The sequence below is a fragment of the Bradyrhizobium sp. MOS002 genome (assembly GCF_003020115.1).
In the GTDB taxonomy this organism is placed as follows: Bacteria; Pseudomonadota; Alphaproteobacteria; order Rhizobiales; family Xanthobacteraceae; genus Bradyrhizobium.
The window spans coordinates 1-57,671 of sequence record NZ_PYFX01000014.1; the positions used below are offsets into that span (position 1 = coordinate 1).

Annotated in this window: 48 protein-coding genes and 2 pseudogenes; 27 read left to right on the forward strand and 23 right to left on the reverse strand. The window is 56.0% G+C overall.

The features are described 5' to 3' along the window. Window positions 1-247 precede the first annotated feature (247 nt). Window positions 248-514 (reverse strand): annotated as a pseudogene (locus C7G41_RS28575) (IS110 family transposase); the annotation flags it as partial. A 354-nt stretch (window positions 515-868) separates the two neighbouring features. Continuing rightward, window positions 869-1,060 (reverse strand): hypothetical protein, encoded by a 192-nt coding sequence (locus tag C7G41_RS28580; protein WP_106945745.1) that lies wholly within the window; start codon window positions 1,058-1,060, stop codon window positions 869-871. A gap of 681 nt (window positions 1,061-1,741) precedes the next feature. Here C7G41_RS28580 and C7G41_RS39055 point away from each other — a divergent pair. The 3 genes from C7G41_RS39055 to C7G41_RS38825 all read left to right on the forward strand — a co-directional run bounded on the left by C7G41_RS39055 (window position 1,742) and on the right by C7G41_RS38825 (window position 2,713). Further along, window positions 1,742-2,230 (forward strand): transposase, encoded by a 489-nt coding sequence (locus C7G41_RS39055; RefSeq protein WP_373681166.1) that lies wholly within the window; start codon window positions 1,742-1,744, stop codon window positions 2,228-2,230. Window positions 2,231-2,349: 119 nt separating this feature from the next. After that, complete coding sequence (locus C7G41_RS39060) at window positions 2,350-2,553, forward strand: acetyl-CoA hydrolase/transferase C-terminal domain-containing protein (protein ID WP_373681167.1); 204 nt, start codon at window positions 2,350-2,352, stop codon at window positions 2,551-2,553. Next, entirely contained in the window at window positions 2,516-2,713 is a 198-nt protein-coding gene (locus C7G41_RS38825) for an acetyl-CoA hydrolase/transferase C-terminal domain-containing protein (RefSeq protein WP_306768059.1), read from the forward strand. Before C7G41_RS39060 ends, C7G41_RS38825 begins: the two co-directional genes overlap by 38 nt. Window positions 2,714-2,907: 194 nt before the next feature. Here C7G41_RS38825 and C7G41_RS38830 read toward each other — a convergent pair whose 3' ends face one another. After that, window positions 2,908-3,219, reverse strand: coding sequence for an ABC transporter substrate binding protein (locus tag C7G41_RS38830; RefSeq protein WP_306768060.1), 312 nt, complete (start codon window positions 3,217-3,219; stop codon window positions 2,908-2,910). Then, complete coding sequence (locus tag C7G41_RS38835; protein ID WP_106945655.1) at window positions 3,134-3,748, reverse strand: ABC transporter substrate binding protein; 615 nt, start codon at window positions 3,746-3,748, stop codon at window positions 3,134-3,136. The genes C7G41_RS38830 and C7G41_RS38835 overlap by 86 nt, the downstream gene beginning before the upstream one ends. Window positions 3,749-4,484: 736 nt before the next feature. Here C7G41_RS38835 and C7G41_RS38840 point away from each other — a divergent pair. Continuing rightward, window positions 4,485-4,610 carry a hypothetical protein gene (locus C7G41_RS38840; RefSeq protein ID WP_283806973.1) on the forward strand — a complete coding sequence of 42 codons (126 nt, stop codon included), beginning with the start codon at window positions 4,485-4,487 and terminating at the stop codon, window positions 4,608-4,610. A 69-nt stretch (window positions 4,611-4,679) separates the two neighbouring features. Here C7G41_RS38840 and C7G41_RS37050 read toward each other — a convergent pair whose 3' ends face one another. Then, entirely contained in the window at window positions 4,680-4,922 is a 243-nt protein-coding gene (locus C7G41_RS37050) for a hypothetical protein (protein ID WP_146159809.1), read from the reverse strand. A gap of 421 nt (window positions 4,923-5,343) precedes the next feature. On the opposite strand from C7G41_RS37050, the gene C7G41_RS28610 reads away from it, so the two are divergent. Further along, window positions 5,344-5,571 (forward strand): hypothetical protein, encoded by a 228-nt coding sequence (locus tag C7G41_RS28610; RefSeq protein WP_106945656.1) that lies wholly within the window; start codon window positions 5,344-5,346, stop codon window positions 5,569-5,571. Between the two features lie 60 nt (window positions 5,572-5,631). Here the strand turns inward: C7G41_RS28610 and C7G41_RS37450 are convergent, their stop codons facing one another. Then, window positions 5,632-5,814 (reverse strand): hypothetical protein, encoded by a 183-nt coding sequence (locus tag C7G41_RS37450; protein WP_158268039.1) that lies wholly within the window; start codon window positions 5,812-5,814, stop codon window positions 5,632-5,634. A gap of 346 nt (window positions 5,815-6,160) precedes the next feature. Here C7G41_RS37450 and C7G41_RS37455 point away from each other — a divergent pair, with 346 nt between their 5' ends. Further along, window positions 6,161-6,334, forward strand: coding sequence for a hypothetical protein (locus tag C7G41_RS37455; RefSeq protein WP_158268040.1), 174 nt, complete (start codon window positions 6,161-6,163; stop codon window positions 6,332-6,334). 1,754 nt (window positions 6,335-8,088) lie between these two features. Here C7G41_RS37455 and C7G41_RS28620 read toward each other — a convergent pair. Beyond that, the gene (locus C7G41_RS28620; protein WP_106945746.1) at window positions 8,089-8,301 is read right to left on the reverse strand and encodes a hypothetical protein; all 213 of its coding nucleotides are present in this window, start codon (window positions 8,299-8,301) and stop codon (window positions 8,089-8,091) included. Window positions 8,302-9,501: 1,200 nt separating this feature from the next. On the opposite strand from C7G41_RS28620, the gene C7G41_RS28625 reads away from it, so the two are divergent. The 4 genes from C7G41_RS28625 to C7G41_RS28645 all read left to right on the forward strand — a co-directional run bounded on the left by C7G41_RS28625 (window position 9,502) and on the right by C7G41_RS28645 (window position 14,475). Beyond that, window positions 9,502-10,710 carry an acyltransferase gene (locus C7G41_RS28625; RefSeq protein WP_106945658.1) on the forward strand — a complete coding sequence of 403 codons (1,209 nt, stop codon included), beginning with the start codon at window positions 9,502-9,504 and terminating at the stop codon, window positions 10,708-10,710. Between the two features lie 565 nt (window positions 10,711-11,275). Further along, complete coding sequence (locus C7G41_RS28630; RefSeq protein WP_106945659.1) at window positions 11,276-12,034, forward strand: outer membrane protein; 759 nt, start codon at window positions 11,276-11,278, stop codon at window positions 12,032-12,034. Window positions 12,035-13,706: 1,672 nt separating this feature from the next. Beyond that, window positions 13,707-13,949: a hypothetical protein gene (locus C7G41_RS28640; RefSeq protein ID WP_146159811.1), complete on the forward strand. Its 243-nt coding sequence runs from the start codon at window positions 13,707-13,709 to the stop codon at window positions 13,947-13,949. Window positions 13,950-14,166: 217 nt separating this feature from the next. Beyond that, window positions 14,167-14,475 (forward strand): PilZ domain-containing protein, encoded by a 309-nt coding sequence (locus C7G41_RS28645; protein ID WP_106945748.1) that lies wholly within the window; start codon window positions 14,167-14,169, stop codon window positions 14,473-14,475. A gap of 208 nt (window positions 14,476-14,683) precedes the next feature. Here C7G41_RS28645 and C7G41_RS28650 read toward each other — a convergent pair whose 3' ends face one another. Together C7G41_RS28650 and C7G41_RS28655 are read right to left on the reverse strand one after the other, a co-directional pair. Beyond that, window positions 14,684-15,334, reverse strand: a complete 651-nt coding sequence (locus C7G41_RS28650) for a hypothetical protein (protein ID WP_106945661.1) — start codon at window positions 15,332-15,334, stop codon at window positions 14,684-14,686. 61 nt (window positions 15,335-15,395) lie between these two features. Further along, window positions 15,396-16,133, reverse strand: a complete 738-nt coding sequence (locus C7G41_RS28655) for a metallophosphoesterase family protein (protein WP_106945749.1) — start codon at window positions 16,131-16,133, stop codon at window positions 15,396-15,398. A gap of 182 nt (window positions 16,134-16,315) precedes the next feature. On the opposite strand from C7G41_RS28655, the gene C7G41_RS28660 reads away from it, so the two are divergent. After that, the gene (locus C7G41_RS28660; protein WP_106945662.1) at window positions 16,316-16,936 is read left to right on the forward strand and encodes a transglutaminase-like cysteine peptidase; all 621 of its coding nucleotides are present in this window, start codon (window positions 16,316-16,318) and stop codon (window positions 16,934-16,936) included. 28 nt (window positions 16,937-16,964) lie between these two features. Here C7G41_RS28660 and C7G41_RS28665 read toward each other — a convergent pair whose 3' ends face one another. The 3 genes from C7G41_RS28665 to C7G41_RS28675 form a co-directional block, all read right to left on the reverse strand. After that, on the reverse strand, window positions 16,965-18,254 hold the full coding sequence (locus C7G41_RS28665; protein WP_106945663.1) for a hypothetical protein: 1,290 nt from the start codon (window positions 18,252-18,254) through the stop codon (window positions 16,965-16,967). Between the two features lie 139 nt (window positions 18,255-18,393). Next, on the reverse strand, window positions 18,394-18,678 hold the full coding sequence (locus C7G41_RS28670) for a hypothetical protein (protein ID WP_106945664.1): 285 nt from the start codon (window positions 18,676-18,678) through the stop codon (window positions 18,394-18,396). 72 nt (window positions 18,679-18,750) lie between these two features. Then, window positions 18,751-19,401: a hypothetical protein gene (locus tag C7G41_RS28675; protein WP_106945665.1), complete on the reverse strand. Its 651-nt coding sequence runs from the start codon at window positions 19,399-19,401 to the stop codon at window positions 18,751-18,753. A gap of 221 nt (window positions 19,402-19,622) precedes the next feature. Here C7G41_RS28675 and C7G41_RS28680 point away from each other — a divergent pair, with 221 nt between their 5' ends. The 11 genes from C7G41_RS28680 to C7G41_RS28735 all read left to right on the forward strand — a co-directional run bounded on the left by C7G41_RS28680 (window position 19,623) and on the right by C7G41_RS28735 (window position 33,661). After that, on the forward strand, window positions 19,623-20,837 hold the full coding sequence (locus C7G41_RS28680) for a polysaccharide biosynthesis/export family protein (RefSeq protein WP_106945666.1): 1,215 nt from the start codon (window positions 19,623-19,625) through the stop codon (window positions 20,835-20,837). Between the two features lie 183 nt (window positions 20,838-21,020). Further along, a complete protein-coding gene (locus C7G41_RS28685; RefSeq protein ID WP_199198661.1) occupies window positions 21,021-22,499 on the forward strand; it encodes an O-antigen ligase in 1,479 nt (492 codons plus the stop codon). A gap of 220 nt (window positions 22,500-22,719) precedes the next feature. Next, on the forward strand, window positions 22,720-23,331 hold the full coding sequence (locus C7G41_RS37460; RefSeq protein WP_158268041.1) for a hypothetical protein: 612 nt from the start codon (window positions 22,720-22,722) through the stop codon (window positions 23,329-23,331). A 56-nt stretch (window positions 23,332-23,387) separates the two neighbouring features. Further along, window positions 23,388-25,808, forward strand: coding sequence for a polysaccharide biosynthesis tyrosine autokinase (locus C7G41_RS28695; RefSeq protein WP_106945668.1), 2,421 nt, complete (start codon window positions 23,388-23,390; stop codon window positions 25,806-25,808). Window positions 25,809-26,833: 1,025 nt separating this feature from the next. Further along, on the forward strand, window positions 26,834-27,739 hold the full coding sequence (rfbA, locus tag C7G41_RS28705) for a glucose-1-phosphate thymidylyltransferase RfbA (protein WP_199198667.1): 906 nt from the start codon (window positions 26,834-26,836) through the stop codon (window positions 27,737-27,739). Then, window positions 27,736-28,887: a DegT/DnrJ/EryC1/StrS aminotransferase family protein gene (locus C7G41_RS28710; RefSeq protein WP_106945670.1), complete on the forward strand. Its 1,152-nt coding sequence runs from the start codon at window positions 27,736-27,738 to the stop codon at window positions 28,885-28,887. Before rfbA ends, C7G41_RS28710 begins: the two co-directional genes overlap by 4 nt. A gap of 43 nt (window positions 28,888-28,930) precedes the next feature. Next, on the forward strand, window positions 28,931-30,100 hold the full coding sequence (locus C7G41_RS28715) for a glycosyltransferase (protein WP_158268042.1): 1,170 nt from the start codon (window positions 28,931-28,933) through the stop codon (window positions 30,098-30,100). A gap of 49 nt (window positions 30,101-30,149) precedes the next feature. Next, the gene (locus C7G41_RS28720) at window positions 30,150-31,073 is read left to right on the forward strand and encodes a glycosyltransferase family 2 protein (RefSeq protein ID WP_106945672.1); all 924 of its coding nucleotides are present in this window, start codon (window positions 30,150-30,152) and stop codon (window positions 31,071-31,073) included. Window positions 31,074-31,145: 72 nt separating this feature from the next. After that, complete coding sequence (locus tag C7G41_RS28725) at window positions 31,146-31,883, forward strand: FkbM family methyltransferase (protein WP_146159813.1); 738 nt, start codon at window positions 31,146-31,148, stop codon at window positions 31,881-31,883. After that, window positions 31,880-32,992: a glycosyltransferase family 4 protein gene (locus C7G41_RS28730; protein WP_106945674.1), complete on the forward strand. Its 1,113-nt coding sequence runs from the start codon at window positions 31,880-31,882 to the stop codon at window positions 32,990-32,992. The genes C7G41_RS28725 and C7G41_RS28730 overlap by 4 nt, the downstream gene beginning before the upstream one ends. A gap of 24 nt (window positions 32,993-33,016) precedes the next feature. Continuing rightward, the gene (locus C7G41_RS28735; RefSeq protein WP_106945675.1) at window positions 33,017-33,661 is read left to right on the forward strand and encodes a DapH/DapD/GlmU-related protein; all 645 of its coding nucleotides are present in this window, start codon (window positions 33,017-33,019) and stop codon (window positions 33,659-33,661) included. Between the two features lie 83 nt (window positions 33,662-33,744). Here the strand turns inward: C7G41_RS28735 and C7G41_RS28740 are convergent, their stop codons facing one another. Continuing rightward, a complete protein-coding gene (locus tag C7G41_RS28740; RefSeq protein WP_146159814.1) occupies window positions 33,745-34,950 on the reverse strand; it encodes an O-antigen ligase in 1,206 nt (401 codons plus the stop codon). Between the two features lie 370 nt (window positions 34,951-35,320). Here C7G41_RS28740 and C7G41_RS28745 point away from each other — a divergent pair, with 370 nt between their 5' ends. After that, window positions 35,321-36,469 carry a glycosyltransferase gene (locus tag C7G41_RS28745; protein ID WP_106945677.1) on the forward strand — a complete coding sequence of 383 codons (1,149 nt, stop codon included), beginning with the start codon at window positions 35,321-35,323 and terminating at the stop codon, window positions 36,467-36,469. 157 nt (window positions 36,470-36,626) lie between these two features. Here the strand turns inward: C7G41_RS28745 and C7G41_RS28750 are convergent, their stop codons facing one another. The 4 genes from C7G41_RS28750 to C7G41_RS28765 all read right to left on the reverse strand — a co-directional run bounded on the left by C7G41_RS28750 (window position 36,627) and on the right by C7G41_RS28765 (window position 41,936). Beyond that, the gene (locus C7G41_RS28750; protein ID WP_158268043.1) at window positions 36,627-38,102 is read right to left on the reverse strand and encodes an MOP flippase family protein; all 1,476 of its coding nucleotides are present in this window, start codon (window positions 38,100-38,102) and stop codon (window positions 36,627-36,629) included. Next, complete coding sequence (locus C7G41_RS28755; RefSeq protein ID WP_106945679.1) at window positions 38,095-39,168, reverse strand: methionyl-tRNA formyltransferase; 1,074 nt, start codon at window positions 39,166-39,168, stop codon at window positions 38,095-38,097. Before C7G41_RS28755 ends, C7G41_RS28750 begins: the two co-directional genes overlap by 8 nt. 14 nt (window positions 39,169-39,182) lie before the next feature. Continuing rightward, the gene (locus C7G41_RS39065) at window positions 39,183-39,980 is read right to left on the reverse strand and encodes an ATP-grasp domain-containing protein (protein WP_158268044.1); all 798 of its coding nucleotides are present in this window, start codon (window positions 39,978-39,980) and stop codon (window positions 39,183-39,185) included. A gap of 630 nt (window positions 39,981-40,610) precedes the next feature. Continuing rightward, the gene (locus C7G41_RS28765) at window positions 40,611-41,936 is read right to left on the reverse strand and encodes a DegT/DnrJ/EryC1/StrS family aminotransferase (RefSeq protein ID WP_106945681.1); all 1,326 of its coding nucleotides are present in this window, start codon (window positions 41,934-41,936) and stop codon (window positions 40,611-40,613) included. A gap of 270 nt (window positions 41,937-42,206) precedes the next feature. Between C7G41_RS28765 and C7G41_RS28770 the strand changes: the two genes are divergently transcribed. The 3 genes from C7G41_RS28770 to C7G41_RS28780 are packed head-to-tail and all read left to right on the forward strand — an operon-like array spanning window position 42,207 to window position 45,683. Beyond that, window positions 42,207-43,046 (forward strand): aldo/keto reductase, encoded by an 840-nt coding sequence (locus C7G41_RS28770; RefSeq protein ID WP_306768063.1) that lies wholly within the window; start codon window positions 42,207-42,209, stop codon window positions 43,044-43,046. Then, on the forward strand, window positions 43,036-44,619 hold the full coding sequence (locus C7G41_RS28775; protein WP_106945683.1) for a GMC oxidoreductase: 1,584 nt from the start codon (window positions 43,036-43,038) through the stop codon (window positions 44,617-44,619). The genes C7G41_RS28770 and C7G41_RS28775 overlap by 11 nt, the downstream gene beginning before the upstream one ends. Next, window positions 44,619-45,683, forward strand: a complete 1,065-nt coding sequence (locus C7G41_RS28780) for a hypothetical protein (RefSeq protein WP_106945684.1) — start codon at window positions 44,619-44,621, stop codon at window positions 45,681-45,683. Before C7G41_RS28775 ends, C7G41_RS28780 begins: the two co-directional genes overlap by 1 nt. Before the next feature lie 228 nt (window positions 45,684-45,911). Here C7G41_RS28780 and C7G41_RS28785 read toward each other — a convergent pair whose 3' ends face one another. Then, entirely contained in the window at window positions 45,912-48,731 is a 2,820-nt protein-coding gene (locus C7G41_RS28785; RefSeq protein ID WP_106945685.1) for an Ig-like domain-containing protein, read from the reverse strand. A gap of 380 nt (window positions 48,732-49,111) precedes the next feature. Here C7G41_RS28785 and C7G41_RS28790 point away from each other — a divergent pair. Then, window positions 49,112-50,001: pseudogene (locus C7G41_RS28790) on the forward strand (transposase); the annotation flags it as partial. A gap of 50 nt (window positions 50,002-50,051) precedes the next feature. Here the strand turns inward: C7G41_RS28790 and rfbB are convergent. The 5 genes from rfbB to C7G41_RS28820 form a co-directional block, all read right to left on the reverse strand. Then, on the reverse strand, window positions 50,052-51,131 hold the full coding sequence (gene rfbB, locus C7G41_RS28795; protein ID WP_106945686.1) for a dTDP-glucose 4,6-dehydratase: 1,080 nt from the start codon (window positions 51,129-51,131) through the stop codon (window positions 50,052-50,054). 62 nt (window positions 51,132-51,193) lie between these two features. Further along, the gene (locus C7G41_RS28800; RefSeq protein WP_106945687.1) at window positions 51,194-52,504 is read right to left on the reverse strand and encodes a WcaI family glycosyltransferase; all 1,311 of its coding nucleotides are present in this window, start codon (window positions 52,502-52,504) and stop codon (window positions 51,194-51,196) included. Between the two features lie 205 nt (window positions 52,505-52,709). Continuing rightward, entirely contained in the window at window positions 52,710-54,206 is a 1,497-nt protein-coding gene (locus tag C7G41_RS28805; protein ID WP_106945688.1) for an undecaprenyl-phosphate glucose phosphotransferase, read from the reverse strand. 1,161 nt (window positions 54,207-55,367) lie between these two features. After that, complete coding sequence (locus C7G41_RS28810; RefSeq protein WP_245446743.1) at window positions 55,368-55,646, reverse strand: hypothetical protein; 279 nt, start codon at window positions 55,644-55,646, stop codon at window positions 55,368-55,370. A 620-nt stretch (window positions 55,647-56,266) separates the two neighbouring features. Further along, a complete protein-coding gene (locus tag C7G41_RS28820; RefSeq protein ID WP_306768064.1) occupies window positions 56,267-56,932 on the reverse strand; it encodes a ParB/Srx family N-terminal domain-containing protein in 666 nt (221 codons plus the stop codon). Window positions 56,933-57,671: the final 739 nt, after the last annotated feature.

Below are 57,671 nucleotides of genomic sequence, written 5' to 3' on the forward strand. Positions count from 1 at the left end.
CTGGCTCCGCATCCAGGACAGAGGCTCGTCCCGCTCGTGGGACGGATGGTGATCACGGTCGCGGCGCCGTCACAGACGGCGCTCTCCACGTCAAACCCGCGAGGGACCAGGGCCGACGGACGTAGGGCTCGCTGCATCATGTTGATTCCTTTGTGAAACCAACGCGAGCCGGCGCTTGACATCAAAAGTGAGTCAGAGCCCCTTTTGGATGCCGCCAGGGGGTCCCAGTCGAACGCCGATTGACACCCGAATAGGGGCGCACGTATTTCGCCGGCATCAGGCGGGCGTCGTGGCCAAGCATTTGCAGCTTGCGACTGAGGTGATGCGCGCCGACGCAGGCCTCCATGCCGATCAAGCACGGCGGCAGGTTGGCGAGCCGCGTTTCCATCTGGCCGCGCGACCACTTCTGCCGCAGCACGATGCCGCCGCGCTGATTCTGACCAATGATGTGGAACGAGTTCTTGCCGATATCGATGCCGATGACGGCGGGCGAAGCGTCGAGTTTCTGAGACATGGCGTGCTCCTTGTATTGGGCGCCCCTTGCCAGCTTCTCATACCGGCAGGGCCGGAGCACGGCCGGACCATTCCATTAGCGGACTTGGAGCCCTCCCTGTCCCTGGCGAAGCCGTTGGACGTCATCGGTCCGGCTTGCAGATCACATTTGAACTATTCCGGTTTGCTCCTGAATCGAGAGGCAGAGCGGGGGGCACTGATGGCACAGTCGTAGTACGTCGTAGTTTGTACCAAGCGCTAAACGAGCCGCGAAGAGCGCTCACGAAGCTCATGAAAGCCGGCCAGGGTAGTGGCGGCAACTGGCGAACAAGAAAGCCCCGCCGAAGCGGGGCTGTTGATGAGATACTGGTGAATGCTAGGCTTTAGCCATGCATTCTTTGACATACGCCCGTTTCTTGGACAGATGGAGCCCCTGCGCAGAAGCCTCCTTTTTACAAGCCTTCTGCCTCGTTAGCCACTCGGGGTTCTGTGTCGCGCTCCCTGCAAGCGCGGGTGTGGCGATGGTTGCTGCCAGCGCAGCGGCGGTAATAATGGCAATGTAATTCATAAAATCTCCGGAAGTGTGATGCACCAGGACTATGTTAGGTTCGCTGATCACGAAGGCAATGTGGAGGGCGCTCAAAATACCATCAAAGCGGTCCGGTTTTTGAGTAGGAAGGAGGCAGTGTGACGAAGAACCATGCAACGGCTCGCTTCCGTTCTGATTGCGGCCAACCGGGCTCGTCCCGATTTATCGTCTTTTTGAACATTACTTTTTGAAGTAGCGATCATCTCCTCAAGCATCACGTATCCAGTCACGTAATGCTTACGCCGACTCCGATCAAGACGAATGCAACCCACACCCATAAGGGTGTTGTCTCCCGCTGCTGTTTCATGCTCGCCCCAAACTAGTTCGCGGCACTCAAGGTCGGGATCTGGCCCGACGCCGAAGAGCGCTTCAGCCGCCGTGGTGTCCGCTATCGCAGCGATTGTGTTGCAAAACTCCGGTTGAGACGACTCGCGAACCGTGATTCCGTTGGTTTGAGGCGGCATTTGCGGGAGCAGCGGATGTTAGGTCGGCAGGAGAGCGGTCAGGGCCAGTTCTTTTACTCCTTTGATCTCGACAAGGGATTGCCGGTTGATCACCTGGTACGGCAAATCGACGGTTTTCTGGACCTGAGTTGGGTGCACAACGAGCTCGCTCCATTCCTACTCCCACACTGGCCGGCCTTCGATTGATCCGGTGCTCATGATCCGGATGCTGGTCTTGGGCTACGTATTTGCACTTCGTTCCGAGCGTCGGCTCTGCGCCGAGGTCCAGGTCAATCTGGCTTATAGATGGTTTTGCAAGCTCGGCATCGAGGATCATATCCCTGATCACTCGGTGTTTTGCCGGGCGCGGCGCGAACGCTTCCGTGAGAGCGATGCCTTACGCCGGGTTTTTGAACGTGTAGTGGCGCTGTGTATTTCGGCGGGGCTGGTCGGAGGCGAAGCGTTCTCAGTCGATGCGAGCCTGATCAAGGCTGATGTGAACAAGACTAGGCGACTTCCCGGCGACCAGCCTATTACCTGGCCAAAGGCGGAGGAAGCATCCCATGCGGTGCGCGAGTACATCGCAGCGCTTGACGCCACCAATAGCGATAAGGACGGCGATGAGGACGGCGGCGCACGAACATGCCGTTGCGGCAGTGGGCACGCGCCTATTTGGCGGATCGTCAGGTGGCCCCTCGGAGTTTAACGCATCCACACATTGATTGATTGTGGCCAATCGCAAGCTACTCTCTGTTGGGTTTTGGGAGAAGGTATGTCGAAACAGCCACGTTTAATCTCTGCGGAAGCAGCGGCTCAGTTAGTATTTTGCAGGGACAGGCTGCCTCTGAGTCAGATGGTCATCGACATATCAGTGGGACCGGCGGCCAGTTGCAGTTCATTCGTGGAGGCTATGCGTCAAATGGGGGAAAATCGTTTATTTGTCTTTCGTATACTTATGAAAATAAAAGTGTGAAGAGGAGCCGCATTGGGGATGATGTCGGGCAACGTCGTAATCGAGCCTCGCTCTGATGTAATGTATGTCGTGACCGAATATGGAATGGTGAATCTTAAGGGGAAATCTGTTGCGGATCGTGCGAAGGCGATGATCTCGATCGCACACCCCGAGTATCGCCAGCAGCTTGAGCGGGAAGCGCGCGAAAACCGGTTGATGCCGCGTCATTATTTCTAGTGGCACTTGTTTGAGAACAGGTCATTTCCGCTGTTGGCCGATTCTGTTGAAAAGTCAGCTGTTGCGGCGCAGATGGATCAGTGATTCAGTCTGTCTAGTTGGCAGGACTGAAGATCATGATGAGGCATCGGCAAGTCGAGCCGCTTTGTTCTATGAGTTCTCACTCGAGAAGCATATTCCCGCCGATCGTCTGCTCAGGTCGATCGACAGGTTTGTTGAGCTCGGAGGCCGACCGCGTTGCGGAGACTTGCATAACCGGTTTGGTTAAAAGATTGCTGCACATGAAAACCGAGACCCAACTTATATTCAACGACCTCGTCGGCCAGCGCTAGAAGCGAAGGTGGCACCGCAACGCTCAGCAATTTTGCTGTCTTCTGATTGATCACCAACACGAACTTGCTGGCCTGCAGAATGGGCAGGTCACCGGGCCTGGCTCCCTTTAATATCTTTCCCGCATACGAGCCCGCGTTGCGCCATCCCTCTGTAGGGTCGGTCGAGTATGACATGAGGAGACCGGCACGTCCCCATTCGGGGTAAGGACCGAATGCGGGCTTTCCTGATGCCGGTCATCACCATCGCCATTTTGCTGAACAGTAGCGGTTCGCCAGAGATGTAGATCGCGCTGACTTCATCATTGAGAGCTCCCGCGAAAGAGCCTTGCAAATCACTCGAACTTTTTACGTCGTAGAAAGTGATTTCAAAACCAGCTTTATCGGCAATCTTTTGCAGGGCCTCCCTTTCCTTTGTCAGCAAAGGCCCGGTAGAGGGACCTACAATGCCCAGTCGTTTCAGGTCGGGAACCAATTCTCTGAAAAATCCCAGACGTTTCTGCGCCATTGTCTCTTCGCCGCCGACTGCATTCATAATGTTGCCGGTAATCATTCCCCCGGGATGCGCATAGCTATGCGCTAAACCTAAGGCAATCGGATCGGCCGCAACGGCGGTGAATACTATTGGGAGGTCCGGATAGAATTTCCGGGTCGCGCCTATTCCCATCGCTGCTATCACCATGACGCGCGGCTTGAGCGAGGCCACACGAGCGGTTCGACGCGGCTGAAATCGCCTTCGAGAAATCGGGCTTCAAAGGAATAACCGGTCCCCTCGACCAGCCCCTCATCTGCAAGTCCCAGACGAAGCGCAGTTAATTGAATCTTCGCGAGGTCGGTATTTTCTTTGATGGGCGCGAGTAGACCAATCCGGGGACGATTGGCTTTCGATTGCGCTTGGGCGGACCGAGCCAGTCCAGCCAGTGCCATTACAGCCAATCTGACAAATTGCCTGCGGCGCATGGCCCCCCAAAAAGGCGACAACGCCTGCCCCTGTAGCCCGAGCTGCCGTGTCGGGGTGGCGAGCCTAGCAAGCTTGCCAAAGCAAAGCGGCTTCCGCAATGGGTGACAACCGGTTCAGCCCTGACAGGCGACGAGACACGTCTTCGACCTTCAGCTGAGGGTCGATAGGGCCTCGGTTCAATACGGGGCTGCAAACTTCCACTCTACTTGAAAATAGCGGACGTCCTCGGCTTCGGGCGGCGAGTCCATTCAGACGGATGAAGCCTAGACAAACGTGGAAAGTAACGGCTAGTCATTCGCATGGGGTGGGTTCCAAATGGCTGCGACGGGCAGATGTCAGGCTGCGGCCTAGGGCCGGCGCTCAGGTCGACTTACAACCGCTTTCGGAGCGCAGCGGCCGATGGCTGAGGGCGAACTTGTTTCGCTTCCCCGGCGCGGTGTGGTCGCGGAAGCGAGGCTGTGTGGAGCTGTCAGAGGGCGACGTGATCGCGCTGCATCTTGTTGTCGAGCGGATCACGGAAGCCGGGCTGAAGGTGCGGCTGTCCGGCCGCCTTCGCGGCTGGGACGGCGCATCGCCTGTTTGGTCTTTGCTGGTGCGCAAGCGTTGAGCCGATCGGGCTGGAAAGCGTCTGGATCGCGAGAAGCTTGGCCACGCCATATGGCGGCGGTGGTGGCGCTCAGTTTCGACCTGAACAAGGAAACAGCGCTCGCAATGACGAGGCGCGCGGCGCCTGTTGCAACGAGATGATGTTCGCCTGATGCCTCAGAAGGTGGTCAAAGAAGGCGGCGAGATCGGCGAGTTCGAAGCCATGCTCGAGAGGAATGAACGCTGAGCGGCCGGACTGGATGCGGACTGATCCGTTTGCTGTCAATCCGGCAGTCAAAAAGCTTGCTGGCGCGATCCGATTGCTGGATGCCACGCGGCGGTCGCCAGTTATCTAGCCGGTCGCCCTAGTCATCTTCTTGTAGATCCACTTGCGACCATCGTAGCGCCGCAGCACCTTCCCCCTCACTAGGCGACCCGTGATGGTTCGCCGCGGGAATAGAACGTCGACGACGTGCCATTCGTGGACCCAAGGGGCCAGAGGTTTGAGCGACAGGAGCATGTGATGGGTTTCGGTTCTTTGTGCCACGCCGCGTCCTCCCGTGAGGGGGCCGCCGGGAAACAGCACGAACAGTGCAAGCCGGCGGCCCGGTCGGCCATTTCGAGTTGTGTCCGCTGTGCTTCCGAGCGGCATCCGTTGTGCGACGGCGCGATCCTCTCTCACGAGTTCGTGCCCGTCTATTCGAGAATGGAATTAAGCTAACCGGTCAACCTTAACGCGGCTTGGAAGGTGCGGGATGAGTAACAATGGCAATGGCGTCGCTCGGATCTGCGCGAGCGTTGGCTTCGAGATCGTCGACATAGCTAGCGCGGTGCGGGCGGGACAAACGGCTGCGCGTGTCAGTTTGCAACGCATCCACGCGGAGCTGGTGGGCACATCTGTGACAATCCTGCGCGTCTTCGTCGAGACCGAGAACACAGAGGCGAAAATCGATGCGTTCACCTTGTGGGCGTTCACGACGTGATCACAGCCAAGCCTGAATGGCCGTCCGCCGGTTGAAGTGGCTGGAGGCGCTATGCTCTTCTCAGGGCGTTCGATTATCAGTCCGTACATCGTTCATTTGCTGGAGGACAAAGCGCGCGACACGCGACACTTCGATCACCTGATGCAAATCATGCCGGACGAACTCGCCGGCATGATCTGCAGCCTCACAGACCTTTTCGGCATTGACGTAGGTAGCATTGCGCGCAGGCACGGGGTCGAGCAAGGATTTGTCGTGTTGCCGCCGGCTGGTCTGATCGGAGGCAGGAGACCGTCGCATTCACGATCAGCAGCATTGACGACGCCTCCGGCGCCCTTCGCGTTGGCGAAGAACTTGGACGATTACCAATCTCCTGGCGTCACCTCCGCGGAGAATTTTCAAAGGCTTCGGCGGCCCTTTTAGCGTCACCCCAGAGACGATCGAGAACGTCGCTGAAACGATCCTGGAGCTTCAGCGCCAGCAGCGTCCTGAGGTGGCGGCGCATACTCGATCAGCGGCCTGGTGGAACTCGTGGCGGTCACCAGGGATGGTATCAGCGCAAAGATCCTAAAGCGGTGGCAGGAGGATCAACTTGGCGACGATCCAGCCGTCGCCGATGGATTGGGCTGCATGGCGAGCACGAACGAAACAAAAGCAGACCACCAGCGCGCTTGTGGCGTCCGGCGTTGATCTGGACGGCCTCAGCCGCCTCCAGCGCGAACGCATGGAGGGAAAGGCCCGCAAAGGCACACTGCGCGCGGTCTAACCTGCATGTAGCAACGCGTTTAATGCTTGTTCCAGTCGCGGCCGCCGAAGGCAGCAAAAATGCCGGCGAAGCAAAACAGCGCAGCGATCAGGACAACGACGGCGGTGAGGATAAGCATGCGATCGCTCCTGCAGAAAGAAGCCGCCCGGTCAATCTGGCGAAACGACCGAGCGGCAAAGGCTGTAAGGTGGACGCGTTCGAGAGCGCATTCCCGAAGGGGGCGGACCATCGGTCAGGATTGTGTTGAGAGCAATCGACGGCTGTCATTAAGATTTACGGGAAACCTTAACGGGCAGACTCTCGCCTCAGTGACGCGAAGAGCCAACAGGCTGTTCGGGCGAACCCACACCTGATCCTGGCGAACCGATCGGCAAGCCGTTCTCGCTCGTTCCGGCTCCCTGATTGCGTTCAGCTTGACACTCGGTGGCAGCTGCGACAAACCTGCTTAACGTAAGTTCTGGGCTCCTCGGCGCTCGTGTGACTACAATCATCCGTTGTCGATTGTAGCCATTCTTGGAGCGCACATGATTACGGCCGCCCAATGCAAGGACATCGCCAGGCAGTACAAGGCACTTGCCTCAGCCGCCCAACACTTCCGAAGACCAAGCTTTTTTGTTGAGGAATGTCGCCAAGAGCTTTGCGGGCCTAGCTGGTCAATCGGACCGGCTTGGTTCTCTGGTGAGAGACGAAAAGCCTCCGAGGCTCTCCCGGATCGCGTAGCGATTTTCGATTAGTGGGATGCAACCTGGTCGGCAGTCAGAATTTTATCTTGCTCCGCCCGGGCAAGTGCCTTTGCCTGCTCCTCTGCGGTCGAGCTGTCTAAGATCTCGGATGAGTATTCAGAGTCAAATAAAACGAGAGCTTCGCGAGTTCCGCCGGATCCAGCAAATCTCCGCGAGCGAAGCCGAACGTGTTCTGTGGACGTGGAGCGAATTGGCCTTTTGAAGGCCGCCGAGTATTGTCGCCGTGCCGCGGATGAGCGGTCTAGCTCAAAGAACCATGTGCTCGGGCTTAGTTCGCCCGTCGGCCTGGCACTGCCAGAGAAGCTAATTCAGATTCAGGTCTTCGCGTTCTTGGCCCGCTGCTATGGGGCAAGCCTGACCGAAAGTTGAGTCAAATACTGCAATGCGCTCCCTGGAAGAGGGTGGCATCGCCCCGGACGTCGCGGCTTCGACGCTGCCAAGCTAACGGAGGCCGCTTCGTACCACCGCCAGCGGTTGAAGACGCGGTCTAAAGGGGAGGGCGCCGGCTCCGATCGGGCTGGTGGACCGTGCTTGACCCGGCACGGATGCTTTCCATCTGACGCGGCCGCCCTTCTCGTCATTGGCGGACGAGCTGGGACCGCATACCGGCCAGCATCGTGTGGCAAGGTGCCGCCAGATCAGGTTCATCCGGACTAGCATGTTGCATTCCCCGTCTTCGATGCGGGCACCTTCGGCCCCCTCTGTTTCAGGGAAGTTCCGCCGGGGCGGGGAAATAGCTTCGTGCAAGGCTGCGATACGCGGGTTCAGCGACTCGGCCGTCGGGCACATTGCCTCCTCGAGCCGACCCGGGACAGGGGCCGTTCGGCCCTGCCGACTTCTCTTGCGGCCTGCGCAGGTGCGTGCTTCATGAGCCCGCTCTCGGCGGCGGCGCCGAAGCGCTCGGCTCCCGTGCCTTGGATCAGGTGCGGACCTCCTAGGCACGGGGGCCGGATTAGCGCTGAAGAACCAGCATAGCGGGTACACTGCTCCGGCTTGCAACGTTGCTTTGGGCTAGCCGTCACGGAAGGGAATGCCAAAGTTGTCACAAGCGAGAGCGAATGACTCCTTGGCCTTCGTATCTTCGAAGCAGAAACGAGTTCCGACCTCCGCGCGATCGATCCACCAATCGACGTTTGTACCTTTCGCGATGCGGGAGGCTTCCCCGCGTAACAGGTCCAGTTGTTTTCCGGCAGCACGAACGATCAGGCAATATTCTTTGGGCAAAATACCGTCCTCCAATGACAATCAGAACACGCGATTGATCGATACAAAAATGGAAAACTTGCGGTGGGGTCGGTTGATCGTGGCGCTAAGGAACTTGAACACCGCGAAGGAGACAGCAGGGGGCTGCCGCGGCCCGCACAGTCCAGAATTCCGGGTGACAAGGTCTATGGGAATACAGGTAACGCCTGTGGACATCCAGCAATTCTGGCTCGCAATAGGTCCTGTTCACAGCCGGCAGAAGGGCCTTCACCCCAGCCTAGAAGAGCGCTGCAGTTCACGCCGGCGGGGCTTTCGGTTTTTGATTAGCTGCAGCACGAGCGGCGCCCTTCAAGGCCGCTTCGATGGTCTCGAGCCTCCTGCCTTTTCGGGATCTTCCGCTTTGCTGCTTAGGAGCGGATGATCGGGACACTCTCGTAACTAGCCGCAGGTCGCTGCCGCAACTGGCGCATTCATAACGCTTCAGTTCGTAGCCTTTGGTCACGGGGAAAACAGCTTTGAGCAGTCGAGCTTGGCTACAAACGGTGCATCCGGCTTGGCCGTTCACGATCGCCCCCCTTTGGCTTTAGTGATCGAAGTGAGAACTGAGTCGTGGTTCCAGAGCAATAGCGGCTCATGCTGGCAGGCCTATTTTCGACTCGTCAGGCCGGTAGTTGCCCGGAGATGTAAACGCCGATCCATGGATTTACCGTCCTCACCTTTGGGCGGTCTGGTAATGGCGCGCGGTGTTGACAAGGACAAGGCACCAACCCTCATCTGCAGCAGATGTCAGCGGCCAATGGAGTTTCTCGCGTTGCTGCCCGCAATTGCAAACCTACCCGCCGCCTACGCCTACAGGTGCATGCCCTGCGTGAGAGTTGAAACTATCGTTCTAGGTTGAGGGAAGGCGCCGCCAGAGGATTAGAATTCGGGCGGCTGGCCGACGTTCGAGGTGGCAAATTGAGGCTGCTTGCGCTGCTGAACACGGTCTGATCTCAAAACTCGCTTGTTACATCTGCAGCTTCTGGCTTGTAAGGCTATGGCTGTCGATCGTCGATGACGGCCAGGACGCCGTCGACGAAAGCCTGGATTCGGCGTGAGACTTGAAACTCGCTGTGTATCGGGCAAACAACAAGATTAGTTCGGCCATGACTGCGGCTGCCACCCACCTCACAGGAGCTTTGAACCGCCAAGCACCTTCTGCTAAGGACTAGCAGATCTCTCATGAGACCGAAGCAAATCTTCCAAGCTGCTGGACACCAGATGGGAACGGCCACCGACGATCGAAAATGGCATTCGGTGAACATCGCGGGCTCAGGCCGAAATCACCGGTTGGACGGCTTACGCGGCTACGCGGCCCTCGCGGTCGCGGTGTTCCATACGATCCTCAGCATCGACGAAAGCTTAGTGAACCGTATTGTTTACGGTAACGCTGCAAACTTCCACGATTCCTATAGTTGGTTTGCCAAAGTCACTCTGAAGCTCTTTAGCGGGGAAACCGCAGTCTTCATTTTTTTTGTTCTAAGTGGCGCTGTGCTATCACGAAGCTTGATCCAGGTTCGATCGCCTTTTTTTCTTCAGGCGAGCGATTTTACCGTGAAGCGTGCTTTCCGGATTTTTCCTGCTCTGCTTTTGAATTTGTTGGTTATGGCCGCATGTCTTGCTGCAGTAGGCAAGCCCGTCACCGCTGGCGATTTCGTTGTGAACGCACTGCTGTTGAAATTCCCGATCAACGGAGCCACTTGGACCCTGAACGTGGAAATGATCGCGGTCCTGTTCATTCTTGCGGCATATGCGGGCTGGTGCTTAGCCCGGGAATGGGGGCTAATCGTCGCGAGCATTGCTCTCGACATACTCCTGCAATTTTCGATTTCTAAGTCGCTCGTCCCCCTCTTCCGGGATCAATGGACGCTGTTCGCACTGGGAATGTTAATTCCCACGGGCGTCGGATGGTGGATCACCCGGCGGATGCCGCTTGCTTCGGCGCCCCTTGTTCTGCTCGTAGCAATTGCGCTGAAGGGAACGATACAGCCCGTCGCAATCGCTATCTTTGTCGCTCTACTTTACTACAACCGCGCAGGTAAACTCGGTGCCTTCCTTGAAAAGCCATTCTCAAGGTATCTCGGGCGAATAAGCTACAGCTTCTATCTTTATAACCCGGTTGTACTCTGTCTCATCGCGGAGTATCCGGCGCGGTGGCCGCTAGCACACTCACACCCGATTGAAATAGGCCTTCTGGTGGCGTTTCCAGTCGTATTGGCCACGATGTGTCTAGCTCATGCTTCCACCCGCTATGTCGAGCAACCAGCAATTGCTCTGGGACGGTCTTTAGCTCTGCGCATCGGAGTTGGGCACCACAGTAACTTGGCGACTCCGTCGGCAGTCGCCGCACCAAACGCTTCGCACTCGCTCGAACGCGAAGCAGTCTGGTGAGGAATATCGCCCTGGCCAGGGATGCTGCAGCAGGTCGTGGTGCATCATCGGACCAGATTCCCACCAAGCACTGGCCAAGACAAAACCGCGCCCGGGGCCGCGCCCGCGTTGGTTACGGCCTGTGCCTGTCAGCCCACAGGTTTCCGCTACAAGAACTCCGGGTTTATTGCGAAAGGATCGCTCGTCATCCCAGACGGCCCCTGGGGTGTCACGGCGTCGAAATCGACAGCGCTGGGCTCCGTCATAACGCCGCTGCCAAACTGGCGGCCTCAATTGGGAATGCTGCGGCAATGGCTCTTTTGTAGATCGCGACCATGCCGTCTGCGGAGGCTAATGCCAATCGTGGCCAGTACGAGGCCCTGAACTGATGCGGCAGCCCTGGCCAACGGGACCGGTTTCTTAAGCCCGGTTAATAACCTGGCTGCCCATTTGACGCGCAAGTGTGGCGATCAGGTTACAGCCTACGGTTGGGATCCTGAGTATAAAGGTGATCGGAATCGCGAAGTGGGCGCTATTGCCTGGCCTAAACGCTTGGACAATACGGAAGCGGACTGGGAGAAAGTACATGAAGAAGATTTTATTTGGAGCGATCGGCGCAGTGGCGCTCAGCATGTCTGCGCCCGCGAGCGCTGCGGATCTGGCGGCTCGTCCCTACACTAAGGCGGCCCCGATGGTTGCGCCAATCTACGATTGGACCGGCTTCTACATCGGTGCCAACGGCGGATGGGGCCAAAGCCGCAGTTGCGTGGATTTCGTCACTGCCGTGGGGACCGTCGCGAGCGGCTGCGGTGATCGTTCCGGAGGCCTTGCCGGTGGGCAAATTGGCTACCGCTGGCAAACCAATCAGTTTGTGTTTGGTTTGGAAGCGCAAGGGGATTGGGCTGACATCAAGAACACGCGCGTGAGCCTGTTCGATCCGACAATCTCGACGACGGCAAAGACCGACGCTATCGGTCTTTTCACTGGTCAACTCGGTTGGGCCTGGAATTCGGCGCTGCTTTATGTCAAGGGCGGTGCGGCTGTCACCAGCAATCGGTTGACGGTATTCGACAATACCACCGGAATCGGCCTGGTCGCAGCAGACAGCACCCGTTGGGGTGGGACCCTCGGCGTCGGCTTTGAGTATGGTTTCACGCCCAACTGGTCGCTCGGTGTTGAATACGACCATTTGTGGATGGGGAACTCAAACAACTCCTTCTCCGTGGCCGATCCGCGGCTTGCACGCTTCCTCAATGACCGGGTGAGCCAGGACGTGGATATGCTGACCGTCCGTCTTAATTATCGGTTCGGCGGCTACGGCGCACCGGTGGCGGCACGATACTAAGCCTCATCGTGCTACTCTTTCTCAAGTAGATTAGGCCGGCAGTGATGCCGGCCTTTTTTGTTGCGGAGAATACCTTCGTAAGATCTCTCAAGCTGGCAGTCGCCGCCCTCAACCGAAAGGTCGCGACCTCTGTGCGTCCGAAGCCACCCTTGATCACCTGATACGACTCTCTGTTTTGCATGCGACCATCCCCAATGGATGCATGAGTGTTGACAGGCGCGCTCCAGACCGGGAGCCTCGCGCTCCTCACAGGCGGAAGGCTCAGATGATCAGGGTGTTGGCGGTCACCGCCATTCTAGTAGTACCCCCGCAAGCTAGGGCCGGAGCAACACTTCTTGGTGCCTGCTCCCAACCGTGCTCGGCGTGGACGAAAAGAACCAAGAGTACCGTCGTCAAAGGCGCATTTGAGTCCTGGGTTGTAGGCTTCATTAGCGCGCTCAATATCAGTGGTGATCGAGAACTTGTCGGCGGTGGCGATTTTACGTCGATCGTCGCTTGGATGGATCGCCGCTGCAAGTCCACTCCTTCAGCCCAGATCGGAGTTGCCACTTTGGATTTAGCGGTGGAATTAGCCGGAAGCGCGGCGAAGCGGCCCTGATCTCAGTCGCGAGAGCTTTCTGGTGAACCAGCGATTCTTTCGCTCCGCTATTTGCCGAGCAAGCACTATCGATGAAATCACAGAGCTCAACAGACGATCTTCTGTTCACTCGTGGCGCGCTCGTCCGAGCGCTTAGCCCCCGCCCTCAGCATGCATCTGCTCGAGCATGAGCAGTTGAATTGTACGGCCAGAACTCCGGATTTTCACCGGCTGGATGGTTCTGTCGAGCAGCCGCAGAAAGCGAGCCAGGCCTCCTGGCTTGGCCCTCCAGTTTCGCCGGCAACGATTTGCTGACCATCAATCTAAAGCTCATGACAACCAGCTTCTTCAATCGAGTGGAAATTCAAGCCTGCTATCCCAGCTAAAAAGGGGAGGGCGTGACATGCTGAAAATATTCGGTGCCATTCTGCTGAATGCCTGTGGGTATACAGGGTGGACAGAGGGGGCGATGCAGCCTGGCAATTTCGGTGCGATCTGGGAAACAGAGCCATGAAGTCGGGGATATCTGCCGAACCTCAGCTCGCAAAGCTTTCCACCCCGCATTGCCAAGCGATTTGCGATGAGATCGGTTACAGGCTGAGGCTTTCGTTGCGGCCGACCTCATCAGATCTGCCGCCGCAAATATCGGCTTTGCTAAGTCGTCTGGTGATGCTCGACCAGGATGCCTCGCCAACCATTCCTGTCGCTGCGAGAATTCATTTGGAGGCAGGCGTCTAGGACGAATGGATGGATAGAAGCACGGCTTCCGGTCGCCCCTAGGTACAACGTCCAGCAGCTCGGCTGCTGCTATGGTTCGATTTTAATTGGGCGATAAACGAGATCTAACGGGATAATCTGGTTCGTTGACGATCTGTTTATCTACTGACGCCGGCGGGTCGTGGCGGTACCAGTAAGGGGCCGCCAGCTGCTCTTTGTAAAGGATCGCCCGGGTCTTCCTAAGGACGGAAGGTTACTGGGCCGGTAGCCGTATTGTTTCGCCGGATTGGCATGTTCCTGAATTCGGAGAGACCTACTTTGACAAATGACATTGCCGCAACATTTTTTCACGAGCTACGGCGCCACGAGGAGCATTCAATGAAAGCCGATACTGATAGCGAGCTTGAGCGCTTAGCAAGTGATATCCGAAAGGGCCAACGCCACGTTCAAGATCAGCAAGTCCTGATTGAGATGCTTGAACGAGACGGCCACGATATGGGCCAGCAGCAAGCTTGCCTCGAGATTGACCGTGCAAGATTGACCTCGATGCTGAAAGAGTACGAGATTCTAACAGCGCGGTACGATGCGGCTAGCCAAGCTGCGAAGCTAACCCGTGCTTAGCCAGTCGACGGACGAAATCGTCCTGCAATCGCAGAGCTTGGGGTGCTTTTGCGTTGGTCTGAGTGCTCTCAAAAACTTAATGATCTCGAAGCGTTTTTAAGGCAGGATCTCTGGCGGGCACATCAATCGATTTCACGTGCACATCTGGAAGGCAAAGCACTGCAGCAGGGCTGGCCTTCTCAAGTTTCCAATTCAGTTATTCTATTTAGCGATGCAAATGTCCCGCGTTTCTGATCCCGAAAAACGCAATTCCCAGCGCGTCGAATTCGCTAGGGGCGTCGACGTGCAGGTGGTGGCAATCGATGGAACGTGGGCTCGTCCTTGCAAGATGACCGATGTCTCCAAGATGGGCGCCAAGCTAACCCTTGGAGGATCCATAGAAGGGCTCGCATTCAAGGAGTTCTTCCTGTTGCTTTCGACGACCGGAACTGCCTATCGCCGATGCGAACTGGCGTGGATCAACGGAGAGCAAGTTGGTGTCCGTTTCATTTCAGGCAAGAGCGGCTCCGGCAAAAATATAATCTAGGGCGACAACAATCACGCGGATCGGCAGGACGCGATGTCTGCAGAAGAGATTTCGCGGCCCTGATGCAGCAGATGGCCGGAGTGCTGGCGCTGCGTGCTCGACATTTCTGTCGCATAAAGAAAGGTGAGAGCAAAAGTCAGGGTGCCCGAGCGACCTGTTGGTGTGTTGGTCTACATGCCGGGACCGGCCGCAGGAACGGGAGGGCCGTCTATTTCTTGCTGTTCAGGAGATCGAGAGCGGTCGGGTCGATCGCCGTGACGCTGTCTTGCAGGAATGCTTTGCCGATCACGGAGGCGCTGGCATAGGTGCTCGCCAACAAAGGGCGCTGGTCTTGCAACCGAGCGAGGATTGCGCGCACGTCACCTCGTGCAAGTTCCCCCAACTCCGGATCGCTCAGAGAGTTGTCGGAGGTTACGCTAAGCAGACGTCTCGGTATAAGTTCTGCGCGATTCTGCCCCGTGAGATAGGACATCCTCAGTGCTTCGGCAATGCGGCGGGGCGCAGCTTTGGCCCTGGCCTCCAGCATGGCAAGCGCCAGCCACATACGTGAATCGTGCGGAGCGAGCACAAGGGCTTCCTTCAGTTGGCGGTCTACCTCGTTGACGTCATTTTTGCCGTTACTGTCGAGTGTCTGAGCTGCCTGAGCCAACGCGTATTCCGACTTCAGATCGGATCGAAACGGCGCAATGGACGCGGCTCGTTCCGATTGCGACAGCAGGTCAGACGATGGGCGCCGAGCCGCGGTTGATTCCGTTGGAGTGGCGCGTACGAACTCTGCCGCAAGATCGGACAGCGCAAAGACTCCAACAACGATCGCGGTCACGGCAACAAAGGATCGGAACTGCCAAATGGCCTTCATGGAAATTCATCTTCCGAGGGAGTGCAGGCGGATGCCTATCCTGATCTTGAAGACGATCGCCTCAAACCGCAAGCATGCTGGCACCCTGTATGCTCAAAAGCGTCAAATTGCCCGTTGCATAGGCGCCGGTATCGATATTCATGCGGTTGGAGCGGATATCCGGTTCGCGAACCGGGGTATGGCCATGAACGATGAACTTGCCGAAGTTGTCTTCACTGTCGAGGAATTCGTTGCGAATCCACAACAAGTCTGATTCCTGCTGCTCTTTGAGCGGTATTCCCGGCCTAACGCCGGCGTGTACGAAGAAAAAATCACCGCACACGAAAGAGGGTCTCAACGCTCTCAAGAATTCCAAATGCTTTTGAGGCATGGTTTCCTTCAGCGCCTCGATCAACTCCGTCTGCTCTGCCGAAGTCGGGTTGAGGGGAGGTCGAATGCCATAGGACATCAGCGTCTGTACCCCGCCAAATTGTCGCCAGGCAGCGTAGCCCGTGGGCTCATTAAGGACTTGCAGGAGGAAGGCCTCGTGATTTCCCTTAAGGAAGACCGTTTCCCGCCTCTGGCTCCGCTCAATCAGCAGATCAAGGGTGAGGTTCGAATACGGCCCACGATCGATGTAGTCTCCAAGGAATACTTCTATCGATCGAGGCGCCGGGCTTCGCGCCAGGTCGGCATCGATCACAGTCAGCATGTCCGCCAACAGATCGGCGCGGCCATGAATATCTCCGAAGGCATAGACGCGGATTCCGTCCGGCAATCGCGGTTTCGGTGCCTTGCGTGATCGTGACAAACCAAACATGAAACAGAGCTTTTCATCCGGCTTCAGCTGCACTTCTTAACATCGCGGGTCAGCACCGACGGAATGGTTAACAAATTAACGCCGAGACCACTCACATTTCGGTTAAAGGCGCAGTCGCCAGCGAGCCGGATCTAAAACGTTGTGCCCTAGATTCCCTTAGAGAAAAAAGGGGAGCCTAGCAAATGCGATCCGTTTCGAGGTGGATTTTTGCAGTCGCAGCCACGCTTGCTGTTGCAGGGGGAGCCAGAACAGCTGTCGCAGGCTTTGTTGGCCTGCCGAGCATGCTTGGAACGGCAGTCAAGCGCATCTCGCTCGGCAACTATACGCTGCCGCCGATCGCCTTCACCCAGTTTTGCCTGCGTTATGCGGACCAATGCAGGACGGAACACGTTCTGTTTCGCGGTGGCCGGGTGCGTTTGACCGAGCAGCGTTGGGACGATCTTCAGGAGATCAACAAAGCCGTCAATTCGGCCATAGTACCCGAAGCAAATACCGAGGGGGTTGCCGGAGAGAAGTGGCTAATCCGGCCCACGAGCGGCGATTGCAACGACTATGCCGTGACCAAGCGAGCAGAGTTGCTCAAACGTGGTTGGCCGGCGCGGGCTTTGCTGTTGAGCGAGGTCGTGACGACGTGGGGGGAGCATCATCTTGTGCTGGTGGTCCGTGCCTCGACTGCAGACCTGGTTTTGGATAATCTAACGCCGCAAATCCGTCCCTGGACGCGCGCACCGTATCGCTGGGTGCGGATGCAGACCTCGAAGAATCCCAACTACTGGGCGTCGCTGGGTAGCCGCAAGGTGTGAGTTGCGAGCGGCAGCCGAAGCGCAGCCCTCAAGGGCCTTCGCGACGGCTTACGCTTTGGGCCAAGCCCAATCCGATAGTTACATCGATGATGACAGCGATGGATGAGTTCAGCAGGGTCGCATCGCAGAACGCCTGTCCGACGGCCACAACCGTGCAGGCGCAGGCTGCGGCGGGATAAAACGAATCCCGGCCGCGCTCCAGTGCGCCGCGGTAAAGGGTGATCGCGAGCCAGCCGGCCGAAATGATGATGACGATAGCAATCGGCCAACCCAATTCGATGACCAAAGCAGATGCTGTTGTTGGTGGCGGAGTGCCACCCGCGCCAAGCTCCTGATAAAGCGGCAGCGTCTTAGCGAAGGTCCCGGCGCCGGTGCCGCGCCAGCCGCTATCCGCCAACATGCGTTGCGCTGCGGACAATGCATCGGCTGACGATGTGCCGGCAAACTGCAAGAAGGGCGACAGCGGCCGAGTTGGATCATAGCGCCAGACGAAGATCATGGCCGCTGCCAGCGTCAGAGTTGCTGCGAGCGTGACGATCGCCCAGCCTCCCAGGCCAATGCGACGGACGATCTGCGCTGAGGCGAATATGGCAATGCCGAAGAAGACGATCAGACCCATATTCAGCGAGGCACTCGCCGCAAGGCCAGCCGCGGAGCACACCAGCCCGACGCCGCTTGCAAGGAAGGCTAGGAGGATTTCGGTAGGCCGTGAGCTGCCTTTCGCGCTCTTGCTCAAACGTTCGAAAGCTCGCGCGCCGCTTGTGACAGCGAACAGGACCCCGAGGGCGCCGAAAGCGCTGAGGAGCGGCGGAGCGTGTTCCGCGCTGACGCCGGGAAGCAGCCCAAAGCTTGCGATCAGTAGTCCGATTGTGGTGAGGCCGGTCGCCCCCGTCAGCACGAACAAGACGAGCTCGGCGCGCCGGCGATCGATCGTGGCGAACAAGCTCACTACGATGAGGGCGATGTTGGCGATATACCAGGCGACAGCGCCCAGGCTTCTGCCCGGATCTAAGCTGATGTGGCCCCAGGCCTGCCGGTCCAGGGCTTGATTTGCATAGGACCAGATCGAGTTAGCACCGATCGGGGTCGGCAGGATCTGCAGGATCATCCAGCCCGCTGGGATGGCGGCGATCAGCTTAAGACCCTTGGTGACCTGGCCCGCGAATTTAACATCTGCCGCCCGCGTGGAAACGCCGATCGATGCAAGCGCTGCGGCTATGAACAAAGCGAGCAGCGACTGCGAGGCTGCATTGTCCTGAATTGCTGTTCCTGCTGCGAAGACGATGCAAATGAGCAGGAGACTGAAAGCTATCGACAAAAGGCTGGCTCAGTTCGATTTAAACATGGCCTGACGATACAGCATAAACTTCGCGTTGCAACGAGGCGAACGGGGTCGAGCAACGGCAGTGCCCCGACTGGCCGATTTCGAATGAGGGTCTCTCAATCGCGAACGCCGATTAACGGCGGGGCTGAGGGTTCGGAGCGGGCTCGCCGCGAAGCGTGCGCAGGCGGGCGGCAATCATGAGGAAGCGTGTTGCGACGCCCCCCAAATAACCAAGCTGCAGGGCGGCTGCGCATGCTGCGGCGAGCGTGACAGACCATGCGAAACCCGAGCCGATAATCATGGCACCGCCAGCCACGATCAACATCTCACAGGCGATCACCGGGAATAAAATGAAGACCCTGAAGCGGGTGCCAAGCACGGCGCCAAAAAGGGTGCTGAAAATCAGGATCATGGCCATGCAGTAACAATCCGCGGTGGCCGTCTAAAATTCAGTTAAGCCGATCATGAAAATGGCAACAATTCGGCGTATTTATGGGCGGGAGGAGCGGCAGGTCGCCGAGAGTTTGGCCAAGGCCGGGGAGAGGCCGTCGAGCGGGATCACGCCCTTGATCGAGCCGTCAGGGTCTTCCACTCCGACGGTAAGCTCACGTTGGGACGTGAGCGCGGTGGGGTCGATTGGCAAAATGAGAGCCGTGCCGGTCTCAGAGATTTCGGCCTGAAGGACCGGCTTGGCCGTTCCCAGTCCCAGCGTGACCTCCCGCTTGCGCTTCGGCGGGAGCGGCCGCACCATGGCCAAAAGGACCTCGAGACCAGGCTGGTCCTGGCAGCGCACTATCAGGCCGGCGAGATCCGGATCGGACTTTGAGGTGTCTGCCGTCCGGGTGATTGCAAGAGCATCTGGGCCACCCTTGGGATTGGGGGTGCGGATCAGCGGCCAATTGTCCGAGGATTCGGTGTTTTGGGCGGTGGAGGGCGGTTCGGTTGGGGCGGGGGTTCGCGAAAGCAGAGCCTTGAGGCACGCCAGACGCGCGCGGTCTTCGACCATCGCCGTGCACTGCTCAAAGGTTTGGGTTCGTTCTGACGTTTCGGCCGATACCCCACCGCAACTCAGCAGCCCGTAGCCAGCCGCGATTCGCACCAGGACAACAACAAAGGGAAAAAAGGAAGAACGTGCGAGCATTGTCCTGAAACCTGTAAGTAACAACTTAGCTGGTTCATTCTCATGGTTAAGAAATCATTACAATAGCTTGTACAAACAAGCAGATTCCCCTTTCTGTCGGCTTAATTCTGGATGTTGTATTTTTGGCGCAACAGCATCGCAATCGCTGCGGCATCGGCAGTCCCGGCTTGTTCCCAACCCCGGCTTCACCTAACGATTAGGGTGATAGACGGGACAAATTGATGCATTATGATCGGATTGCCAGAGCCGTTGTTTTTTTGATGCTTGCGGTCGGGCTTGCTGATTGTTCGTGGGTGCCGACCACAGGACCTTATGCGCACCAGCTCCGGGCCAACGCCGACTCGACTGCGCCGGCCGAGGGCTCGCACCTGCCGTACGCAGTGGTCAAGCTTACGCCTGAAACGGTCTCGATGGTGGGCCGTTTCGAGCCGCGCGGGCTCTCGGGCGTGTTCCCCGACAAATACGTGCCACCGTCCAAGATCAAGTTTGGCATTGGCGACGTTGTCAGCGTCACGATCTTCGAAGCTGCTGCCGGTGGTCTGTTCATCCCGACCGAGGCTGGTGTCCGTCCAGGCAATTTCGTCACCATTCCCGACCAGACCGTCGACAATGACGGCAATATCAGCGTGCCCTATGCTGGGCAGGTGAAGGCGGCGGGTCGCTACAATGGCGAAATCCAGCAGGACATCGTCAACCGGATCAAGAACCGGGCGATCGAGCCGCAGGTGGTGGTCTCGCTGTCGCAGCAGCGAACCTCGTTGATCAGCGTCTTCGGGGAGGTCAATACGCCGGCCCGTTATCCGGCGGCAGCCTACGGTGCCCAAGACCGAATTACCGATGCCATCACGCGAGCAGGCGGTATCCGAGGGCAGGGCTATGAGACGTGGGTGATGCTGCAGCGGGGCGATCGCCGCGCAACCGTGCCGTTTGCGAACCTGGTCTACGAGCCCTCCAACAACATTTTTGTGCAGCCCGGCGATCGGATCTATGTCTACCGGGAGCAGCAGAAGTTCATTGCGTTCGGGGCGACCGGCACGCAGGGCTCATTCAACTTCGATGCCTGGCGGATCAATCTGGCCGAAGCGGTCGGCAAGGCCGGTGGTCTGGTGGACAACCAGGCGGATCCGGGCTCGGTCTTCCTGTACCGGCTTGAACCGCGTGAGCTCGCAAAGCAGCTCGGGGTCGATGTCACCAAGTTCCCTGGTGAGCTGATCCCGGTGATCTTCAGCACCAGCTTCCGCGATCCGAGCGGGTATTTCCTGGCCACCAACGTGCAGATGCGCAACCAGGATATCCTTTTCGTCGCAAATGCTGAATCCGTTGACGTGACCAAATTCCTGACCTCGGTCAACGCGATCATGGCGACTGCGAACAACGCCACGGTCCTCGGCGGCAATGGCATTGCGCTCTACAACTCCGCAAGGGCTATCCCCTGAGGCTGAGCTCAGGGGCAGGGCACGAGACGGGGCAACTCTCGCTTGGTCGGGCCTGCCTTGGTAAGCTCGCCCCAGGCGTCAGCCTTGCCGCCTAAGGCGATCTCGGAGCTTAGGGTTCATTCGCTTTCGCTGTGAACGCGGCTATGTTGGTCGTGATAGGCCCACCTTTGAGCAGCAGCGACGTTGTCAATCCGGCAGATCATCTGGTCGCGCAAGGCCCGTCAAAGGCGGTTTAGCCTTAGTAGCCTAGCAGCCGCGGTCCTCTACACCGCGCTGGCCGGGGCCCCGTTCCTGTTTGGCTCCCGCGATCCGATTACAGTTGCCGGCTGGTGCGCGCTCCTGGGCGTAGGGCTCATTGTGGCGCCGACCCGACGCCTCCTCAAAGGCCATTTGTTGCTGCTAGCCGGGCTTGGCGTGGTGCTGCTCTGCTTTGGCTTCGTTCTGCACGAACAGCTCTCAGACCGTCCCTTCATCGCCCAGTTCAACCCGATCTGGGCCAAAGCCTCGGAGGCGCTAGGGAAACCGCTGACCCCATCAGTCTCCATCGTGCGAGGCGAGCCATTCTTTGCGCTCGGCCATCCCTTGGCCAATGTCCTTGCGATGGTCCTTGGCCTGATCGTCGGCGCTGATCCGGACCGCGCCCGGCGCGGCGTACGGGTGATGGCCTGGGCCGGGGCGGTCTATGCTCTGTACGGCATCTTCGCCCTGGCGTTTGATCCCACCGAAATTCTCTGGCGGGAGAAGACCGCCTATCTCGGCAACCTCACTGCAACGTTCATCAACCGCAACACCGCCGCCTGTTACTTCGGCTCCTGCGCTGCGGTGTGGCTCGTTCTGCTGATGAGCGCCATCCGGCGCAACCTGCCACCGGGGAAGCTCGAGTGGAGAGGGGTCCCGCACCATCTGCTGCGCAAAACCCACAAGGACGTGCTGATCCGCTTTGTGATGTTTTTCGTCTGCCTGTCGGCAATGTTCATGACCAGTTCGCGGGGCGGGGTGCTGGTCTCGCTCGGCGTCATGGTGATCGCCTTCGTGATCTTCTTTGGCCCGGACATGCCGCGCGGCCTCGGCTTTGTCGGCGCGATCGCCGGGAGCGCCGCAACCGCGCTCCTGCTGCTGCAGGTGCTAGGCGGCAATGTTAGCAGTCGCATTGATCTGCAGGGGTTGAGCGATGCCGGCCGCCTCTCGGTCTATCGTTCGACCCTCAGGATCATCGCTGACAACCCGAGGTTTGGCACCGGGCTTGGGACCTTCGCCTATGCCTTCCCGGCGTACCGCAGCAGTGATATCTCGATGCAGGGAAGGTGGGACATTGCGCACAACACCTATCTCGAGTTTGCCTCCGAGCTCGGCATTCCTCTCGCCATCGTGGTTGGCGTGGCGTGGATCGTCGCCCTCCTCGTTCTGGCGAGAGGCGTTCGGGTGCCGCGCCGAGACATGGTGGTACCACTCGCGGCACTCGCGGTTAGCCTGATTGGCCTCCTGCATTCCTCTATCGATTTTTCCCTTCAAATTGCCGGCTATTCGATTGTCCTCTTTGCACTTCTCGGGCTCGGGCTCGGCCAGGCCGTTTACGTCCGCGACCGCGAGCGCGAGCGGCGCGGCGACCGGGCAGCCGCTCCACCTTCAAAAGCAGATCTCCAAGCGCGATCAGGCCGTTAGTGTTAATCTTTCGAAGTTATAGTTAACGGCAACCTAACCACCAGACGCCGACGGCCAACCAGCAATTCCTCTAGAGGAAACAACGGCCTGTCTCAAACTGGCACCGGATTCATTCGGCTTCTTTATTCGCCGCAGCTCCGCTATAGTGCTTTCAGGTTTTTTTAAGATGATTGGCGATTCCGGGTTTTTGATCAGGCATTGCCGTCAAGGAGATTGCGAAATGACCAAGCGGCTCGGGCTGAAGTTTCTTGTTGGCGCTGCACTCCTTGTTTCGGTGCAAGTCGCAAATGCACAGATAGCCGGACAAGGTCCGGCACTCCCGGCGGCCACGATCAGCGATTTCAAGGCAAACCCGAACCAACTGCTCGGCCAATTTCCGAACGGCGGGGCGGCCCTGCGCAAGCAGATCACGGATCTCGTGAGCTCGGACAAGGATACGCTCGCACAAATCATCGCGCTGGCTAAAACCGCCAACGAGGACCAGCGGAAAGCCATCGCACAAGGCTTGGCCGACGTCGCCAAAGCTTACGCTACGGCCAATGATCCCGCCTTTGGCGGTGAAGTCCAACGCTCCGTGGTCCAAGCGGGCCTTCCCGAATTTGCCAAGGCCTACGCTGAAGCGGCCGGCGATACCGGCACTGCCGCGGCAGGTGGTGGTGGCGGCGGCGGAGCCGGCGGTGGTGGCGGTCCCACGGCGGCAGGTTCTCCGACCGGTGGGTCGAACAGCGGCAGCACGGTCGCGGGCAACAGCTTCGCGAGCACCCGATCCTCAGGTTTGGCGGATGGGGGCGCGCTTGGTGGAGCAAGCAGCTCCCAAGTGAGTCCGTTCTAGTTTCAGGGTAATCTAGGCGTTTTCTCGAGCCGGCTTCGAACGGCCAGGGCTTTTTTATGGATGTTCCTCTTAATCTCGTTGGGCGAAGCGCGCCCGGTTCGCTGTCCGAACCTCCTGGAGAATCATTTTCGCTTCCGGAGCTTCTTGAGCAACTAACGGACTTCGTTCGACGTCACTTACCCCTGTTTCTGTTCATCGTGAGCTGCGCGATAGCAATCGGGCTCGTCTTTCTGTTTACTGCATCCCCAAGCTACACCGCTCATGCGAAGCTCCTTATCGACTCAAGCAAGCTTCGTGTCTTGCAGCAGCAAGATGCGCCGATAACTGACGCCCCGATCGACTCGGGGCAAGTGGAGACCCAACTCGAAATCATCAAATCTGAAACAGTCGGTTTGTCAGTGATCAAAGAGTTGAAGCTGACAAGCGATCCGGAATTTGTAGGCCAAGGCGCGGGCCTAGTTGGCAAAGTGATGGGACTTCTTGGGTCCGTTGAAGCGCCATCAGAAACGGCTTTAACGCGCAGAGCTTTGGCTGCGTTCCTTGCGAAGCGAGCCGTCACCCGCGTTGGTAGAACCTATGTCCTGGATATTGCTTTTAGCTCCTTGCATCCAGGGCGGGCGGCTTCTATCGCAAACAATCTCGCAGATGCTTACATCGTTGATCAACTTGAAGCCAAATATCAGGCGACTAAGCGCGCAAGCGGCTGGCTTCAGGACCGTATCAGGGAACTTCGTCAGCAAGCTTCCGATGCTGACCGGGCGGTGCTGGCTTACAAGGAAAAGAATAACATCGTGTCTTTGGGCGGTGGCAGTTCTCGATTGCTGGGTGAACAACAGCTTGAGGAACTGAATACGCAGCTCAGCCAGGCGCGCGCGGGTGCACAAGAGGCGAAGTCTCGCTTGGACCGAATAAATGAGGTCATGCAAAAGGACGTTGCTGATGCTGCTGTCGCCGACTCTCTACACAGCGAAGTAATAACTCGACTTCGAAACAACTACCTAGATCTGGCTGCGAAAGAGGCAATTTGGTCCGCCAGGTACGGATCGAGCCATTTGGCTGCGGTCAACCTCCGCACTCAAATGAATGAGTTGCGGCGCTCTATTCAAGACGAGCTGGGCCGCATAGCTTTAAGCTACAAAAGTGACTCCGAAATCGCAAAGTCGCGCGTCGACGGACTCGAACGAAGTTTGTCCGGATTAGTCTCGAATTCACAGGCGTTAAACCGGGATCGGTTGGGGCTTCGTGATCTCGAAAGCACGGCGCAAGTTTATCAGAAGCTCTACGATAGCTTCCTTCAGCGCTATATGGAGGCCATCCAGCAGCAATCTTTTCCCATCACGGAAGCTCGAATAATTTCTGAGGCGACAGCTCCTCAACAGAAGAGCTTTCCGTTGCCGCTCCCGATACTCGGAATCGCCACTGTAGTTGGTATCATTCTCAGCTTTGCTGCGGCGACCGTGCGCGAGGCGTTTGATCGAGCTTTTCGTACGACGCGACAAGTCGAAACTCTTCTGCATGTGAACTGCCTTGCCGTATTGCCCCTCCTTGAGAGCATTCGTTTAAGCTCTGATAAGCGAAGATTTTTTGGCGGGCGTACGCTGGCTGGCGGCCGATTGCCGAGAACGGCCCGGGAAACCGACATCGCGGCCGCGTCTGGCAATCTCGATCTAACAATATCAGATCAGAAGCGTGACGCGCTTAAGAAGAGCGGCATTGTTCACGGCGAGGCGTCCGTCAAAGATAAGCTGATTGCCGGAACCAAGGCTGAAATGCGCCACGTTGTGGATCATCCTCTCACTGCATTTGCTGAGGCCTTCCGTTCGGTAAAGATTGCCGTAGAGATCAGTGGCGCACGCCAAGGTGGGAACGTCATAGGAATTACCTCCACAGTCCCAAGGGAAGGTAAGTCAACGGTTGCGTCAAATTTCGCACAGCTGATGGCTCACGCTGGAAAACATGTAGTGCTAGTGGACGGCGATCTGAAGAATCCAACGCTCACGCGGTCGCTGTCGCCAGGAGCCAAGGAGGGATTATTGGAGGTGCTGGAAGGCAAAATTAGTTTAGAGCAATCCCTCTATCGTGATGCCCAGACTAACTTGAATTTCCTGCCGGTTGTATTGCGATCACGCCTTGCACATTCGGACGAGCTGTTGGCGTCCGAACTTTTTAAAGACCTTGTTGAGCGCCTTAGAACCACCCACGATTACGTTATAATTGACTTTCCTCCTATGGCACCCGTCGTCGACGTTCGTGCAACTACGAGAATAGTCGATGGCTACCTGTACGTTGTTGAATGGGGGAAGACGCGCGCGAATCTTGTGCAAAACCATCTAAAGGCCGCTCCGGAAATTCATGACCGCCTGCTTGGAGTGATCTTGAACAAAGCAGATGTTCGGGTTCTGGAACGTTACGAGGCTTACTATGGCAGAGGGTACTATCAGCGATACTACGGCAGCCAATACGGCTATTCGGGCTAAAACACTCGATGGGGGGAGAGCATATTGAGCAGGGTGGCTCCCGCAAAGTTTCGATCTTCGGAACTAAATCGCTGGTAAGCTCCGGTCTATTTCGATTTTCTTGGTCTGCCGCTGTCCGAACCCTCATCGCTCTCTTGGCATTGTTTTCGATTGCTTGGGTAGCTTCCTCCGTACCTTCCTACCTCGCTGAGCAGGATCTATCCGAAAGTGCCCGACGGATATTGACCGGGGAGAGTTATGGCGATCGCCAGTTGAGCAGCCTCAGAGCGCGCGTCGACGGGATCTGCCTCAACTGTGTTAGATCGCTCGCCTTTAACGATCTCGTCGTGATCAGGTTGAAACTGGCCGAGAGCAAATTTAGTGAGACAAGTGCTGACCTCGCAACAACCGCGGATGCTGCTCTTGCACGATTTCCAGCCGGTTCTTTCCTTTGGCTCGTTAAGTACTGGCTCCAACGTCAGTCCGCTGCGGGAGGCATCAGCTCACGTGATCTCTCGATGCTGCGGCAGGCGTATCAGCTTGGTCCGAACGAAGGGTGGATCGCCGTCCGAAGGAGTCCGCTTGTCCTGAGCTCCTTCAACTCCTTGCCCCTGGACCTGCAGGGCCGGGCTTTAGCCGAGTTCGCGGACCTCGTTCGGGGAGGTCTGTATCTTGACGCGGCGAATATCCTAGTAGGTCCGGGGTGGGCGGTTCGTGAACAATTGATGAATCGGATTGCATTAGTGCCTGATGGCGATCGCGTGACGTTTGCTAAAATATTGCGATCTAGGGGCTTGGACGAGATTACCGTCCCAAGTGTAAGCGACAAACCAGCGCGTCCATTTTAAGACGTCGTGGGGAAGTATCGGTCAGCCGGAAGCGTTCCCTGCACTTACTTTCTCATCGCAGTCGAATCGTTGCGGGAATGGGTTCGTTGGGCTTATCGGCGGAAAAGGTCGATGAGTTTCTGGACGAGTTAGGGTTACCTGAGAGGCAATCTTGAGTCGCCCGGTATGTTGAGCGATGATTAAAATCAAATGTCGGGCATGCATATGACGAAGAAGGCTAAAGGCATACTTCTGGCAGGGGGCACGGGCACACGCCTCTACCCAGCAACACGTGGCGTCAGTAAGCAACTTATGTGCGTTTACGACAAGCCGATGATCTACTACCCGCTCTGTACGCTAATGCTGGGGGGCATTGTCGATATTCTCATTATTACGCGGCCGGACGATCAGGCGCAGTTCACGCGTCTCCTCGGCGATGGATCGCAGTGGGGTATCAATCTGACTTATGCGGTTCAGGCAGAACCGAGAGGAATTGCCGAAGCGTTTATTGTTGGAGAATCCTTTGTGAATGGATCCCCATCGATACTCGCTTTGGGCGACAACATCTTCTACGGCGAAAGCTTCGGCCATACCATGCAACAGTTGGCTGCAGTAGAAATCGGAGCATCAATTTTTGCATACTATGTGAAAGATCCGGAACGATATGGCGTTGTCGAATTCGATGATCAGGGTCGGGCGGTAAGCCTTGAAGAGAAGCCCCTGAAGCCGAAATCGTCATATGCTATCACGGGTCTGTATTGTTACGATCAGCAGGCGTGTGATATTGCACGTTCGCTTGCGCCATCCGCTCGCGGCGAACTAGAGATCACCGCGATGAATCAATGGTACCTATCCCGCGGGTCGCTCCGGGTGAACGTGCTCGGACGTGGCATTGCCTGGCTTGATACGGGAACCCACGACGCTCTGCTTGAAGCTAGCAATTTCGTGGCCACTATCGAGCGGCGGCAGGGGCTGAAGATCGCAGCTCCCGAGGAGGTGGCGTATCGTCGCGGTCTAATCGACAAAGAGCAAATGCTGCGGCTGGCCAACGATCTGCGTACTACCGAATATGGGGCGTATCTTCTGAGGCTAGTACACTCGGAGAAAAGGTACATAAGCGAATGAGAGACACCTTTTTGGTTTTCGGTGCGCCAAACATTGCGCAGGAAGAGATTAAAGGCCTTACGTCGATTATGGAGAGTGGCTGGTTGGGCACGGGGCCGAAGGTGGCTCAATTCGAGAAGGAGTTTGCCACGTACAAGAGTGCAACAAATGCCGCGGCGGTAAATTCCTGTACCGCGGCGCTACATTTGAGTCTCCTTGCTGCAGGGGTCGGACCGGGAGACGAAGTTGTCACTACCCCGATGACGTTCTGCGCGACTATCAACGTGATTGTTCACCTGGGGGCTGTTCCTGTCCTCGCCGATGTCGATCCGATTACATTCAATATAGATCCGACGGAAGCTGAACGACGAGTTACCTCTCGAACAAAGGCGATCGTCCCGGTTCATTTTGCCGGACGACCGGCGAATATGGACGCGATATTAGCGATTGCGGCTCGCCACCAATTAAAAATAGTAGAGGACTGCGCTCACGCCATCGAAACCGAGTACAAGGGGCGTAAAGCAGGTACTATCGGTGACTTTGGCTGCTTCAGCTTTTACGTCACAAAGAATATTGTAACGGGAGAAGGTGGCATGGTCATTTCTTCGGCTGCGCTCGACCACGAGCGCGTCAAACTGCTTAGCCTGCACGGGATGAGCCACGACGCCTGGAATCGGTTCGGCGCTAGCGGGTACCGCCATTATCAGGTTGTGGAGGCGGGCTACAAATACAACATGATGGACCTGCAGGCGGTGATTGGTATCGAGCAGCTTAGAAAGGTCGATCAGTTTTGGAACCGTCGGCAGGAAATCTGGCTCCAGTATCAAGCTGCCTTCGCCGACCTCTCTGTTGGTCGTCCCGCACCAATCGAGGAGGATGAGCGCCACGCCTATCATCTCTACACTCTTCTAATCGACGAGGAAGCGGCAGGGATCTCGCGTGACGAATTTCTTGTTGAAATGCGAAATAAAAAGATCGGGGTTGGAGTTCATTACCTAAGTATTCCGGAGCATCCTTTCTACCAGGAGCGATATGGGTGGAATCCTGATCATTATCCTCATGCCAAGAGAATTGGTAGGCAGACAGTTAGTCTTCCGCTTACCTCGAAGATGTCGGATCGTGACGTTGCGGACGTTATCGAAGCAGTCCGTTCGGTCGTGACAAAGTAAGAAAGGAACCTGGGGTTTACAAAGGTCGAAGTTGGGGAATGAATTGAAAATCGCGCATGTGATCTCGGGATTATCTCCTGAAAGCGGCGGCCCGACCGTGGCAGTGCTGGAGATTGCTCGGTGGCAGTGTCTCTTGGGAAATGACTGCACAATTCTCACGGGAAAGGGAACCGGGCTGGGGCCCGATGCACCGCTGTACCGAACCGGCGCGGCGTTACGAGATTTCTCGACGAGCGGACCGGGCAAGTTTCGATATTTGCCCGACTTTCAAGGCTATCTTCAGGAAAGTGGTCGCAATTTCGATCTTTTCGTGCTGCACGGATCCTATCAATACGCGACGTACGCGGCTGCGAAGTTTTGCCGAAAGGAAGGCATTCCAACTATCTTCACGCCTCATGGATCTCTGGATCCGGCCGTGAGAGCTAAGCATAAGTTCAGAAACGTTTTGGTTGATGTTGTCTACCACGATCGCGTGATCCGGAACGCGAGTGCCTGGCACTTCACGAGCGAACAGGAGCGGCTAGCTTGCGAGCGAAAGATCTGGAGAGAATCGTTCGTCGAGCCTCTTGCGGTGGACACCGACAGCATACCGATCGGCAGCCCGACGGGCAGATTTCGCGCCAGATATAAGATTGACGCGGACGCAACCGTCTTGCTTTTTTTATCGCGGATCACCCGCAAGAAGGGGATTGATATCCTTCTCGATTCATTCCGACGCCTGGCTGGCCAATCCGATCACATATTCCTGGCTCTGTGCGGGCCGATCGACGACGACATGAAGAGTGAAGTCCATGCGGCAGCCGATGATCCAAATCTCAAGAGGAAAATGGCCGTTACAGGACATTTGATGGGGCAAGAAAAGGACGACGCGTTCTTCGACTCCAACTTTTTCGTCCTTCCAACCTATTCCGAGAATTTCGGCATTGCAGCATTCGAGGCCCTTGCATATGGTCTGCCTCTCATCACAACGACTGGAATGAACTTCCACGCCCAGCTTGCACAAAGTGGTCGCGCGATGATTGTCGAGCCAACTAAGGATTCCTTCTACCGTGGTTTGGCCGATGCCCTGAGCGGAAGATGGACACCCTCAACTCGAATTCAAGAAACGCGCGATTGGCTCGGAGTAAATTTTTCCTGGCGCAGCCGTGCTGACAGCCTAACGAAGCAATACCAAGACGTCGTGAATGGGAGCAGGGGTGAGCGGTGCGCGTGACCCTCATCCATTGTCCGTTCACCTTCGGCCAACTCGATTTGAAGCGAACATGATTTCATTGGCGGTCATTGTGCTTACGCACAACGAAGACAAGCATATTGCTAGGTCGCTACAATCGGTTAGACCGATTGCTAGTGAAGTTTTCGTTATCGACTCAGGATCTCAGGATCGAACGGTTGACATTGCCCGACGAGAGGGGGCGACAGTGCTGACGCATCCGTTTGTCAACTACGCTAAACAATTTCAATGGGCGCTGAACAATGCGGCGATACAGGCCGATTGGGTTATGCGGCTCGATGCGGATGAAATAGTCGAACCAGATCTTGCGGGTGCACTGGCTGCAAAGCTGCCCTTGCTTCCACCTGAAGTCACTGGGATTAACCTGAAGCGCAAGCACATCTTTATGGGTCGCTGGATCCGGCACGGCGGACGGTATCCACTAGTTCTATTGCGGGTTTGGCGGAGAGGTGCCGCAGAAATTGAGGACCGCTGGATGGACGAGCATATGGTCCTGAAGAGCGGGAGGGCCGTCGTGATAGATGGCGGCTTCGCTGATTGCAATCTTAACGACCTTACGTTTTTTACGACAAAACATAATCGGTACGCGACGCGCGAGGCAATGGATGTTTTGATTGAAAAATACGGGTTACGGGTCGGCGACGTCCGGATGACGACGAAGTCAGTTTCGGCTCAAGCCGCAATCAAGCGCTGGACGAAAGAGAAGATCTATAACCGGTGTCCGTTTTGGCTCAGTGTGACCGGATATTTCCTCTATCGTTATGTGATTAGGCTCGGTTTTCTCGACGGGAGAGAGGGCCTCGTTTATCATCTCTTGCAGGGTTTTTGGTATCGGTTTTTGGTGGGAGCTAAAGTTATGGAATATGAAAAACTTCTTTCTAGTGCCACCAATAGAGAGGAGGCGGTGCGCGAACTTGCAGGCTTGACCGGCTATGACGTCTCGGACCTGAAATAGGTTGGAGGGAATGTGTTCGATATGTCACTTATTTATATCGTAGCGCCACAATCCCCAGATTAGGCAAAGCCTGTGAATTTCATCAAAATAAGAAAGGCGGCCCGTGCGCTCGGCAGTGGTCGGGAACGTCGTGCTTTAATGCGCGGTGTTGCTGCCTCTTTCGAACATTCCCATGTACTCAAAAAGCTTCCATCCGCGGGAACGATTATTGATGTCGGGGCCAACAGGGGACAGTTCATTCTTGAAGCGATCAAATGGCATCGGAAAGCCAATGTAATTGCGTTTGAGCCTTTGGCATCGGAAAGATCGTTACTGCACTACGCAATGTCGGGTTTTTCGAACCTGACGGTGCATGGTGTGGCGCTGGGCGATCAAGATGCAAGCGCACACTTTCACGTGTCTTCCTCGGCCGATAGCTCGTCACTTCTCGAGCAGACGATCCTCCAAAGAAAAACTTTTCCAGGGACTGAAAATGTTGGTCAACTGAAGGTCGCAGTCCGCCGATTCGACCAGATCATAGATCCTGCCACTCTGACCGGTCCCGTCATCTGCAAAATCGACGTACAGGGCTACGAACTGAACGTGCTGCGAGGCTTTGGGGAGATTGTGGACGATGTGGACTACTGGATTATTGAGCTGACAAACCGTCCATTTTATCGGGGGGCTCCGAATAGCGCCGATGTTATCGCGTATCTTGCAGCACGTGGTTTTGGAATCATGGGCATCTACAACATGTTTGAGCAGGATGGACTAGGTTTGCAGGCCGATTTTCTTTTTAGCCGCAATCATCCCGAAGAGGTAGAGCGGTGAGGCTAGCGTACCTGTACGAGTATGACGCCTCTAATCCGGCCGTCCAGTCAAGTCGCCCCTTCTCTATATTGCGCGAACTAAAGCGGCGCTTCGAAGTTGTGGAATATTTTCCCGTCAGCAATGTTTCGCGTCGACTGTTGGGGCCGAAGAAGTTGTTGCATGCGGTCTTGGGAGCGGAGCATCATCTTGAACGGGAATGGCTGTCTTTGAAAGAGTATGCATGGAGAGCCAATGCGTTTCTGGCGCGCGAGAAGCCGGATGCGATTTTTTCGCCGAGCCAGATCATCCCGACGTATCTAAGTTCATCTGCAAAGCTTATCTACTGCAACGACGCCCCTTTTGGGGCAATTGCAAATTATTATCCGAACTTTAGCAATCTTTCGGCGGAGTATGTGAAACAGGGATATAGGCAAGAATATTTGTCTCACCGCAATGCGGATCACATAGTTTACCCGTCCGAGTGGGCGCGGGATTGCGCAGTTCAGCTTCATCGGGCCGATACAAGGAAGTGCAGCGTACAATCCTTCGGAGCCAATCTGCCCTATGAACCCTCTTGGGCGCAGGTCAATGAAGCAATCGATAGACGTAAGGGCCGCCAGAGCGTTGTTCTGACAATGATCTCCTCCGATTGGGAGCGAAAGGGAGGGCCTTTCGCTCTAGCGATCGTTAATAAGCTCAACGATCGAGGTATCGTCGCAAGATTGAGGGTAGTTGGAGACGCGCCACCAAATCTTGAAAGAGTTGAAGCTTTGGGCAGGATCAACAAATGGACAGATGAAGGCGCTGTTCGCTTTAGGAATGCGATGTTCGCGTCCGATTTCGTGATTATGCCATCGATTGCAGAAGCCTATGGTATGTCGTTATGGGAAGGTGCAGCTCATGGGCTTCCAATGATCGGACGCGCGACAGGCGGAATAACCTCGATCATCAAGAACGGTGAAAGCGGACTTCTGTTTTCGATGGATGCGAAGCCGGACCAGATCGCACGTTGGGTCGAAGAGTGCCTTAGCGGGAGCGCCTATCGCCAGTTCTGCGAATGCGCATTCGAGGAATATCGAAGTCGTGGAAATTGGAAGACGTTCGTCGATCGAGTTTTCGGAGGCGGATAGGTGAGCTTGCTGCGAACAATTCTGATGGCCTCTTTGACGCCCTTGCCGAGCAAATTAAAGATTGCCGTTTATCGCCATGTGTTTGGCTTCGACGTTGCAGCGGATGCTCGGATCGGATTTTCACTCATCACGTGCTCGAACCTATCGGTGGGAAGCGGCGCCGGCATAGGCCATATGAACGTGATCAAAGGAAACATGGCGCTCAGGATGGGTGCCAGATCGTCGATTGGTCAATTTAACTGGATTACTGGTGGAAACACGGATCCTCGCTATTTTCGCGACTTCGAGCGCAGTTCAGAACTCGTGCTCGGAGACGACTCGAGCATCACATCACGCCATATTTTCGACTGCACGGACAGCGTCGAGATCGGTAACTTTACCACCATTGCCGGGTACCGGAGCTCGATCATCACTCATGGCATCGACTATCGCGCCTCGCAGCAGAGTTGCGGCGGCATAAAAATCGGCGACCGCTGCTTGATTGGCAGCAATTCGGTCATCTTGATGGGCGTTTCACTTGCAGACAGGAGCATCGTTGCTGCGGGAAGTGTTCTGACAAAGTCGACTGATTCGGAGTTGGGGTTGTGGGCGGGGGTGCCGGCGCGTCGCACGAAGGATCTTACCGGAGAGGAGGGCTACTTCCGCCGGGAGAACGGGCATATTTACTAGTGCCGGTGGGCTGTCGTATGGTTGCAGGTGACGCAGAATTTATCAAACAGCCGTTGAATGATGGATCTAAAACTAGATGAGCGCTACGGCGAGAGGTCATCTCTCGCGTAGTGAGTGGTGGGCGGAGCGCTAGCGATAAATGCTGCACGATTTCGTTCGCTCAAAGCGATAGCCGAAGACGCAGGGGCTGGAATGTTGGTGAAGAGTATCATCAGCATAAGGAGTCCCAGAGGATCGCCGAAGTTTAGATAGTTCGGCTGGAAGGCGAACGGAACAGCGTTCGCTATGAGGCCAGCTAAGAGAATCGACGAAAGGTGCCTGGTGTCGGGGCTCTGAGAGTATCGAGCCGTCTGAAAGAGTTCCATCGACCGTAGCGCGATCAGCACCGCAAAAAGCACTAGACCAATCAAGCCCAACTCCTCGATCAGCGTCAGGAGACCGCTATGAGATATGAGCTGTGCTTCGACCGTCGCGCGAAATCCGGAGCCAAGCAAGGGATGCTCCAAAATGCGCGCATAACTTGCGTCCCAAAGCTCGGTCCGACCACTAATCCCGCCCTCCGTGAGGGAGCGTTCGCCTTCACCTGCAATAAAGCCGACCAGGGGTGTTTCCGACAGCACCGCAATGACTACGGCAGCGCCAATAACGGCAAGCAGTGCCTTGCGTGGAGAGTGACTGGCGCTGAAAACCCAGAACGCTGCAATAAATAGGATTGAGCCCAGCACGGAGAACCTGGAATCAACAATTACTCCAATTGCAATTGCAGCGCCGCAGATCGGCCACCGAACCCAACTCGCCCACGCCGCGGCTAGAACGGCGATCACGAAGATCCAGGTTCCCATAATATTGGGGTGGATGGCGCCGACGTAACGGTCCTGTAGCTGCTTGGTGGCGACAAAAAATATGAGCATCGGTGCAAGTACGAGGGAAGTAATACGAAAGATGCGCAACCAGTCGATCGCCTCTAGTCGGAGCATGCTGATCAGCAACAAAATGAACATAAAGATGCTGGCGTAAGTCAGCGACACCTCGGGCAGTGCGGACAATGAGGAATTGAGAACCAGATACAAAGCGAGGCTAACGCCGAAAAGAAAGGCGCGAGTCTTGACTACTCGGAAACGCCCAAGCAGAGCGGCTGCAAGGACTAGGGCTAAAAGGCCAGCCAATTGCCAAGAGCGCGCGGTCTCATAAACCAGTTCTGCGTCATCCGCGTTCTCGCCGCGAAAAAATGGAATTACATTGCTGATTAGGGCAAAACTGATCGAGACCCAGATGGCTGCGATCCGCATTTTGGCGGCGCGTTGGGTTATTAGGATAGGCATACCGAGGGTCCACCCGGTTAGATGGAGTTGAGCTCATTCGGTCTGAGACCGAAGCGAAGTCTACCGAGCTACGCTAGCTCATGTATCAAATTCAGGGAGTGCATGCTTCCAAACTCCGCGGCCGGTGGGGAGACCTGCAATCTTGGTTACCGGCAGACGACATTTGGAACGGCAGGGTTGTAGAACGAAAGAGAGCACTTGTCGAGGCTGAGTTCACGGCGTTTGGCCAATCCCACTCAGTCGTTCGCCTCGCTTCTCTGTTGGATCCGCTTGCTATATTGCTCCAAGCCTGATTCTGACGAACTCTATGATTAGCTAGCAGCCCTGGGTCTTGGTTATGGTATTTAAGGTAATTCATAGCTGCCCGGTTTGGCTCCCGCAGACAGAAACCTGGTTGCACACGCAGCTCTCCAGTCTACCCCGCGATCGCGTCGAGGGGCATGTAGTATGCGATAGTACCGAAAATTTGGATCAGTTCCCGGCGGAACACATCCATAGCTTGGGGGGCCGTGGTTCGCCGCGCTACTGGGGGAATAGGGTTGTGCGCAAGCTTGGGTTGCGCCGACGATCGGGTCTCTTAGTTGATGTCGGGCGGAAGCTTCGGGCTGACATTGTGCATTCGCATTTCGGTCCCACCGGTTGGTCTGATGTTCGGGCAGCAAAAAAGATAGGGGCGCGTCACGTCGTTAGCTTCTATGGCTACGATGTCGGCAAGCTACCTCGGCTCGAACCCATTTGGCGGAAGCGCTACTCTGAAATGTTTGCCGCGGTTGACGCTGTACTGTGCGAAGGCCCATTTATGGGACAGAGCATTGTGGCCCTCGGTTGTCCGCCGCAAAAGTTACGTATTCAGCACCTTGGCGTGCCGTTGAGAGCAAGCGATTTTAGGCCACGCCGCTGGGTGCCGGGTACTCCCCTCCGTGTGCTGCTCGCCGGAAGCTTCACCGAAAAGAAGGGATTGCCCTATGCTTTGGCTGCGCTAAGCGTATTCAGAAACCGGCTTCCGTTGGAGATTACAATTGTCGGAGACGCTCAGGCCGGCAAACTCTCGCCCGAGAAACGGCGAATTCTGCACGTAATCCAAGAGGGCGGCCTAGGTTCAACTGTGCGACTGCTGGGCTATCAGCCGCACGCGCGACTGATGGAAGAGGCCTTCAGCCATCACGTGTTCCTCTCGCCAAGCATTACTGCGCGTGACGGCGACAGCGAGGGAGGAGCGCCGGTGACAATCATTGAATTGGCGAGCACCGGCATGCCTGTCATTAGCACTACTCATTGCGACATTCCGGATGTTCTGGGTGCGTCTAGCACACCACTACTTGCGCCAGAGCGGGATGTGGAGGGTATCATCGAATGCCTGCGATGGCTTACCACAAACCTAGCTAGTTGGCCCGCGATGTTGAGCGAGATACGGGCTCATATCGAGGCTGAATATAATTCCATTCGGCAGGGGCAGCGGTTAGCGGACCTGTATGAACGACCTTAAATTTGTCTGCGCCCGGTCTCAAGGATGGTATTTTCTTGCACCTTCTGAAGGGCGGGCTGGTGCCAAGTGGTCAGAAGTTTGCAGTCGCGCGGTGCCGATGAATATCATTCAAGTTGCTTCCAACTTGCTCTCTCTTTCCGTTATCCCTAGGCGATCGCTATGCACGAGCTAGAAGCGCTGATAACACTCGCCGGTTCGCCGGGAAGAGAAGAATTTCTGAGGTGTATACGGCAGTTCCAAAACTTACTTGAATCGCGAGATCAACGTATGCCGAGGATGTCGAGAAGAATATTGGTAACATAGCCACCAGGAGCCCCATTATGGCAGCATGACAAATAGCTGGGGTGAAGCTGAACGCGAATTCAGAAAAGCAGTCGCCAATAAGTTTGCGAACCATGAAATAATAAACGGCGGCCAGAATAATAACGTGTGTTATTAGCAGCGAAGTGGCAACTCCGAGCGCTCCGCCCAGCGCCAGTCCAGCTATCACTCCTATTAGTTGGAGAAGGCATATCCAAAAGTTGAAATAGAAGCCCAAATCGGCTCTTCCTCTCGCAAGCTGCAATGTACCTATCGGATTGCCGATCGAGCGGATCAGGCCAACCCCGCACAACGCCATCAAAATCGGAACGCTGGGTAGCCATTGAGGCCCGTACACAACCAGTATGAAATTGGTGGCCGCTGCTGCGCAGCCCAGCAAAAGAGGGGCGTTTACGATCGCTACTATGCGGATAACCAGAAGATAACCTCGTTTAAGGGATTCGCTATCGTTTTGCAGTCTCGAGAAAATTGGAAATGCCACTCGCGTAAGAATGGGATTGATCCTCCCAACAGGCATAATCACTAAATTCCAGGCGATCATGTAGTAACCGAGTGCCGTCGATCCCAACATCGCTCCGATGAGGAGTTGGTCTATCCGCGATCCGATAAAATTGAGAGTGCGCTCGCCCATTTGATAAAGGCCAAAGCCGAGATAGCCTTTCAGATTGTGTAACCCGAACGTGAAAGAAGGGGCCCAACGCTTCCAGCAGGATACCAAGAGCTGGAGGGAAGTGGCAGATGCGCTCGTAAGCTGGCCAAGAACAAGAGAGAACGGCCCGAATCCTTGGATGGCCAAGGCGATGGCGACAAGGGTACCAAGTGCTGTCGAAACAATTTCAATTTTCGCGATCGTGCGAAATTCCATTTCTCTTTGTAGCAGCGTCATAAACTGAGCGCCAATCGGAGCGATGACGAACAACAGCGCGCAAAGAGGGAATAATCGATACAGACGGTCCTCAGCATAGACGTGGGCGATGAACGGCGTTGCGCAAACCGCGATGATGAAAAGGGCTAATCCGGTGAAAATGTTGAGCCAATAGAGAGACGACAGCTGCTCGCGGGTGTTGGTCACGCGTTGCACGACGGCGCTGCTCATGCCCATGTCGAGGTAGGTTTGTGCAAATCCGATAAATACAGCAGCCATCCCGACAATCCCGAAGTCAGAAGGACTTAGTAGTCTAGCCAGGACAATAAATTGTCCCATTTGGACGAGGGTGTTGACAACGCTTGCAGCACTCGTCCATTTAGCGCCATCGACAGCGATCGATCGAAGGGATGATGTTTTCTGAGATTGGTCGGATTGATCAGCCAAACGTCTCTCCAACGCTTGGCCAGCGCCGTTTGTTCGAGATTTTGCGGCCGCGATGATCAAGAAGACAATCGATTTCGATGCATCCGTCCTTTGCTGCGACGGTAATCGCATTCGTGGTAGCATTTACGATGGTACCTGGTTCAGGACCAATTGAACCCGGAGCGCGTTGAATTGGCGAAGTATGCGCTTCCATTATCGAGATCGTATTGCCGCGAAAATCGCAAGTTGCGGTATGCGTCCGGATCAGGTTGTAGATCTCGACAGCCGTCATTGTTTTCCAAAGAATGCGATGATGAACGTCCCGGTCGTTTCTGAATGTAGTCGCACACTCATCATCTTGCTTTATTGGCCGCGAATGCGGATCGTCGAGGAACGCTGCAACGCGATGCACAAGTGGAGGAACCTCGTGCACAATTTTCCGGTACAACGTCTCGTAGTTGTATGCCGAGATAGGGAATGGGGTTTGAACAAGAATATCACCTGCATCAATTCTGCTGTCGATGTAGTGCGCCGTTATGCCGCTTTCGGTTTCCCCCCTTGCAAGTACCCAATAGTGCGGATGCGCGCCTCGATATCGCGGTAGTAGGGACGGATGAAAGTTGATCGCGCGAGGAAAAGTATTCAGAAAGTCAGATCGGAATACTTGAGGAAAGGCGGCGCACAGTATCGTGGCTCCCGAATACCGTCGATCAAGTTGCGCGATCCATTCCCGGTTATTAGCATCGTGGGTTATAATTAGCCTGGCGGAGCCCAGTTCACGTTTTAGCCTGTTGAGACAACGCCAGTGCTGGGCTGCTGCTCGGGCTCTCGCGATGGCGACTTGAAGTCCAGGCCCGGAGTGTGCCCGTTCGCCGATCCGTTCTTCGAATATGCGCCATCGTGGCGCGTCGGCGACGACGACCGCCTTGAGATCAAACGCTTCTCGAACCGGACCGGCATGAGCCAACCCAAATCTCGACCTGTGACCGCAAAACAAAATGGCCGGCCGCTTTTGGAGCTCGGATGTGATCGAATCATGCGTCGTTGGATGTACCGGAATGACGTATTTGCTATTGAGACCTGTCATGCTCCGCGATACCGTTATGCCTTACGTGCTATGGGGTGACATAGAGTGTGCAGAAAACGTGACGCAAAAGGAAGCGGGTCTTGCAGGAAGTAGGGCAGAAACGTCTCGTTTAGTCTCACCCGCTGTTGTCCGCCGCCTACTGTCGCCAGGAACATGCTGCGCTTGCCCCCAAAATAGCGAACCTCCCGGGGTACTGGCATCGATTGTCTCAATCCTAACCGGTGTGCGCAGGCCAGCTGCGGGAAATTGACGCCCGCGCGGAGGGATCCAAGCAGAGATCCCCAGTATCTCCCGTTAACTTCCAGGATGAGCAGCGCATCATTTGCGGCATCATATCGCATATCAATATTGGCAACGCCTGACCAGCCAAGCCGGCGCATGAGGTTTTCCGCGACCTTCATGGCAGACGGACATCGGCAAAATTGGATGCCAGCGGCGGGTCGAAATGGGACGCGCGCAGGAGCAATCTCGTGCTGTTCTGTCGAGACAAGAATCTGTCCCTGCTCGCAGAGCACGTTGACGTTCAGGTCGTGCCCGCGGACGAATGATTGGAGCACCCATTGCTGTCCCTCCGGTTCGTTGTTTAGAAAAGCATCGAGAGCGTCTGGCGTATCGAAACTTATGATGCCGTTTCCGCCTGTTGAAAGGGGGGGCTTGGCAAGAACCGGAAAGGTAAGGCTCGATAGATGATCGTAAGGCGGAGTGCCGGACCTCGCAACGATTGTCGGAGGATGTGGTAGCTTGTGGAGCGAGAGGAAGTTGGCGAGGGAAGCCTTGTTCGTCGCAGTGTCAAATGCGCAAGGAGACGGCAATTGAACGATTCTGCACCAAAATCCAAGGTATTTTCCGCGAGTGATCGGATCGCAAAGTCCGACACCGGGAGTACGATATCAATCTTCCGCTTCGAGACAATTTGCGCCATGCGATCGAGCCATGAATCCAGGGTGAACTCTGTCATACACTCGAAAGTGGAAAAGAACCTGGAACGCCGGAACGCGGAGGAGGGGCGTCCGGAGAGCCCGTGGAGATCGACTTGTTTATTGGCGGCCAAGCAGTGGGCTACGAGGAGAGTAGCCCACGCATCAGCGTCCGGCACAAGTACAGAAATCCGGTCCATTCAAAAGTTCATCGGGCGACGGGCTTGATGCCGCGCCAGCAATGGACCCTTCAATACTGAACCATAGGGACCATGGCAACTCGGCACCGGAACTCCCGCGTCGCCCGAGAAATCGCTAGTGAGCAATTTCACCTCCAAAGCCCGTTTATCTCGACGTCTAGAAAGTCACAAGCGACGTGCATGATGAAGCATCGGCGAGCACCATGGATGGTTAGCGCCGCAGTGACAGTCGTCGTGCAGACGCAACCGCTGCTGATTTCGGACAACGTCGACGACCATGGACCGAGAAACTTTGGCCCGCGAGACGGTGGGTGCGCTCTGCCATTTAGTCGGCAATCTCAGCCGCCAAGCGCGTGCTAATATCTTCAGCGTATTGCTCCGACACGCCAAAATGAGTAGGGAGATAGATGGTCGACGAGACCATACGATCTACGTTTTCGGTCCGCCCCTGGATTGAATTATACCTAGGGTGCCTGTGCGCATTTGGATATAGCGTGCGCCCAACGTCGTATCCGGCCAAAATCATTGCACGGGCGATTTCGTTGCAACGCTCCGAAGGAACGAATACGGGGAAGTTCATGAAGCTGGATTCGCCAAGGACCGAAGATGGGGTGTCGGCTCCAATCATGCGATGCCCCAGCCTACGTCGGTAAATATCGACTATCTTGCGGCGCATAGCGAGTCGAAGATCAACTTCACCGACCTTGGCCGTCCACTCGCCGAAGGCGGCATACGATGGGCGCGCTGTGAGCGTAGGATTGAGGTCACTGGTCTCGATTCTGATCGGCTCGAGGCTTTTGGCGATGGATGTTCTTTGGACCTCCCCCTGGATGCGGGGAAAGATGATCGCGTTAAAAAGAGCCGGCCTGCTGGCAGCGTCATATGTCAAGCAAGCTTTGGCTGGCTTGATATAGTCCAGGGGACCTAGTCTCGGCCAACTGTTGACAATGCCCGTCAATCGCTGGGCGATATCAGGATTTCTCGTCGTGATGAGCCCACCCCAGAAGAAGTTGACCAACTTAAAATAAGATAGGCTGAACACGCTGGCGTCAGTGACCGTGCCGATCGGATGGCCATCAATTGTGCCGCCGAAGACGAGCGCGCAGTCGTCAAAAAGGTACGCGCCGTAAGCACGGCAAATCTGTGCGATCTGTGAAAGGTGGATCTCATTGACGTGATAGTGCGTTAGGATCACGCACGCCGTCTCGTTGTCGATCAATTCCTCAAGACTATCCAAGCTGCAAGCCGTGCTGCGCGCCTGGAAATCGTAAAACACCGGAATCGCACCGGCGAGCACCACCATGGTCACGACATCAGGTATCGTGAATGGTGACATCAAAACCTTTCGGCGTTTGCCACGAACCGCGATGTTGGCGAGGAGGTAAATTCCGCTTCGCGCTCGCCCAACGGGAATTGCACTGGCAGTGTGTCCAAGTCGCTCGCCGACCTTGGTCAGAAAGCGCTGCTCGTCCCGTATCGTTCCAGTCCGTAATAATGATCGATAGGAGATGGGAGTGATGCGCTGCTTTGCAATGCTGTGGATGGCCGGCTCTGCTTTTACGCGAGTAGTTATAGCCGACAAGGCTGGCTTACTAATTTGCTTGGCCCCAGCCTCCAGTTCATGGGCCAATACTATTTTTTGCTGGGCCACTGGACTTCACCGAACCTCATAGACTCATTGTCAAACTTGGGCTAATGTCATATACATATCAAATAGTTACAACTCTTAACTTACAAGGAGATTTTCAATCCGTGGTTAATTGTTGTGTTAAGGCAGGCGCGGTCTTTTTACGGAGATGTAACGAATGTCATGGCCCTCTCCCCAAACATCCGAAGTAAATGGAGATGGCCTAGCTGAAGCCTCATCATGTTACCGTGCTGTCGCTCAATGTCCAGACTCAAGGTTGTGGTGGGGCGGTTTATGAGGCGTGTACGGCTACCGGGCACTGAATTGTTCGTTTCCCGGTTTTCGTTTGGGACTGCTGGCTTGTTTAATGCTGGCACATCCAAGATGCGGGCTGATCTTCTTGCTGCTGCCTATGACAACGGCTTCACGCATTATGACACGGCACCGTACTATGGATTTGGGACAGCCGAGTCTGACCTTAGGCCGCTCATGCGCGCTCATCCTGACATTACGGTGGCCACGAAAGTCGGAATCTACTCTCCAGGAGGCGAAGCCCAATCAGACGCGCTCGTGCTCCTTCGCAAAGCCGCAGGGAAGGTGCTGCCCTCTCTCTCTCGACCGATGGTGGATTGGACGGTCACGCGCGCTAAAGTGGCGCTCACCGCAAGCCTAAGAAGGTTGGGCCGCGAATTCGTTGATCTCTATCTGCTTCACGAACCAGAACTCAGCTTGCTCAATACCGAAGAATGGCTTGCGTGGCTGGAAAGTGAACGCGATCGTGTCAGATATTTCGGGATTGCAGTGCATGCGGATCGCCTTCGACCCTTTATCTCTCGCGCGTGTCCTTTGGCTCCGGTCGTTCAAACGTTGGATAGTATAGCGGGGCAGGAGGCGAACATTCTTACCGAATACAGCAGGCCAATGCAGATCACTTATGGATACGTAAGCGCCGCGAAGCGCGCCGGCTTGATGGATGTGCCAGCAGTTCTCGCGGCGTCTCTACGCAGAAACGCCACGGGCACCGTCATAATAAGTACCCGCAAGGTGCGGAGACTTAGACAATATGCCGAAATCTCGCTGTCCATTTGCGAGACCGATTCTTCTCCGTGTTTGATGTTGCCTCGTGATTCGTGATCTGTCCGGCTCCATAGTTGCGCTCGACGAGAGATCAGCCGACGTCTTGGTGATTGGTGCCGGCATTGCCGGCCTGTTGGTTGCAACGCGTCTCGCGCAAAACGGGATTCGCGTGTTGGTCGCTGAATCTGGTGGCCGTACTCAGGAGGAGGAGAAGCATCCGTTCAACCAGGTGGAGCAGCTTGGGGATACGTATCTTGGAGCCGAACATGGACGGTTTCGCTGCCTCGGAGGGACTTCAACACGCTGGGGTGGAGCTATGTTACCCTTTCAGGAAGTTGACCTCGATCCTCACAGCGCGGGGTGGGACATCGAGTGGCCGATCAAGCTGGATGCGCTAACGTCCTATCAGGCCGAACTCGAGCGCATGTTCGGTTTGAATAGCGGCGAGTATGATTTTCCGGATCTCCTGCTTGATGCAACGGGGGCGCCCTCTTCATTCATGGGCCGTCTAGCAAAGTGGCCGGCATTTCGACATCGGAACGTTGCCAATCTCTTGGCGAATGACATCCGTTCCGAAAAGGGGCCAATCATTTGGCTGAATGCCACGGCAACGGAGTTCCATTTTGATCCGGCAAGCAGGTTCATCCGCACCAGATTGCAGAGCAGGAATGGCAATGCGCTCGAGGTGACAGCGCGCGAGACGGTCATTACGGCAGGGGCGATCGAAAGCACCCGCCTATTGCTTTTGGCGGACCGGCAGCATGACAATCGTATTTTTGCTCCGCATAATATGCTGGGACGCTATTTTTATGATCATCTCTCGTCGCCGACGGCAAGGCTTACGGGTATGCGGAAGAAGGCTCTCAATCGGTTGGTCGGCTTTCGCTTCGAAGGTTCCACGATGCGAAATCTGCGTTTTGAGCCCACTGCAGATTTACGTCACCGGCAAGGATATCCGGCTGGCTTCCTGCATATTGCCTTTTCGGAAACGAGGCCCGGCGGCTTCGATGCTGTCCGTCGGGTTTATCGGAAGCTCCAAAAGGGGGGTACGCCAACCGCTTCCGAGATGATGGATCTTGCTCGTGGAGCGCCATGGTTGTTGAAAGCGGCATGGTGGCGCTTTGTGGAAAAGCGCTTGCTCTTCCCGGAGGGTGCCGAGTTGGACGTTCATACCGTGATCGAACAAGAACCGCGCGCAGAGAACCGGATCAGTTTGTCCCAAAAGCGACTCGATGAATTCGGCTGTCCGCTCGCAACCCTTCATTGGCACGTCTCTGAGAATGACGGACGTAATGCGTACGCGCTAACGAAAGCTTTCGTAGTCACATGGAACCGGGGAAGCCTGTCTCATTTGGCCCAGGTTGAATTGAGGACTACGGAGGATGAGTTAAGAACCTCCTTGAAGCTCGGCGGTGGCATCTTTCATCCTGGAGGAACGATACGCATGGGAGCGGACGCGAGCCGTGGTGTCGTCGATCCTGAATTTCGAACTTTCGGTGTAAGCAACCTCAGCGTGATCTCAACAGCCATCTTTCCGACCGGGGGTGGAGCAAATCCGACCATGATGTTGATGATGGCGGCGCTTCGCGCCGCGGACAGGCTTATTCAACAATCGCGGCGCGTTCAGTGATGAAATTTTCGCCGATTGATCACAGGGTATTTGCAGGAGTGTTAGGCGAGCGGATGAAAAAAGACGAGAGATTCGTGCAATCTAAGTTGATCGCAGTCGTTGTCGCACTGGTCCTCGCTTGTGCTGTTTCGACGCACTTGTACGGATGGCCTCACGACGTGGCAGCAGGGGAGCGCCAGACCGAGTTTGATGCAAGCGCCCCTGAGAAATCGGGCTATGCGCTCGTATTTTCCGATGACTTTTCAGACCCTTCAACGGTTGACCTGAGAAACACTGGCCGACCCGGCTACAAGTGGTATATGGACGACTTTTACTGGGGACATCCGACGCTTCCAGAAGCCCTGTCGTTCGACAGTGAAGGCATTACCATTCGTGATAACATCTCGACGGCGACCGGAACGGGGCGTGAGAAGACCCAGTTGGTCGGGCAGGGATGGAGTGGAGGGGCGTACTTTGAGGCCATGCTGTGGTTCGACCCGGACAAAGTTTTTGTGGAGAACCGGAGTTGGCCGGCATTTTACGGCCTGTCCTGGCAAGTCGCGAGCAAGACTGATCAGGCGCCCGGCCGGCCGGCCGGGTACCAGCATTTCGCCGAGATCGATTTCATGGAGTACGGATTTTGGAATCATCGAAGCGATCAGGGGTTATTGAAACTTCTCTGGCGAGGCGACTCAGCGAAGTATCACTACTTTTGGCAGATCATGCACGATTGGTACGGCATCAAGGGAGTGACTTGCCCGGATAGCAGCTGGTGCGGGATATCAAATAACGCTGGCAGTGCGCTCATGCGAGTTACCGACATCAGAGGATGGCACCGCTACGGTGCGCGGTGGTCTGTAGGAAGCGCAGCGCGCAAGAGCTTTGTCCAGGCGTACTATGATGGCGCTCCGATTGGGGAGCCAGTTTTCTGGACAGCATATTCAAGCCCAGAGGATGTTCCCACTCCCCCCACCGGTGACAGCGTCTACAGCATAACCGATTTTACTAAATTCATTATTGTTCTGCAAGCGAACGAGCAGGCTCCCATGAGCGTCAAGTATGTAAAAGTGTGGCAGCAACGTTAATGGCCAGTTTGGTTTGTCTAGGCGCCAGGCGATGCGTCGGCTCGTGGGCTGCCGAGTGGCGAACCAAAACACGCCCACTGAGTGTAGCTATCGCGCTCGCCGGACGAGCAGCCAATTATGTTATGTTGCTGCTGCAAGCCGCGACGAGCGACTTAGACGTCGCCTCACCCGTGACATGGTTCCACTCTTGCCAACGCAGAGGTCCGCTTGGCGTCACGTCGCTTGGAGTCAAACGAGGTGAAAGTCACTGCCGGTCAATCCTAAGTGGATTCCCGTTAGCACGATCATCATGTTAGCGGACTGGACATCCGAAGCCGTAATCACTTCAGTTGCATTCGTCGTATTGATGACAACTTCGGTGTTTCCGCCTACCTCCACATAACCAATATTGTGCGCTTGCAGGCTTAAATTTGTCGAGCCGCTAAGCTGACCCTGGAACGCCGGAACGCCGTGGATGACGGCAATCCCAGCGATGCCGGAAAAAAGTATCGTATCGTGGACGTGATCAAAATTGAAAATTGTATCGTGGCTAGATGCAGTTGAATCGTCGAGCCCCGAGTAGATGAAGGTATCGTTACCATCACCCGCGAAGAGAGAATCTGCGCCGGCTCGTCCAGTGAAACTAACATTCCCGCCGTTGCTTAGCAGAATATCATTCCCCGAGCTGCCCACCAGTACGTCACCTTTGTTACTGCCGATAAGAGCCTCGTTGCTACCGCTTCCAACGTTTCCAGCTATATCCGTCGCCGTCACGCTATAGGAGTGCGACGCAGAAGCGTTGATGGTTGTGAATGTCCATTTGCCCTCGGTTCCGGCGATGGTTGTTCCGCATAAAGTGTTGCCGTCGTAAATCGCGATCCGATCGCCTGTTTCCGCCGCGGTGCCCATCAACGTCATGTTGCCGTTTGAAAGAGTCGCCGCGCCAATGGTCACGCTCGGCGCCACCGTATCTAGCGTAAATGTAAGTGAAGCAGTTCCCGTGTTTCCCGCAATATCAACTTCGCTTGCGAGGATCGTATGAGTACCATCTTGAAGGCCGGTTAGCGAACATGTCCAAATCCCAGCGGAGTTTGCCATAACGGAGCTTGATGCAGCATGGCCATCCACTGAGAAGCTCACGGCGGCATTTGGATCGCCGGAACCGGTGATTTGAGCGCTCGAGGTAATGACATCGTGGGATGACGGACCGGTATCTTGAGAAAGCGCTAGTTGTATCGTTGGCGCAAATGCATCAACTCTAAAAATAAGCGCCGCAGAAGTCGCACTGATATGACCGGCGGTATCGGTGCTCACTGCGCTGATAGTATGACTACCATCCGTGAGACTGGTCGTGGCGAATTTCCAGGCTCCGCTTGCGTCTGCAGTTGCCGAGCCGAGCCAGTTCGAGCCATCGTAAATCAACTCAACGGTATTGGCCCCGGCAGTGCCGTTCAAAACAATAATCTTTGCGTTGGTGATGCCGTCACCCACTGCGCCGCTGTCAGGTGAGTACGACGTGATAATTGGCGCCGAAATCGCAGAGGACGTCGGACTCGAGCTATTCTGCCAAACTCTTACCCAGTCGACGTACATTGGCCAGTTCGGATCAGCTTGCAGCGAAATCGCCATGCTCTGGCTGTCGAGAACTGAATATGTCGTGGCGGCTTGGTCGGGAGAAGAAGGAGTAAAGGACCCGGTGAATGCGCCCGAAAGATTGGGCGAAACCGCCGGTCCGAGCCAATAGATAGACGCCATGGCCTCACCGTCGAAAAACCAAGTCACATGACCGGGTGTGGTACCTGATTGCGGTACCCACAAGAGCCCGTAGGTATGAAAGGTATTCCAATTCACCGAGTTGAGCTGAAAAACATCATTTAGTGCGTTTTTTATGTTGTCTGAAAAGCCAGAAGAGCCCCAAGTGCCGGAGAAGTCGTGGACATTCCCTTGGTATAACGTGGTGACGTCGGTCGGGTCGTATGCTGCCCCACCGGGAATCATGCTCTCCATGAAATCAACTTCTACGAAGTGGGTGTAGCCAGTCGGTTGACCGGTCCACTGGCTAATTCCTTTTTGCGCGTATGGGTCGACAAGAATGTCGGTTGGAAGCGCGAAGAAGGCAGGAAAATGAGCCGCATTAGGACTCAAGGAGGGATCGTAGCGAATGCTTGCTTCAAAGTAGGCGCCATTTGCGAAGCTATTTCCAGTAAAGCCGCCGCTCGAATTGTCAAATCCCGACACTAAATTGACGTTGCCGTTGTCTCCTGCGCCCCCTAGTTGAAGGACTCCGTTCACTATAGAAACGTCGGAACTGTCTGTAGCATCTGTTCCGTGCCAAAACCATCGCGAGAGGTACCAGTTCGAACTGGACGTTTGCGAATTCGACATATCGATCGAACTGTATGAGTTGAACTCATCGTCAAATACCAGTTTGTTGTAGTTTGCTGTAGCTGCTGGGTCGGGCTCGGTGATCGGGAGCGCTGAGACTTGAGCTATGGCTATAACCTGTTGGTGTATGGGGGACGAGGCCGCGCTAACATTGCCAGCTAGATCCATCGCGGTGGCGGTGAAGGTGTGAGGGCCAACGGTCAATGGACTCGCAGTAAAGGTCCACGCGCCGCTGCTGTCTGTCATCGTCGTGCCGAGTTGCACCGTATCGTCGTAAATGATCAGTTTCGAGTTAGCCTCAGACGTACCGGAAAGCGCTGCCTGATTGGTTTGTAGAATATTCTCATGAGTAATAGTTGGCGCGATCGGCGCTGCAGCGTCTACGACGATCTTTTCGACATTTGAGCTTGCGCTTGTCGAAGTCACTGTTGCAGATACGTTATGAACGCCGTCAACTAGAAGTCCGGTCGTGAACGTCCAGAGCCCTGTCGCGTTCGAAGTCGCAGGACCGAGTAGGATGGCTCCGTCGAAGATACTCAGTTGCGTGTTAGGTGCAGCGGTCCCACTACAGATTAAGAAGTTAGCGTCCGTAATTCCGTCGCCTGAGATGTTAGTGTCCGGCGAAACTGAAGTGATCGTCGGGCTAACGATCGCTGCGTCTGAGGATCTTGCAGATCGTCGCAACTTTTCTCTCCGCTCGTTCCCAGTTCAAGTGCACGGCTTTCGATCTCGTGCATGAATGATAGGAGAGCGGATTGAAGAATAGAGCGCGGAAGACGTTAGAATTTTAGTTATAAGTGTGTGCCAATATTCTTCTTAAGTTTAGAGGAGCATATGAGAACGAATCTCGACCGATAATTGACTAAGCGAGTGGTCTGGGATCACAAGTGGCTTCTTAGTCGTCCGTGAACAAGGTTCTAAGCGATTGAGCAGGAGTCTCTTTTTCGGATTCGAGGCGGTTTGAGATTGCAGGGAATGGGAGGTTGAAGCCGCCAAACCCTGCAATTTCGCTTTTGGATTCCCTTTCCCTGCGGACCATGTTTCTGTGTGCATCGGAGGGAACGATGCGGCCGAAGAAGCCAAGACGACGGGATCGAACGATCTGTTCCGGGCGCGGCTGGACCAAATCATCAATCTGAAGCACGAGTTGGTTCTGCTTGCCGGCAAGATCGATTGGGACTGGATCGACGGCGAGATCGCGCCGCTCTACAGCGAGAACGGCCGGCCGGGGATCGAGACCCGCTTCATGATCGGGCTGTTGTTGCTCAAGCATATTTACGGGCTGTCCGATGAGGGGGTGTGCGAGCGCTGGGTCCACGACCCTTATTTCCAGTTCTTCACCGGCGAAGAGTTTTTCCGGCACGCTTTCCCGCACGAACGCTCGGACCTGAGCCATTGGCGCAAGCGGCTGCGCGACAAGCTGGAGCTGCTGCTGCCCGGAAGCCTGCGGGTGGCGCACGAAGCCGGCGCCTTACGCAGCCAGGACCTCAAGCGCGTCACGGTCGACACCACGGTGCAGCCGAAGGCCATCACCTTCCCGCATGCCAGCTCGCTGCCCGAAAATCCCTACGAGGTCACACCTTGCGGAACGTCATCGACCGGACCGAGACGCTCACCGGATGTCCGATCGAGCGGGCCTATGTCGACAAGGGATACCGCGGCCACGATGCTCAAAATCCACAATCGCGTCTTCATCTCCGGCCAAAAGCGCGGCGCCTTCGGCGTCATCAAGCGCGAGCTGCGCCGCCGCTCCGCCATCGAGCCCATCATCGGCCACATGAAGACCGAAGGTCACCTCGGTCGCTGCTACCTCAAAGGCCGTGCCGGAGACGCCGCCAACGTCATCCTCTCAGCCCTCGGCCACAACTTCCGCCCCATCCTAGCCTGGCTCAGAGAACTCTTGTGCCTGTTCCTGGTCCGACTATGCGCGTGCTGGCCGGTCCAGCCCCGCTCAATTCGCCTTCTCAACGGACGACTTCTTGTGGCCACAAGCTGTCCGGTTTCCTATCCTGCGAACTGTGACTTGGTCGTGAGACCTAGACGTTCACCCTTGTACCGCGTGGCTTCAATACGTTCACACCAGTTTACATTTTCCAAGTACCACCGCACCGTTTTCAGCAAGCCGCTTTCAAACGCCTCTTTCGGCCGCCAACCGAGTTCTTGCTCCATTTTAGACGGATCAATCGCGTACCGTCGATCGTGGCCCGGCCGGTCCGGCACAAACGAGATTTGCTCGCCGTAGCTGGTTTTGTCCTGACGTGGACATATCTGATCAAGTATTGCGCAGATTCCAAGAACGACATCAAGGTTCGTTCTCTCGTTGCGCGCGCCTATGTTGTAGGAGTGTCCAATAGTACCACTTTCCTGAATTAGCCTGAGCGCGCGGCAATGATCATCGACGTGGAGCCAATCGCGGACATTGCGTCCATCACCATAAATGGGAATTTTGCGCCCTCTTAATGCTGACAAGATAGTTAATGGGATTAACTTTTCTGGGAATTGAGAAGGACCGTAGTTATTGGAGCAACTCGAAATGAGGACAGGCAACCCAAATGTTGTATGCCACGCTCGGACAAAATGATCGGACGAAGCTTTGCTCGCGGCGTATGGTGAATTGGGTCGGTAAGAACTGTTTTCTGAGAACAGCCCCTCTTCGCTAAGAGATCCGAATACTTCATCGGTGGAAACATGATGGAACCGAAATCTCCGTTGCTGTTCAGAGGGCAGAGTGGTCCAATATGCGTGGCAACTCTCTAATAGTTGAAAAGTGCCAAAGACGTTCGTTGTAACAAATGGAGCAGGGCCGTCGATAGAGCGATCAACGTGGGTTTCAGCAGCGAGATGGACAATTAAATCCGGACCACAGTTTGCAATGGCCCGGGTGATATCTTCACCATTGCAGATATCAACCTGCTCGAAACGATATCGCGGGGAGTCAGACGCAGTAGATAGAGAGGTTGGATCAGCTGCGTATGTGAGCTTGTCGATATTCGTGACGAAGCTGTCCGACTCGGCGATTAGCTGGCGGATTAGCGCGGAGCCAATAAATCCACAGCCGCCGGTGACGAGGATGCGTTTGGTCATTTCAGGGGTGATGCCTTGCCGAGAGCGAGCGAAGTATGCCCTAAAGCGTGAACATTCCAAGTTTACTTTGTAATATTGCTGCTAAGCCCATCGCGGATCGGGCCTTTGCGGGGCAGTATGCCAGGCTCATCATCAAGTCTGCGTCCTCGCGTACTGCTCAACATTTCGAGTCGATCCATCAGCCCTTTTAAGATCGTATGCTTATCCCACCGTGCTAGGGCTGTGGCCTTGGCTCCGTCCCCTAGTGTAGAGCAAAGGCTAGGATGTTGTGCGAGCCAGTTTATCGTTGCAGCTAGCGCGATCGAGTCGCCCGGAGCGATTCGGATACCCGCGCTCTCAATCTCGTCGGCCAGACCCGTCCCGGGCTCGGCCATAACGATGACAGGCTTTCCGGACGCAAGTATCCCCCCGAGTTTGGACGGGAGGACGAGATCGGCGGCCTCGGCTCTCTGCGGAATAAGGTGCACGTCAGCCGTTTTCAGCAATTGAGCGAATCTTAAATCGGGCTGGAGATCGAGAAACTGAATGTTGCGCAAACCGACGGCAAGTTGCTGTAGATTAATTCGTTCCGGCCCTGCTCCGCTCAAAACAAATCTAACATTCGGAGCTGATTGGCTAAGTGTCCGAGCGGCTTCGACAATTAACTCCAAACCCTGCTTATTTGACATTGTGCCGGCATAGAGGGCGACGAAGTGGGAGTCGGCGAGCCCCAACTCGTCCCTAAGTTGTGAACTGTATCCGGCGTTCGCAATTTGGCTTGTGTCCGTCCAGTTGCGCAGTTCCCATATCGTGCTGTTGGAAGTCTTCGCAGTGAGCCTATGCGCCATTTGAGGGGAAATCGTCGACAAATGATCAAAGGACTTCAGAATTCGTTGCTCTACTGCAATCATGGGCTTTCGTAAAAGGCGGTTGCTTAGAAGGCCAAGGTCAAAAGCTGCATCAACTTCAAAGTCTTGTAGATGTAGCCAAGTAAGTGCACCAGTGCGACGCCCGATCCACGCTGGAAATGCGGCCGACATAAGAGATGGTGCTACCGACAAAACGATATCGGGAGACTTGCGGAGCGCGGACACTGCGACCGGCCACGCGCTCGTCATCGCAAATGATAGGTGGTGCAGAAGCCGCTTAGGTCCGGTTGGATTTTGCGGAACGTAGATTGGTGAACGGGTAACGGAAACGCCGTTTATCAGCTCGTGGCCGTAGTGCAGGCCGCGGAAGCTGGAAGGAATCTTCCACGCCGGGTAATATGGAGGAGCAGTAATGACGCGCACCTCATGGCCGAATGATGCCAGCGCCTCGCACAGCTCAGTGGTGTACTTCGCTACGCCAATCAGGTCGGGAGCGTAGTTGATACCAACCACCAGGATGCGCATGAGGAAAACTCCGATGCCCCATCAAAGGGACCAAAAAGAAACCAAATTCACCCTGCCAAGCCGAAAGAACGTGGAAACCCAGGCAAATCCCGTAGTGGTATTGACGCTGCGGGTCCGGTTGATCAGCTTGACTCTATCAAGGGGCGATCGACGATTCGAGGAAAGCGCAATATCAACCTTAACGTAACCAGCGCCCGCTCGAGGTTCAGTAGGCGTTTGGCTCCCGAAGGGTCACGATTATCGTTCGCAAGAGGATCTTGAGGTCGAGCCATGGGCTCCAATTGTTGACGTACCAAAGATCGTGCTGAACGCGATGCTTCATCTGATCAATGTGGCGGGTCTCACCGCGGTAGCCATTGACTTGGGCCCAACCACTCAGACCTGGTTTGACGTGATGCCGAAAAGCGTAGTTCGCGATCCGCTGCTCATACTCGGAATTGTGAGAGACAGCGTGGGGACGCGGGCCTACAAGAGACATGTCGCCGCGTATCACATTGAACAGCTGCGGCAACTCGTCGATGCTGGATTTTCTGAGCCATCGACCCGCGCGGGTGACTCGTGGATCGTTCTTGGTTGCCTGTTTTATGTTGCTGCCATCTTCCTCAACGTGCATCGTTCTCAATTTTAGAATTTCAAAGGTCTTCCCATTGAAACCATTGCGTCTCTGCCGGAAGAGAATGGGGCCGCGTGAATCAAGCTTCAGCAAGAGTGCTGCGATCAGCAGCAAAGGCAGAACAATGATGATTCCAATCGACGCAAGCACGACATCGAAGCTGCGCTTTGCGGCAAGTTCGGAGCGAGTAAGCGGGGCCCGCTGCAGCAATGCGGTCCAGGCATTTCCGACGTAGGTGTTACGGTAACTTAAGAACCGCGCAGCACGTTGATCGGGTAGGAGGTGGACCGAAATGGGAAGCGCCGACAAGGCAGTCAGGACTCCGTCGATAGTCCTCTCATTGTGCCACCCGATGACAAGGTAAACGTCTTGGATCTGTTCGCTCCTGGCAAGCTGGAGTACATCTGCAAGTTTGTAGCGAAGCGAAGCGGTAACTCCAGGCGATGTGAGTTCCCCTTTCGAGATCTCAAAGGTTCGAACGGGTGCGTAACCGTAACAAAGAAGCTCGAGCAAGGCATGGCACGAACTGCTCTGCCCTTCTTCTGCGATCACGATGATCCGTTTTTGTGCAAAGAGGCCATTCTGGAGTGATTGCGCAATGTAGTTTGCGACGATCTGGCGCCAGCCGAGAAGTGCTCCCAGGCTTCCCGCCAAGAACAGCATCACCGCGCCGCGAGAAAATTCACTGCTGATCTTCATCGTAAAGGCGACTACCGCGAGAAGGCCGCACAGACCGAACCAGATGAAAATGACTTCTCGGGCTTGCCTTGAAAAAAGCACCAAGTCCTTCAGGCGATAGTTCCGTCGGGCGACCATGATTGCCACGAAATTGGCAGCAACGATGAGGCCCATGCCACCATACGGCATCGCGTTGGAAGCGCTGCCCGTGATCGAATAATAAGCTGAGCTGAACAGGAGCCCGGCCGCAACGATCAGCAGCACGTCTATGGCAGCAACTCCAGCCTCGACCAGTTCGGGGCTCAGCAGTCGGCGCTGTGTTCGCGGCGATGCCGCGTCACCAGGCCCCGGAGCGGGCAATACTTGCGGAGCTTCTGAAACAGCCTGCGACAACCGCGGCGCTTTACTCATAAAACACTTTCTCGGTGCCCGATCAGAACAATAACTTGTCTAAAAATAGCCCTTATTGGTACCAGACTTCCGTCCGAACGTACAAGTCTCCAGGGAAACCACGATCGCTACCATCATACCGCGCCATCGAGCGCCGATGGACTTTTGCAGAGAATCCTGTGAGATGATGTCAGCTTAAGTTCGGGTTAGCACACGGTAAGTGGGGGGCGAGAATGGTTCGCAAGTTTGGCATTGGGTGTGGCTTGGCGCTGGCCGTACTTACAAGCGCAAGTTCTGTCTACGCGCTCGGACCCATAGCTCCTGTCGTGACGAGCGAGAGGAGCGACGTTCTGGACGTCTCGTTCTTTGGGCGGCCTTACCCCTACGGCTACACAGGATGGGGGCCCTGCATTCGGTACGTCGAGGTCCAGACGCGGTATGGTGTCAAGGTCCGTCGCGTTAGGGTCTGCCGCTAATTTGAACGTCGGCTCGGAGTCGGGTAGGTCGCTCGCAACCATCGCGCGGCTGCTAGGCTTTGTCTTCGTGAGTCACCTGCTTCCGGCCTGGGGCAATGCGAAGCCGGCTTACCGGCACCAGCGGCGCTTTGAATTGAACGGCTGCTATTCCACCCGCCACTGCGCAACGCGGCTCATCGCGCGTTGAAATGCCACGATCACTGCTCAATCGTCCAGGTTACCAAAAAGTGCTGGGGCCAAGGGGGACAGCTGTGGGCGCAATCTTTTGGGGAATTGTGGCGGTCTGGGGCGGGATCAATTGCTTCGTCGGCTGGCGCTTGCTTACGCGAAAGCGATCATACGGCGAGAGGCGGACCTCGTTTAACCTCGTTCGTTGAACGCAGAGTTCGTGCATATTGGAACCTGATCCGGCGGGAAGCATTGACGCGGGATCGAGGGTGAAATGATGCGCTTGGTGCTATTCGTCTTTCTTCTGGTGACCGCCGCAACTGCCGTTGCGGACCAAGCATTCTCACAGGCGGGGACGGGGGGGACCAATGATGGCCCTGCGGCATCTGGAATGGTTTACCCGGTTCGCCCGAGAGTAGGGCCCGCTGTCAGCCAGCCGGTACCCAACGTTTATCGGTCGTATCCGCAGCAGCAGCCCAACGTTCGCCTGCGGCGCATTCGGCCCGTGCATTCCAATTCGGCTCGCCCCAAGTGATCATCAGCTCTTTTGCGAGCCCGAGTCCGACTTCTTGGTCGCGGGCGATGGGTCTGGCACCTCGCCATTCTTTGACAGGCAATCCTTAAAATAGCTCTGCCGATCCGGGCTCATAGGCACGGCGCCCGGTCGTTTGAATGGGTGGACAATGTAAGCATAGTGAAGGCAGCGCTTGGCGACTTCCGCTGTTGGCGCCGCCGACGCAATGGTAATGCCAGTCACCGTGACCGCGCCGAAAGCTAGGATGAGGGCGCTCAAACGCGCGTAGATCAGCGAATCCATTTGATCCTATCCATAGCGAGCCGGCTAAAAGCTAGCGGCATGGGACAGAACTGTCCATGGCCGTGAGCCAACCGATCCCTGCGGCGAAAGTTGGCAGGTGCGGCGTGCTGAAAAACAGACTATTATTTTCCGACGCGAAGCGTTGTCTTTCGTTTGCCGCAGAGCGGAAGAGATTTTGCCGGTTTTGGCAGGCCTAGTTGGAGATGCTCATGAAGAAGTCAGTCATTATCGGCACGGTCGTCCTTACGGCCGTCTTGTGTGGTGCCCCGTTCTCGGTCCAGCGCACAGCAGCAGACAATCTGTCCTTAGGAATTGAAACAGCCTCCGCCGCAGAGCTCGCGGTTCCCGCCCGCAGGAGCGTCTCGCGTCATGCTCGTTATGCTGGCTACTATCGGGAACGGTCGTACGATCTGCTGTGCGGCGGACCCTATGTGGGCGGTGGATGGAATGGCGGGACATACTGGGGTGGGCCCTGGATGGACCTGAGGTGCTACGGCGGTGCTGTCGAACCAGTCGTCGAAGTTGAGCCCGTCGTCCGCGTCAAAGGCTGATCACAATCCCGGTCGAGCAAAGGGCAGGCCATCGGCCTGCCTCGGTTGCTCATCCTTCCGAGCTTGCCGTCATCGCTCGCGGCTGACGCTGGGGCACGCCCCAGCGTCAGGTCGCGGCGCGAGGTTTTCGGCACGAATGCGAGTGTCGGCGGCGTCGGCACGGGCGCCATCTCCGATCACTCGTCTTAGGAATGCGGCGTCTCGGGCATCGCCACATCCGATGCGGTGCTCGCCCAGACTCCAGATGTCGCCTGGTTTGGTGCGCGGCGTGACGGGAAGGGGCAGAATGACTTCGTCCGTCTCGACAGATTTCGAGAGAAGGGAAACGATCTCGCCGGTTGAAAGGCCGGTGAGCGTAGGATCGATGTCGAGCTCGATCGAGGCGAGTTCGCCCAGCTCTTGCTGGAGGATTTCCAGATCCCACCCGGCGTTGAGGGCGATTTTGTTGTCCGCGATCCGCAGCGCGCGCTTTTGCGTCTCCGATAGGCCGGACAGGAGGATCGTTGGGACTTGTGGAAGGCCCATCGACGTGGCGGCCTGAAGCCGGCCGTGGCCGGCGATGATGTTCCCGTCCGGATTGGCGAGGACGGGATTGGTGAATCCGAACTCCTTGATGGACGCCTTGAGCTGCTCGATCTGGCGTTTTGGATGAGTCCGGGCATTGTGCGATCGGGCACGAGCTGGTCGATGGGACGATAGGTGAGGGATAGCTGCGAGAGCGCAGCGATAGACAATGGTTCATTCATAAGCACTCAAATAACCTGAAGTTGATCGCTCGAACATTTCCCTCGGGTAGTTTGCGCGCGGGTTATTCACCAATTTCGCCGGTTCGCCAAAAAAATTTGGTGCGCCGGGCCGTGAATCAGGAGCAGCCAAGACGATTTGCGCAATCGAAAGGTTCTCTGGCCTTAAGCCCGCGTGGTTCCGACATGCAGCTGACTGGCGATGAGCAGTCGTTTTCCGCTCGGCCGCTGGCCCGCACCGGCCGGTACGGCGGTGCCGGTGTCATCCTGTTTATTTCGCGTCTTCGCCTTGATACGAGCGGCAAAATTCCCTTGTTAGACGCCTGTTGTCTCCACCTAGCAGGCAGCAGCGTGGTGAATCATCTAAGGTCTTGGCCCTACGCCAGAATTTCGACTCGCCTACCGTTTGCAAGCTACCGCAAGTCTGTTCTGGAGAGGAATATTGGCGAGATTCCCTGTTGTAGGGCGGCACTCGGCGGAGCAGACACACGGCCAGGTCGCTGTCCGACAGGCCAGGCATGATGCTCCTCATCGGAGCGGGCTGAATCCCCAATTCCAACGCGAGCGACGGCGCCGCGATTTGGGCCGCATTTGCCGAGCGCCTGTTAAGCGCCAATGTTATCCATCCCGCATGCTGGCTCATGCAATTGGATCGCGGCCAAATTTACCAGCTTAAGCGACAAAGTTTCAAAGCCATTTACTGAACTTGTGCATCCCAGTATGCTCGTGCT

Bases quoted from the DNA above. Each gene is read 5' to 3' on its own strand.
- C7G41_RS28580 (WP_106945745.1), bottom strand. From the start codon at position 1,060: ATGAATTACATTGCCATTATTACCGCCGCTGCGCTGGCAGCAACCATC.
- C7G41_RS39055 (WP_373681166.1), top strand. From the start codon at position 1,742: ATGATCCGGATGCTGGTCTTGGGCTACGTATTTGCACTTCGTTCCGAG.
- C7G41_RS38825 (WP_306768059.1), top strand. From the start codon at position 2,516: ATGATGTCGGGCAACGTCGTAATCGAGCCTCGCTCTGATGTAATGTAT.
- C7G41_RS38830 (WP_306768060.1), bottom strand. From the start codon at position 3,219: ATGTCATACTCGACCGACCCTACAGAGGGATGGCGCAACGCGGGCTCG.
- C7G41_RS28610 (WP_106945656.1), top strand. From the start codon at position 5,344: ATGAGTAACAATGGCAATGGCGTCGCTCGGATCTGCGCGAGCGTTGGC.
- C7G41_RS28625 (WP_106945658.1), top strand. From the start codon at position 9,502: ATGAGACCGAAGCAAATCTTCCAAGCTGCTGGACACCAGATGGGAACG.
- C7G41_RS28630 (WP_106945659.1), top strand. From the start codon at position 11,276: ATGAAGAAGATTTTATTTGGAGCGATCGGCGCAGTGGCGCTCAGCATG.
- C7G41_RS28640 (WP_146159811.1), top strand. From the start codon at position 13,707: ATGAAAGCCGATACTGATAGCGAGCTTGAGCGCTTAGCAAGTGATATC.
- C7G41_RS28645 (WP_106945748.1), top strand. From the start codon at position 14,167: ATGTCCCGCGTTTCTGATCCCGAAAAACGCAATTCCCAGCGCGTCGAA.
- C7G41_RS28650 (WP_106945661.1), bottom strand. From the start codon at position 15,334: ATGAAGGCCATTTGGCAGTTCCGATCCTTTGTTGCCGTGACCGCGATC.
- C7G41_RS28655 (WP_106945749.1), bottom strand. From the start codon at position 16,133: ATGTTTGGTTTGTCACGATCACGCAAGGCACCGAAACCGCGATTGCCG.
- C7G41_RS28660 (WP_106945662.1), top strand. From the start codon at position 16,316: ATGCGATCCGTTTCGAGGTGGATTTTTGCAGTCGCAGCCACGCTTGCT.
- C7G41_RS28670 (WP_106945664.1), bottom strand. From the start codon at position 18,678: ATGGCCATGATCCTGATTTTCAGCACCCTTTTTGGCGCCGTGCTTGGC.
- C7G41_RS28675 (WP_106945665.1), bottom strand. From the start codon at position 19,401: ATGCTCGCACGTTCTTCCTTTTTTCCCTTTGTTGTTGTCCTGGTGCGA.
- C7G41_RS28680 (WP_106945666.1), top strand. From the start codon at position 19,623: ATGCATTATGATCGGATTGCCAGAGCCGTTGTTTTTTTGATGCTTGCG.
- C7G41_RS37460 (WP_158268041.1), top strand. From the start codon at position 22,720: ATGACCAAGCGGCTCGGGCTGAAGTTTCTTGTTGGCGCTGCACTCCTT.
- C7G41_RS28695 (WP_106945668.1), top strand. From the start codon at position 23,388: ATGGATGTTCCTCTTAATCTCGTTGGGCGAAGCGCGCCCGGTTCGCTG.
- rfbA (WP_199198667.1), top strand. From the start codon at position 26,834: ATGCATATGACGAAGAAGGCTAAAGGCATACTTCTGGCAGGGGGCACG.
- C7G41_RS28710 (WP_106945670.1), top strand. From the start codon at position 27,736: ATGAGAGACACCTTTTTGGTTTTCGGTGCGCCAAACATTGCGCAGGAA.
- C7G41_RS28720 (WP_106945672.1), top strand. From the start codon at position 30,150: ATGATTTCATTGGCGGTCATTGTGCTTACGCACAACGAAGACAAGCAT.
- C7G41_RS28735 (WP_106945675.1), top strand. From the start codon at position 33,017: ATGGCCTCTTTGACGCCCTTGCCGAGCAAATTAAAGATTGCCGTTTAT.
- C7G41_RS28740 (WP_146159814.1), bottom strand. From the start codon at position 34,950: ATGCGGATCGCAGCCATCTGGGTCTCGATCAGTTTTGCCCTAATCAGC.
- C7G41_RS28745 (WP_106945677.1), top strand. From the start codon at position 35,321: ATGGTATTTAAGGTAATTCATAGCTGCCCGGTTTGGCTCCCGCAGACA.
- C7G41_RS28755 (WP_106945679.1), bottom strand. From the start codon at position 39,168: ATGACAGGTCTCAATAGCAAATACGTCATTCCGGTACATCCAACGACG.
- C7G41_RS28770 (WP_306768063.1), top strand. From the start codon at position 42,207: ATGAGGCGTGTACGGCTACCGGGCACTGAATTGTTCGTTTCCCGGTTT.
- C7G41_RS28780 (WP_106945684.1), top strand. From the start codon at position 44,619: ATGAAATTTTCGCCGATTGATCACAGGGTATTTGCAGGAGTGTTAGGC.
- rfbB (WP_106945686.1), bottom strand. From the start codon at position 51,131: ATGACCAAACGCATCCTCGTCACCGGCGGCTGTGGATTTATTGGCTCC.
- C7G41_RS28800 (WP_106945687.1), bottom strand. From the start codon at position 52,504: ATGCGCATCCTGGTGGTTGGTATCAACTACGCTCCCGACCTGATTGGC.
- C7G41_RS28805 (WP_106945688.1), bottom strand. From the start codon at position 54,206: ATGAGTAAAGCGCCGCGGTTGTCGCAGGCTGTTTCAGAAGCTCCGCAA.
- C7G41_RS28810 (WP_245446743.1), bottom strand. From the start codon at position 55,646: ATGGATTCGCTGATCTACGCGCGTTTGAGCGCCCTCATCCTAGCTTTC.